The sequence below is a fragment of the Thalassospira sp. MCCC 1A01428 genome (assembly GCF_002115825.1).
Classification (GTDB): Bacteria; Pseudomonadota; Alphaproteobacteria; order Rhodospirillales; family Thalassospiraceae; genus Thalassospira.
In genome coordinates this window covers 57,672-104,354 of sequence record NZ_JFJZ01000014.1, presented here as the reverse complement: position 1 = coordinate 104,354, position 46,683 = coordinate 57,672, and the positions used below count along the sequence as shown (strand labels likewise).

The 46,683-nt window shown below is 53.0% G+C and carries 38 protein-coding genes (1 of these 38 cut by a window edge); 28 read left to right on the top strand and 10 right to left on the bottom strand.

Features of this window, described 5'->3' with window-relative positions; all coding sequences use genetic code 11:
• Positions 1-94 precede the first annotated feature (94 nt).
• Both THS27_RS13045 and THS27_RS13040 read right to left on the bottom strand, forming a co-directional pair.
• On the bottom strand, positions 95-757 hold the full coding sequence (locus THS27_RS13045; RefSeq protein ID WP_085591524.1) for an SDR family NAD(P)-dependent oxidoreductase: 663 nt from the start codon (positions 755-757) through the stop codon (positions 95-97).
• A 124-nt stretch (positions 758-881) separates the two neighbouring features.
• Positions 882-1,631: an SDR family NAD(P)-dependent oxidoreductase gene (locus THS27_RS13040; protein WP_085591521.1), complete on the bottom strand. Its 750-nt coding sequence runs from the start codon at positions 1,629-1,631 to the stop codon at positions 882-884.
• Between the two features lie 131 nt (positions 1,632-1,762).
• Here THS27_RS13040 and THS27_RS13035 point away from each other — a divergent pair, with 131 nt between their 5' ends.
• Positions 1,763-2,788 carry a LysR substrate-binding domain-containing protein gene (locus THS27_RS13035; RefSeq protein WP_085591519.1) on the top strand — a complete coding sequence of 342 codons (1,026 nt, stop codon included), beginning with the start codon at positions 1,763-1,765 and terminating at the stop codon, positions 2,786-2,788.
• A gap of 250 nt (positions 2,789-3,038) precedes the next feature.
• On the top strand, positions 3,039-4,910 hold the full coding sequence (locus THS27_RS13030; protein WP_085591517.1) for an SLC13 family permease: 1,872 nt from the start codon (positions 3,039-3,041) through the stop codon (positions 4,908-4,910).
• Positions 4,911-5,023: 113 nt separating this feature from the next.
• Here THS27_RS13030 and THS27_RS13025 read toward each other — a convergent pair whose 3' ends face one another.
• Entirely contained in the window at positions 5,024-5,920 is an 897-nt protein-coding gene (locus tag THS27_RS13025; RefSeq protein WP_085591515.1) for a LysR family transcriptional regulator, read from the bottom strand.
• Positions 5,921-6,238: 318 nt separating this feature from the next.
• Between THS27_RS13025 and THS27_RS13020 the strand changes: the two genes are divergently transcribed.
• The 6 genes from THS27_RS13020 (at position 6,239) to THS27_RS12995 (ending at position 14,144) form a co-directional block, all read left to right on the top strand.
• Positions 6,239-7,180 carry an aromatic alcohol reductase gene (locus tag THS27_RS13020; protein WP_085591512.1) on the top strand — a complete coding sequence of 314 codons (942 nt, stop codon included), beginning with the start codon at positions 6,239-6,241 and terminating at the stop codon, positions 7,178-7,180.
• A gap of 306 nt (positions 7,181-7,486) precedes the next feature.
• On the top strand, positions 7,487-8,668 hold the full coding sequence (locus tag THS27_RS13015; RefSeq protein ID WP_210402899.1) for a phosphoserine transaminase: 1,182 nt from the start codon (positions 7,487-7,489) through the stop codon (positions 8,666-8,668).
• Positions 8,669-8,824: 156 nt separating this feature from the next.
• Positions 8,825-9,991, top strand: coding sequence for an ATP phosphoribosyltransferase regulatory subunit (locus THS27_RS13010; RefSeq protein ID WP_085591510.1), 1,167 nt, complete (start codon positions 8,825-8,827; stop codon positions 9,989-9,991).
• A gap of 50 nt (positions 9,992-10,041) precedes the next feature.
• The gene (locus THS27_RS13005; RefSeq protein ID WP_085591508.1) at positions 10,042-11,337 is read left to right on the top strand and encodes an adenylosuccinate synthase; all 1,296 of its coding nucleotides are present in this window, start codon (positions 10,042-10,044) and stop codon (positions 11,335-11,337) included.
• A gap of 168 nt (positions 11,338-11,505) precedes the next feature.
• On the top strand, positions 11,506-13,632 hold the full coding sequence (locus THS27_RS13000; protein ID WP_085591505.1) for a hypothetical protein: 2,127 nt from the start codon (positions 11,506-11,508) through the stop codon (positions 13,630-13,632).
• Between the two features lie 11 nt (positions 13,633-13,643).
• A complete protein-coding gene (locus THS27_RS12995) occupies positions 13,644-14,144 on the top strand; it encodes a hypothetical protein (RefSeq protein ID WP_246832956.1) in 501 nt (166 codons plus the stop codon).
• A gap of 343 nt (positions 14,145-14,487) precedes the next feature.
• Here THS27_RS12995 and rpoH read toward each other — a convergent pair whose 3' ends face one another.
• On the bottom strand, positions 14,488-15,342 hold the full coding sequence (gene rpoH / locus THS27_RS12990; protein WP_085591503.1) for an RNA polymerase sigma factor RpoH: 855 nt from the start codon (positions 15,340-15,342) through the stop codon (positions 14,488-14,490).
• Between the two features lie 110 nt (positions 15,343-15,452).
• Complete coding sequence (locus THS27_RS12985) at positions 15,453-16,451, bottom strand: RluA family pseudouridine synthase (RefSeq protein WP_085591501.1); 999 nt, start codon at positions 16,449-16,451, stop codon at positions 15,453-15,455.
• A gap of 253 nt (positions 16,452-16,704) precedes the next feature.
• Here THS27_RS12985 and THS27_RS12980 point away from each other — a divergent pair, with 253 nt between their 5' ends.
• Entirely contained in the window at positions 16,705-17,112 is a 408-nt protein-coding gene (locus THS27_RS12980) for a hypothetical protein (protein ID WP_139835574.1), read from the top strand.
• Positions 17,113-17,176: 64 nt separating this feature from the next.
• Positions 17,177-17,644: a Mov34/MPN/PAD-1 family protein gene (locus THS27_RS12975; RefSeq protein ID WP_085591497.1), complete on the top strand. Its 468-nt coding sequence runs from the start codon at positions 17,177-17,179 to the stop codon at positions 17,642-17,644.
• An 82-nt stretch (positions 17,645-17,726) separates the two neighbouring features.
• Here THS27_RS12975 and THS27_RS12970 read toward each other — a convergent pair whose 3' ends face one another.
• Together THS27_RS12970 and THS27_RS12965 are read right to left on the bottom strand one after the other, a co-directional pair.
• Positions 17,727-18,932 (bottom strand): glycosyltransferase, encoded by a 1,206-nt coding sequence (locus tag THS27_RS12970; RefSeq protein ID WP_085591496.1) that lies wholly within the window; start codon positions 18,930-18,932, stop codon positions 17,727-17,729.
• On the bottom strand, positions 18,929-19,429 hold the full coding sequence (locus THS27_RS12965) for a MarR family winged helix-turn-helix transcriptional regulator (protein ID WP_085591494.1): 501 nt from the start codon (positions 19,427-19,429) through the stop codon (positions 18,929-18,931). The genes THS27_RS12970 and THS27_RS12965 overlap by 4 nt, the downstream gene beginning before the upstream one ends.
• 323 nt (positions 19,430-19,752) lie before the next feature.
• On the opposite strand from THS27_RS12965, the gene THS27_RS12960 reads away from it, so the two are divergent.
• The 16 genes from THS27_RS12960 (at position 19,753) to rfbC (ending at position 40,974) form a co-directional block, all read left to right on the top strand.
• Positions 19,753-21,567, top strand: a complete 1,815-nt coding sequence (locus tag THS27_RS12960) for a type I secretion system permease/ATPase (RefSeq protein ID WP_085591492.1) — start codon at positions 19,753-19,755, stop codon at positions 21,565-21,567.
• Positions 21,564-22,946: an HlyD family type I secretion periplasmic adaptor subunit gene (locus tag THS27_RS12955; protein WP_085591490.1), complete on the top strand. Its 1,383-nt coding sequence runs from the start codon at positions 21,564-21,566 to the stop codon at positions 22,944-22,946. The genes THS27_RS12960 and THS27_RS12955 overlap by 4 nt, the downstream gene beginning before the upstream one ends.
• A gap of 394 nt (positions 22,947-23,340) precedes the next feature.
• Positions 23,341-24,192 (top strand): calcium-binding protein, encoded by an 852-nt coding sequence (locus THS27_RS12950; RefSeq protein WP_246832955.1) that lies wholly within the window; start codon positions 23,341-23,343, stop codon positions 24,190-24,192.
• A 77-nt stretch (positions 24,193-24,269) separates the two neighbouring features.
• Positions 24,270-26,507 carry a glycosyltransferase family 2 protein gene (locus tag THS27_RS12945; protein WP_085591486.1) on the top strand — a complete coding sequence of 746 codons (2,238 nt, stop codon included), beginning with the start codon at positions 24,270-24,272 and terminating at the stop codon, positions 26,505-26,507.
• Positions 26,504-27,724: a class I SAM-dependent methyltransferase gene (locus THS27_RS12940; protein WP_246832954.1), complete on the top strand. Its 1,221-nt coding sequence runs from the start codon at positions 26,504-26,506 to the stop codon at positions 27,722-27,724. Before THS27_RS12945 ends, THS27_RS12940 begins: the two co-directional genes overlap by 4 nt.
• Positions 27,721-28,986: a glycosyltransferase family 4 protein gene (locus THS27_RS12935; protein WP_085591484.1), complete on the top strand. Its 1,266-nt coding sequence runs from the start codon at positions 27,721-27,723 to the stop codon at positions 28,984-28,986. The genes THS27_RS12940 and THS27_RS12935 overlap by 4 nt, the downstream gene beginning before the upstream one ends.
• 14 nt (positions 28,987-29,000) lie before the next feature.
• The gene (locus tag THS27_RS12930) at positions 29,001-29,876 is read left to right on the top strand and encodes a hypothetical protein (RefSeq protein WP_085591482.1); all 876 of its coding nucleotides are present in this window, start codon (positions 29,001-29,003) and stop codon (positions 29,874-29,876) included.
• Between the two features lie 10 nt (positions 29,877-29,886).
• Positions 29,887-30,816 carry a dTDP-4-dehydrorhamnose reductase gene (gene rfbD / locus THS27_RS12925; RefSeq protein WP_168184888.1) on the top strand — a complete coding sequence of 310 codons (930 nt, stop codon included), beginning with the start codon at positions 29,887-29,889 and terminating at the stop codon, positions 30,814-30,816.
• Positions 30,813-31,796, top strand: coding sequence for a glucose-1-phosphate thymidylyltransferase RfbA (gene rfbA / locus THS27_RS12920; RefSeq protein ID WP_085591478.1), 984 nt, complete (start codon positions 30,813-30,815; stop codon positions 31,794-31,796). Before rfbD ends, rfbA begins: the two co-directional genes overlap by 4 nt.
• Positions 31,789-33,981 (top strand): hypothetical protein, encoded by a 2,193-nt coding sequence (locus THS27_RS12915; RefSeq protein ID WP_085591476.1) that lies wholly within the window; start codon positions 31,789-31,791, stop codon positions 33,979-33,981. Before rfbA ends, THS27_RS12915 begins: the two co-directional genes overlap by 8 nt.
• The gene (locus tag THS27_RS12910; protein WP_085591474.1) at positions 33,968-35,293 is read left to right on the top strand and encodes a glycosyltransferase family 4 protein; all 1,326 of its coding nucleotides are present in this window, start codon (positions 33,968-33,970) and stop codon (positions 35,291-35,293) included. The genes THS27_RS12915 and THS27_RS12910 overlap by 14 nt, the downstream gene beginning before the upstream one ends.
• A gap of 111 nt (positions 35,294-35,404) precedes the next feature.
• Positions 35,405-36,592, top strand: coding sequence for a polysaccharide pyruvyl transferase family protein (locus THS27_RS12905; protein ID WP_085591472.1), 1,188 nt, complete (start codon positions 35,405-35,407; stop codon positions 36,590-36,592).
• Positions 36,593-36,716: 124 nt separating this feature from the next.
• Positions 36,717-37,712 (top strand): UDP-glucose 4-epimerase GalE, encoded by a 996-nt coding sequence (gene galE / locus THS27_RS12900; protein ID WP_085591470.1) that lies wholly within the window; start codon positions 36,717-36,719, stop codon positions 37,710-37,712.
• Between the two features lie 95 nt (positions 37,713-37,807).
• Positions 37,808-39,016, top strand: a complete 1,209-nt coding sequence (locus tag THS27_RS12895) for a polysaccharide pyruvyl transferase family protein (RefSeq protein WP_246832953.1) — start codon at positions 37,808-37,810, stop codon at positions 39,014-39,016.
• An 86-nt stretch (positions 39,017-39,102) separates the two neighbouring features.
• On the top strand, positions 39,103-40,296 hold the full coding sequence (locus THS27_RS12890) for a hypothetical protein (protein WP_085591468.1): 1,194 nt from the start codon (positions 39,103-39,105) through the stop codon (positions 40,294-40,296).
• Between the two features lie 24 nt (positions 40,297-40,320).
• Positions 40,321-40,974, top strand: coding sequence for a dTDP-4-dehydrorhamnose 3,5-epimerase (gene rfbC, locus THS27_RS12885; RefSeq protein WP_085591465.1), 654 nt, complete (start codon positions 40,321-40,323; stop codon positions 40,972-40,974).
• A 72-nt stretch (positions 40,975-41,046) separates the two neighbouring features.
• On the opposite strand, the gene THS27_RS12880 is transcribed toward rfbC, so the two are convergent.
• Positions 41,047-42,075, bottom strand: a complete 1,029-nt coding sequence (locus THS27_RS12880) for a glycine betaine/L-proline ABC transporter ATP-binding protein (protein ID WP_085591463.1) — start codon at positions 42,073-42,075, stop codon at positions 41,047-41,049.
• Positions 42,072-42,944 (bottom strand): proline/glycine betaine ABC transporter permease, encoded by an 873-nt coding sequence (locus tag THS27_RS12875; protein ID WP_085591462.1) that lies wholly within the window; start codon positions 42,942-42,944, stop codon positions 42,072-42,074. The genes THS27_RS12880 and THS27_RS12875 overlap by 4 nt, the downstream gene beginning before the upstream one ends.
• Before the next feature lie 336 nt (positions 42,945-43,280).
• Here THS27_RS12875 and THS27_RS12870 point away from each other — a divergent pair, with 336 nt between their 5' ends.
• Together THS27_RS12870 and THS27_RS12865 are read left to right on the top strand one after the other, a co-directional pair.
• Positions 43,281-43,871: a PDC sensor domain-containing protein gene (locus THS27_RS12870; RefSeq protein WP_210402898.1), complete on the top strand. Its 591-nt coding sequence runs from the start codon at positions 43,281-43,283 to the stop codon at positions 43,869-43,871.
• 103 nt (positions 43,872-43,974) lie between these two features.
• On the top strand, positions 43,975-45,657 hold the full coding sequence (locus THS27_RS12865) for a methyl-accepting chemotaxis protein (RefSeq protein WP_168184887.1): 1,683 nt from the start codon (positions 43,975-43,977) through the stop codon (positions 45,655-45,657).
• Between the two features lie 478 nt (positions 45,658-46,135).
• On the opposite strand, the gene proX is transcribed toward THS27_RS12865, so the two are convergent.
• Positions 46,136-46,683, bottom strand: partial view of a glycine betaine/L-proline ABC transporter substrate-binding protein ProX gene (gene proX, locus THS27_RS12860; RefSeq protein WP_085591458.1) — the 3' portion only. It continues 469 nt past the right edge of the window; only the last 548 of its 1,017 coding nucleotides appear in the window; the start codon falls outside the window, past its right edge; its stop codon occupies positions 46,136-46,138.

Below are 46,683 nucleotides of genomic sequence, written 5' to 3'. Positions count from 1 at the left end.
TAATGAGTCCTGAGCCTAGGCACTGGTATTGCCTGTTTGAATTATCTGCCTGAAGCACCCCGCCAGTTTTGCAGCATTGGCGGGGTGTTGTTTTTCAGGCAGCATGAAGGGCATTAAAGTTAAAGGTGGTACCGGTGACAAAATCTGATTCCGGGCCAGCGAGAAATGACAGGCCGCTGGCAATGTCGCCCAATACCGATATGTCCGTGGCAGGCAAAGCCCGGTTTTTGCGACCCAGAATATTGGATTGCAGGCGGTTAACCGTAACGTGGCGATCATGTAGTGATTTCGCACTATGCGTGATCAGGTCATGAAGGCGGGCATTGTTATTGTTGCTGGCGTTAATGTTTTCGGTTGTACGTGCGGCTGCGGTTTTGCCAATGGCAATGATCCGGCCGCCTTCGCGAATAACCGGGGCGATGGCGTCGATGGCGGCAGCACTGTAAATGCGTTCGTCATCTTGCAGAACAAAAGAGACATTGTTGGTGACCAGAATATCAACCTGGCCAAAATCGGCGATAACGCGCGAAACAAGGGTTTTGATGCCCGAAACCCTGTCGCAATTAATGGCGTAGGCGCGGGCGTTAACGCCGCGTGCCTCAAGCCCGGTAACAATACCGGCGGCATTCCATGCATGTGCGGGGTGGCTGATAATAACGTCGGCACCCTGATCTGCCAGGGTTTGTGCGCTTAAGGCACCAATGCCGTAATGTCCGTCGGTGACGATGGCTATTTTGCCCGCCAATGGTTTGTTCATGGCCGTTCTCCAAAAGAGAGGTTTTTCCTGTATGAAAAAACCTTACGACCCAAATCGCCGTGGCAATAGCCCCTAATGTCGCGACCTAGCGTTCGTTTTATGGAACGCTGTGCCAGGTGTTAGCCTAGGCGCCATAGCCGCCATCGACATTTAGAACGGTGCCGGTGATATAGGATGCGGCAGGGCTTGCGAGGAAGGCAATGGCGGCGGCGACTTCTTCGGGCATGGCGGGGCGGCCCAGGGGTACCGCGGTTCGGATCGGGGTGGGGTATTTTGCCAGCGGGTCCAGCAATTCGTCATTTACAAAGCCCGATTGCACAACGTTTACCGTGATGTTGCGCGGGCCAAGGTCACGTGCTGCCCCTCGCGTGTAGCCCACCATTGCCGCCTGTGTCGCGGTAAAATCGGCCAGGCCGCTGGACCCGGCATGGGCACACAGGCATGACCCCAGTGTGATGATGCGTCCGCCCTCCGGCATCAGGGGGGCGGCGGTGCGAATGGTATAGGCGGTGGCGCAAAAATTAACCTGTTGCTGACGTTTTAAGCCATTGATGTCGGCGTCGGGGTTGTCTACCTGGCCGCAAACAGCAATTGACGCTGCGTTGACCAGAATATCCAGGCGGCCAAAATGGGCGAACGCCGTTTGCACCATTGCGCTGACCTGCAAATTATCCGCCGGGTCGGCTTCAAACGATTTTGCTTTTACCCCCAGTGCCTCAAGTTCCTCGACCATTTCCCGGGCGATTTTGCGGTCGCAAACGTAACCAATGGCAATGTTTGCGCCCTGTTCGGCAAGCATCCGGGCGGTTGCGGCACCTATGCCAAATGCGCCCCCCGTTATCAGGGCGACCTTGCCGTTAAGAAGTTTACTCATGGAGGCTCCGGTGGAATGTGGGAAAGAACCGATTTGTCGACGATGCAACAGAATTTAGGATTTGTAAGATATAGACAAAAGTCCCTTTTTGCGGCACTCTGCGTTCATTATATGGAACAATGAGGTCGGTCATGCAGGATTTAAACGATCTTTTTTACTTTGCGCAGGTTGTGTCGCATGGTGGATTTGCACCGGCAGGCCGGTCACTTAATCAGCCAAAATCGAAACTTAGCCGGCGGGTAGCTCAACTTGAAGACCGGCTTGGTGTCAAGTTAATCGAAAGATCAAGTCGCCGCTTTCGGGTGACTGAACTGGGCCAGGCTTTCTATGATCGCTGTGCCAATATTTTGAACGAAGCCGAGGAAGCCGAAGCCATTGTGGCGGAAGCAAAAGGTGTTGAGCAAGGCGTTGTGCGCATCAGTGTGCCGCCCGCAATGCTTGAAACTGCCCTTGCCGAAGTTTTGGCCGATTTCAGCGAAAAATTCCCCAAGGTTCAATTGCGGATCATGGCAACCAACCGCCGGGTGGATTTGATCGAAGATCGGGTGGATGTGGCGTTTCGGGTGCGCGATTCGCTTGATAGCGATGCGACGTTAATTGTTAAAACTCTGGGGCTTGCTGACGCCATTATGGTGGCCAGCCCGACCTTGATGGAAAAACTGGGGCCGGGTTTTTCGGTTGATGACATTAACCGTTTTCCGACCCTTAGCATCAAAGGCGAGGATGCCGAGACCATTCGCTGGCAGCTTGTTGGCCCAAATGACGACACGCGGATGCTTGATATTGCGCCGTGTTTATCGACCAGCGATATTTCCATGATTCGCCAATGTGCATTGCGCGGGCAGGGCATTGCGCTTTTGCCGCGTTTTAGCACCCACCACGCCATTCAGGCGGGCCGGCTTGTGCAGGTATTGCCGGAATGGCGGGCTGTGGGCGGCATTGTGCACATTCTGTTTAAGGCGCGGCGTGGTTTGCCGCCGGCTGTACGTGCCCTGATCGATCATTTGACCGACCGGGCACGGGAACGCACCCTGTGGGAATGTGACGAAGCCCTTGAACGGCTGTGCCCGCATTATATTTGTCGTGAAGGTGCGATTGAGGATGGTGTGATGAACAATCAGGCACCTGCGGATGTTAAAAAACTGGTTTCGGCCTGATCGTTTTAGGTGAAGCGGGTTATTTTTAAGGCGCTCTGACCGGGTTGCAAATGCAATTGTCAGGGCGTTTTTTTACGCGCAAAATGATATGTTGAACGTCTTGCCCAATAGTGCGTACGCGATTTTTATTGACCGCATGGCGGGGCTTTCGGCTAAGTAATAGAAATAACATGCATGATATCTTTGGTTTTGCAGGATATCGGCCCGCATTGCGGGATGTATAAGGCATTTGCGACAGGGGAAATTCAACGTGCTAGACAATGTCGTCGCAAACAGTGCGACACCGTTGCAGATGTGGGTTGTGCTTGCGCTGGTCGCTGGTTCGCTCGTGCTTTACGGATGGGAACGCATCTCGCTTGAAATGACGTCAATGGCGATCATTGCGGTGTTGTTGCTGTTTTTTAATATCGTCCCGCTGAACGATGGCGAGGGCAATAACCTGCTGGGGCCGGACACTTTGATGTCGGGCTTTGCCAACCCGGCCCTGTTAACCGTTCTGGCGTTGCTGGTTGTGGGGCAGGGCATGGTTCTGACCGGCGGGGTCAGTTACATTGCCGGTTTGATCACGGAACATGGCGGTAAAAACGCCTCGCTGGCGATTTTTGTTGGCCTGTTTGTGGTGATGTTGCTGTCGGCGTTTTTGAACAATACGCCGGTGGTGGTTATTTTTATTCCGATCATTCAGGCATTGGCCGAACGCATTCAGCGATCGCCAAGCTCATTGATGATTCCACTGTCTTTTGCTGCCATTCTCGGCGGTATGACCACCCTTATCGGGTCCTCGACCAACCTTCTGGTTTCAAGTTCATTGATTGAACTGGGCATGGAACCGCTGGAATTTTTTGAATTTACAGTGGTTGGTTGCGTTCTGGCGTTTTCAGGCTTTTTCTATGTGTTGCTGGTGGCGCCCCGTTTGTTGCCTGCCCTTGCATCCATGAGCAGCCGCCTGACAAAACCGGACGGAAGTGGCAAACAGTTTATTGCCCAGATTACCGTTGGTCCGGCATCAAAAATGATCGGGACCAAGCCGGTTGCCGGATTTTTTAAAAACCTGCCCAATGTTACCATTCAAATGATTGTCCGGCGTGAACATGCCGATTTGCCACCGTTTGATGAACATCTGGAAATTCAGCCCGGCGACGTGCTGGTGGTGGCTGCAACCCGCAAGGCATTGACCGAAGCCCTGCAAAAAGATCCCGGCCTGATCCATGCCGAAGCCGCCGCTGTGCATGATGGCAGCACGAGTGACGAAAATAAAACAACACAGCTTCTGGCCGAGGTTATGTTGCCGCCAGGGTCGCGCCTTATCGGGTTTAACCTCGAACAGATCGGTTTTCGCTATCAGTATAAATGCCTTGTATTGGGCATTCAGCGACGGTCCCGTATGATCCGCACGCAGATGACGGAAATCCGGCTTGAGGCCGGGGATGTGTTGCTGGTGCAGGGCCGATCCGAGGATGTCGAGGCATTGCGCACCATCCGTGATGTGGTGCTGCTGGAATGGTCAACCCGGGCCTTGCCGCGGCCGTTTCATGCGCGTCGGGCGGCCTTTATTTTCCTGGGTGTTATCGCACTGGCGGCGACCGGGTTAGTGCCGATCATGATATCAAGCTTCATTGGTGCCGGGTTGATGATTGCATCAGGTGCGCTGAATATGCGCCAGGCATCGCGGGCGATAGACCGCAAAATTGTATTGCTGGTGGCTGCGGCACTGGCACTGGGCAACGCCCTGCAAATAACCGGTGGTGCGTCCTTTGTTGCGGATGTTTTGCTTTCTGCGCTGCATGGGGCCCCGGCACCGGTTATTCTGTCGGTGTTTTTTCTGATGGTTGCCTTGTTTACCAACGTTTTATCCAACAATGCCTGTGCGGTGCTGTTTACCCCGATTGGCATTGGTATGGCACAACAGCTTGATGTGCCGCCGCATGTTTTTGCGATTGCGGTGGTGATGGCGGCCAACTGTTCGTTTGCATCGCCTGTCGGCTATCAAACCAACCTTTTGGTGATGGGCCCCGGGCATTACCGTTTTATCGACTTTCTCAAGTCCGGCACGCCGCTGATCTTTTTGTTGTGGATTGTGTTTAGCCTCTTTGCGCCGTGGTATTACGGGCTTTCAATGTAGCCTTTGGGCCCTTCTTTTAGCGCATACAAAGCCCCGATGATCACAGCCGATCATCGGGGCTTTTTTTCAGGGCGGGGCTAATTTTTGCATATCCGCTTTAGGAATGCAGTTGCCTATGATTTTGGGAAACTTTCGACGCACCAGTCAATAAATGCCCGCACCGTGGGCGAAAGATGCCTGTTGCGCGGATACATGATTGATATTGTTTCGCGCGGCCCGTGAAAAGTCGGTAGGACTTCTTGCAGGTTCCCGTCTTTTATTGCTGACTGTACAACATAACTGGCAGCACGGATCAGGCCCAGTCCCTCGATACCACACGTCAAATAGGATTCGGTATCATTGACCCGTGGTGTGTCAGAGGCACGCATGGTTACAGGTCGTCCCTCGATCTCGAACGTCCAGTCCGTCGGGCGTCCGGTTCTGCTTGATAAATACCCTATTTTGCGATGGTGTTGCAGGTCGCCAGGCGATTGTGGATAGCCATATTGTTTAAAATAGTCGGGGGACCCGCAAATGGTCCACTTGAAGTCTCCGATCTTGCGGATGACGAGGCTGGTTGTATCTGCGGGGGTGCCGGTGCGAATAACGCAATCGATCCCGGTTTTTATCAAATCTGCAATTTGGTCACTGGTCGTCAGGTTGAGCCTTACATCGGGATAACGGGCCATAAAGTTTTTGATTTTGGGCAATATAAAATGACGCGTGATCGAGGCCGGGGCATCGACCCGTAATGTACCGTTTATCGTTTTACCATGGCCGGGAAAGGATGCCTCGACATCATCGATCTCGGCCAGAATGCGATGGCATGCCTCGTAATAGGCTGTGCCATCAGCCGTAAGGCTGATTTGCCGGGTTGTGCGCAGGAGAAGCTGAACGCCAAGGCTGCTTTCCAGTTCCTTTATGGCTCGGGTAACCGTAGAGGGGGGCAATGAGAGTGTTTCGGCGGCTTTGCCAAATCCTTCGGCGTCGACCACCCTGATAAACACCTGCATCGCTTTTAATCGATCCATGACGACCTCCTGGGGATATGAACAAATCCCCATTCGTTGTTGGTTAACGCTGTCTTGCGATGTTGCGCGACAGCGGGAGCGCACATCTCGTCGCAAACAATTGGTGTTTATGGAATAATAAAAGTATCGACGGTTAAAATGTGTACAATTTTGATCAGATATCTCGCACTGGATGCTGGATTTTAGGTTTATTATTCCATTTTTGCTAATAGAAAAACTCGAAATCGATTATGGTTTGTGAGGGGTGTTTGGGCTGATTATTCCGCATCAACGGACGCCATATACCGGCGTTCCCATGTTTCTAACAAAGGAATAATCATGCCTGATGCTATCTCTTCCAATTCGGTGTTGCCTGTGTTGGTTTTGGGGGCGGGTCAACTTGGCCTTGCTGTTTTGCGCGAACTTGCCCCCCGGCTGGACCCGGCGCTTAATCCGCTTACGGTTGTTATTGCACCCTCAAGTCTTCAGTCGGAAAATGCGGCAGATATCGCGCTTGTCCGCGAGCTGAAGGGACTTGGGGCAACGGTCGTGGGCTTTGATCTGGGGAAAACATCAACGGGCGAACTGGCCGACCTCTTTCGCCCTTTCCATACGGTTGTAAGTTGTACGGGGTTCGTTGCCGGTAAGGGAACCCAGCTAAAGATCACCAATGCGGCCCTGGATGCGGGCGTTTCGCGGTATTTTCCATGGCAGTTTGGTGTTGATTACGACATTGTGGGCCATGGAAGCCATCAGGATGTTTTTGATGAACAATATGATGTGCGGTTGCTTTTGCGGGCGCAAAACAAGACCGAATGGGTCATTGTTTCAACCGGCATGTTCACCAGCTTTTTGTTCGAGCCAGCCTTCGATGTTGTAAACCTTGAGCGGAAAACCATTCATGGGCTGGGGAGCTGGGATTCGAGGGTTACGGTGACAACGCCGGAAGATATTGGGTTGTTAACCACAGAAATAATTCTCGCCGAACCAAGGTTTGTCGACGAAGTGGTGTTTGTGGCGGGGGATACGCTTTCCTACGGTCAACTGGCTGACATCGTCGAAGAAGTTACAGGCGAGACTTTTACCAGGGAAGAATGGACGCATTCAATTCTGGCGAAACATCTTGAAGGGCAGCCAGAGGACACCATGGCAAAATACCGTGCCGCATTTGCCCAAAGTGACGGTATGCATTGGCCGAAGTCCGAAACTTTTAATGCTGCTAACAATATTGAAACGGTAGACGTAAAAGGCTGGCTTCGCCAACGGTTGGCCAACAGATAGCATGTGCTGTTTGTGAGGGTGAATTTTGCCTTGTTGGGGCATTTCCTTGACGAACAAATGTCCTGGTTAATGTTTTAAAATCGAAAGCCGGTTTGAAGAAGTGCCTTCAGGCCGGCTTTTGCGGTGTTCGGGCTGAAACCGGTTTTGGGGGCGGGCATACCCAAATCGGCATTAACCCTTGCATTGAACGCGTTTGACTTTTGCAATCAAGGCAATAGGATCGCGCTTCGTTTTTGTGAATGTGCCGTGAAATTGCCGGAATAACCGGTATTGCGGTGTTTTTTCCGTCTGATCAGGAACAGCCCCATGGTCGATATTGCCAATTTTCCCAAGCCCGCCAATCGCCCTGCCAGCCCTAATTTTTCGTCGGGTCCGTGTAAAAAACGCCCCGGTTGGTCCGCAGATGCGCTTGAAACCGAGGTTCTGGGGCGTTCGCATCGGTCTCCATTGGGCAAATCCCGCCTGGAAGAAGCGATTGACCGCACACACGACCTTTTGAACCTGCCCGAAGGTTATTTGGTGGGGGTTGTGCCCGCATCCGATACCGGGGCGGTGGAAATGGCATTATGGTCGATGCTGGGCGCGCGCGGCGTGGATATGCTGGCGTGGGAAAGCTTTGGTTCGACCTGGGTGACGGATGTTGTAAAGCAGCTGAAACTTGAGGATGTCCGCGTGCTTGAGGCCGATTACGGCAAGCTGCCGGATCTGGGCCAGGTTGATTTTGACCGCGACGTGGTTTTTACCTGGAACGGGACGACAGCCGGTGTGCGCGTGCCCAATGGTGACTGGATTGCCGCCGACCGCAAAGGCCTGACCTTTTGTGACGCGACATCGGCGATTTTTGCCATGGAACTGCCGTGGGACAAGCTCGACGTTGTGACCTATAGCTGGCAAAAAGTGCTGGGTGGCGAGGGTGGCCATGGGGTGATTATTTTAAGCCCGCGGGCGGTTGAACGCCTTGAAAGTCATGTTCCGGCCTGGCCGATGCCGAAAATCTTCCGCATGATCAAGGGCGGCAAGCTGATTGACGGTATTTTCCGGGGTGAAACCATCAATACCCCGTCGATGCTGGTGGTTGAAGATGCCATTGATGCCTTGAAGTGGGCGCAGGATGTTGGCGGTCTGGAAGGTTTGCTGGAACGGACCCGCGAAAATCGCCGTTTGCTTGATGAATGGCTGGTACAAAGCGACTGGGCGGCCGATTTGGCCGACAAGCCGGAAACGGCGTCGAATACATCGATGTGCATTAAAATTGTCGATCCGTGGGCATTGGAACAGGACGCAAAAATTCAGGCGTTATTGCCAAAACGGATTTCGCAACTGCTGGATGCTGAAAAAGTGGCCTATGATATTAATGGCTACCGCGATGCACCTCCCGGATTGCGAATTTGGGGTGGTGCGACAGTAGAATCCAGCGATATCAAGGCGTTGTTGCCGTGGCTTGATTGGGCATATGGCGTTGCCAAAGCTGAAATCAAGCAAGGCTGACGATAGCGCCCAAGATATTATTTGCGTTTTTCGGGTTTTCCCGTTGCCCTGTGCGTCACAACACGGTAGTAACCGCTACCGGATGCACAGAGCAAGGCGCATGCGAACCAGATGCCTTGCCCGAATTTGCACGCACAGTCCGGAAAGTCTGAAAATATGACCGAACTCGCCAGGAAAGCCCTTCTTCCCGCCGGTTTGCAGGATGTCCTGCCGGTGGTTGCTGCCCAAGAGGCGCAAATCCGCGAAAAGCTGATGGCGAGTTTCGCCCTTGCTGGCTATGATCGCGTAAAAACCCCCTTGGTTGAATTTGAAGAAAGCCTGCTTGAAGGGGCGGCGCCCGAATTGGCAAAGCAGACCTTCCGCCTGATGGACCCGGTTTCGCACCGGATGATGGGTGTTCGGTCTGATATGACCCCGCAAGTGGGCCGCATTGCTGCCACCCGGTTAAAAGATGATCCTCGTCCGTTACGTCTGGCTTATTCCGGGGATGTTTTGCGCATTCAGGGGACGCAGTTGCGCCCCGAACGCCAGTTTGCCCAGGTCGGCGCGGAACTGATTGGCGTTTCCAGTGCTGCGGCAGATACCGAAATTGTGTTGCTGGCCCTTGAGGCCCTTGAAAATATCGGTATGCCTGATGTGTCGGTTGATTTGAATTTGCCGACCCTGCCAACCCGCCTGTTTGAAGCCTTTTCGGTTTCCCCTGATGATCGCGAAAAACTGACCGAAGCGCTGGAGCGCCGCGACGTTGCCGCAATCAAGGCGGCCAACGGCCCGGTAACCGATGTTCTGGTAACTTTGCTGGAGGCCGCAGGCCCGGCCAGTACCGCATTGCCGCGCCTGAAACGGCTTGAATTGCCGTTGGGCGCATCGGAAGATTTGCATCGTCTGGTCGAGGTTGCCGAACGTATTTTAGCATCCGACCTGGATGCCGCCTTGACGATTGACCCGGTTGAAATGGCGGGTTTCCGCTATCAGACCGGTGTCAGCTTTACCATTTTTGGTAAGCATGTGCGGGGCGAACTGGGCCGTGGCGGGCGTTATCGTGCCGGGGGGGCCAGTGGCGAGGCGGCAACCGGTATGTCATTATTTATGGATACGGTGTTACGCGGGCTTGATGCACCGGTATCACCTGCGCGGGTTTATTTGCCCTTGGGTGTTGCCCAGCGCGAAGCACGTAAATTGCGCCATGAAGGCCATGTTACCATTGCTGCCCTTGAAGGGGCGGCCGAAGCCAAAACCGCCGATGCTGCCCGCAAGGAAGCGGCACGGATGGGCTGTGATTTCATTTATCTTGATGGGCGGGTTCAACCGCTGGACGCGTAGGCTTTCGCTGGAGAAGTGAAGCTGTTTTTTATCGCTCAAGGAGTTTTGCGATGACCAATGTTGCCGTGATCGGTTCCCAGTGGGGGGACGAAGGTAAAGGCAAGATCGTTGACTGGCTGTCAGAACGTGCCGATGTTGTCGTTCGTTTTCAGGGTGGTCACAATGCCGGTCATACGCTGGTAATTGATGGCAAGGTTTATAAATTAAGCCTGTTGCCATCAGGTATCGTGCGCGACAAGAAACTGTCGGTGATCGGCAACGGTGTGGTTGTTGACCCATGGGCCTTGCTGGCTGAAATTTCACGTCTTCAGGAACAGGGTGTGACCATCACGCCTGAAAACCTGCGTGTTGCCGAAAATGCCTGCCTGATTTTGCCGCTGCATGGCAATCTGGACAAGGCCCGCGAAGCGGCTGCCACTGGCAACAACAAAATTGGCACCACCGGTCGTGGTATCGGCCCGGCATATGAAGACCGCGTTGGTCGTCGCGCCATTCGTGTTGGCGATCTGGCAGATGAAGAATTGCTGGCAGCCAAGGTTGATAACCTTCTGACCCACCATAATGCCTTGTTGCGTGGTTTGGGCCAGCCCGAAGTGGATGGAGCCGAATTACTGGCGCAGCTCAAAGAAATTGCGCCGAAAATTCTGCCATTTGCCGACACCGTCTGGAAATCGCTTAATCAGTTTAAAGAAGCCGGCAAGCGTATTTTGTTTGAAGGTGCACAGGGTACGATGCTGGACATCGACCACGGCACATATCCGTATGTCACATCGTCCAATACCATCTCCGGTTCTGCTGCAGGCGGGTCGGGCGTTGGGCCGTCGGGTGTTGGTTATGTTTTGGGGATTACCAAGGCCTATACCACCCGTGTCGGCGAGGGACCGTTTCCGTCTGAACTGTTTGATGCCGATGGCGACCGTTTGGGCGAACGCGGCCATGAATTTGGTGTGGTTACCGGGCGTAAACGCCGTTGTGGCTGGTTTGATGCCACTTTGGTGCGCCAGTCCGTTAAGGTGAATGGTATTCACGGTATCGCCCTGACCAAACTTGATGTTCTGGACGGGTTTGACGAGATCAAAATTTGCACCGCCTATGACATTGACGGTGAAATTTACGATCATTTGCCTGCTAACCAGCGTTTGCAGGCCAAGGCAAAGCCGGTTTATGAAACCATTCCCGGCTGGTCGGAAACCACAATGGGCGCGCGTAGCTGGGCCGATTTGCCGGCAACCGCGATCAAATATGTGCGCCGTATCGAGGAATTGATCGAGGCACCGGTGGCGCTTCTTTCAACCAGCCCGGAACGTGACGACACCATCCTTGTTCACGACCCTTTCAGCGCCTAGAATATCTGAATGCCTAGTTGTAAAAACCGCCCGGTAATACGGGCGGTTTTTTGTGTTTAAATGCAAAAGGATAGATGACGATCTTAAGACCTGTCGATAACGTCTTGCCCCTTATGGGTATCGGCAGTATCGTTTGGATTGTTCATGAACAGTTAAACCACGGGTTCGATGGCTGATAACGCAAAGATGCAGCCCGACGATGCACAATCCGGGCTGGAAGTTGGCTTGGATGGCGATATGTCGGGCGATGGTCAGGAAGACCAGATAGCACCGTCACCAGAAACGGCTCCCCCCCGGGGTGCTGGCAATAAGCATATCGATATCGGAAATTTCCGCGTTTTCCCCGATTTGCGATTGCCGGAATTTGATTGTGGCCCTTCGCAGGCCTATGTTGCCGAGGGCATTAAACGCGATGATGGCCCGATTTTTGCGCTGTTAACGGACCCTTCCTTGCCAACGCGATCAGAACTGTTGCGTGTTTTGTCCGGTGTTCGGGTGTCAGGCCAGCTTGATTTGCTGGATTATGAAATTGTTTATTGGCCCCCGCTGGACCGCAGCACCATTGTTTGTTTTTACACTAAGCCCGGTGGCAGCAAGGTATTTGTCGATGGAGGCAAAAAAGCCGTTATCGACGAACATGATTTGCCTGTCGCAGTTATTGTACCGGTTATTAATATTCTGACGATTTTGTCGGATAAAAATTTGGCTCATCGTAATTTGCGTGCGGATAATCTGTTTTTTGCCGACGAGCAACGCTCCAGTGTGGTGGTTGGTGACTGTGTATCGTGCCCCCCAGGGTTTGCGCAGCCATTGGTTTATGAACCGATTGACCGTATGACAGCCGAAGCAGCAGGTCGGGGCGGCGGTGCCTTGTCCGATGATTTATATGCGTTGGGTATTACAATTGCGGCCCTTGGTATTGGTCATACGCCCCTGTCAAAGTTTTCCGACAAGGAAATTGTCGAGATGAAGCTGGCGCGCGGGTCATTTCAAACCCTTGCTGCGCATGAAAAGCTGCCCTTAACCCTGATTGAACCGATCCGTGGGTTGTTATGCGATGATTTTGAAGAACGCTGGGGGCTGTCGGAACTAAATAACTGGCTGGATGGTCGCCGCGTGAAACCGGTGCAGGGTAATAGCGACCGGCGTGCAGCCCGTGCGCAAAATGTGGGCGGGCGCGATTATTATACCGCACGTGGCCTAGCCAACGGGATCGCCAATAACTGGGCCGCATCTCTTGCACCATTGCGCGACGGCGTAGTCGAGGTTTGGCTGCGACGCGGCCTGAATGACGCTGAGCGATCCAAGGCGATGTCCGAGGCGATGCGCCAAATGGCGTGGTCGGGCAGTGATAAACGCACTGCGGAAGATGTTTTGGTATCGCGCGGGATCGCGATTTTGGACCCGAACGGTCCCGTACGTCACAAAACGTTTTCGGCAATGCTCGATGGTCTGGGATACATGCTGTCCTATGATGTCCAGCATGGACGCGGGGCGCAGGCGTTTTCCGAAATCGTGGTTCGGGATTTGCCAACATTTTGGTTTTCGCGCATTAGCGGTTTTCGGCCTGAAATTCAGTCCCAGCAGCAGGTTTATAAAGGCCTGCGATATTATATGCAGCAACAAAGCATGGGATACGGATATGAACGTTGCCTGTATGCGCTGGTTAAGAACCAGCATTGCCTAAGCCCGCTGGTGGAAAACGAATATGTTATTCATATCGCCCAGCTGTTGCCCGCACTGGAAAAAATTGCATCGGTAACACCACATAGTAACTGGCCGGTGGACCGGCATATTGCCGCGTTTATCGCAGTCCGGTTGCAAGATGACACCGAACCCCAGTTAACGGCTTTGCAAAACCCCGGTGATGAAGTTGAATTCAGCCGGTCGATCATTAGTTTGCTGGCCCTTGTGCAATGGCGTCACGGCCCCGATAGTTTGCCGCATCTGGGATTGTGGGTGGCGCGCCTGATGGAGCCGGCGACCAAGGTTTTCCATAACAAGGAACGGCGCGAAAAGGTTGAACGCGAAATTCCGAGACTGGCGAAACGCGGTAATCTGGTTGAATTGTACAATCTGATTAACGACGAGAAGGAACGGCGTTTGGACCAGGACGAATTTATCGCTGCCGTCGAAGAATATTCCGCTGCCGATAGCGAAGTTTTTGATCTGGAATCGTCCGGGGCGGCGCGGTTGATTTTGGCCGAACAGATTGGCCGTCAGGTGGCCTCCTTTGCCTCGACCATGATTGCGCTTTTGACTGTTTCGGCCTTGTTCATGATGACGGTCTGGTAAGGGTATCAGGCATGGCAAAGAAAAAAGACAAATCAGCGGGAAAATCGTCCAAGCAGGGTAAAAAGTCGGGCGGATTATCGTTTTTCGCGATTTTGGTCATGGCTGTTTTGCTGTTTATGGTCGCCTTGCCAACTTTTATCACGCTGGTGGTCGGGTTGCTGCCATCGGTGCTGGCATTTTTCTTTGATCGTCACCGGGGGCGGTATCTGGTGCGGTGCGTCTTCGGGTTAAATTTTTCCGGCGTGGCACCTTATGTAATGGAGCTTTGGCGGGACGGGGGGCAAAGCATGGCAATGGCGACCCATCAGTTGCTTGATCCGATGACAATGACAATTATGTATGGTGCCGCCGGCCTGGGGTGGTTGATGTATTTGGCAATGCCGCCGATTGTTGCCAATGTTTTGAATTTAACTGCCCAGCGCCGAACTGTTGAACTGCGTGAACAGCAGCGCGACCTGATCAAGGTTTGGGGCGAGAACCTGATTTCCGAAATTGAAAAAGGCAGCCGCTGAAATTTGCGGTTAAAACCATGTTTCTGATGTAATTTGGCATTTTGCGCTGGCGTTGTGCCTGTGTCTTAGGGTAGCGCCGCATATTTATGCGTGTTGGTATCGCAATGATGCATACAAAAAGAACGGCCGCAATGGCCGCTCTTTCGGCGCTGACAAGAAACGGGAAAACTTGCCTGCGCGGGGTGTGATGGTGTTATCGAAAGGTCAATGACAATTTGCTAACGGTGCTTCTGGCGCAAACTGGGCCGTTAGGTGTGTCGTGCTATAAATATCAGTGGCTTACGTATCACTATCAGCCAGATTGGCGCCCCGTTGATCGGGTTGGACCAACGGGGTTTCTTTTTTAGTTGTGCATCGTCTGGCAGATTTTTTCAAATGCACGGACTTCAATTTGACGAATACGTTCGCGCGAAATGCCGTAAGTCATGCTCAGGTTTTCAAGGGTGACAGGCGTTTCACACAGGCGGCGTTGGGTCAAAATATCGCGTTCACGATCATTTAGGCCCGACATTGCCGTTTTCAACAAATTCATGCGCTCAACAAATTCTTCGCGGCGGCCCAGGCGAACTTCCTGATTGTCGTCTTCGCATTCCAGCCAATCAACCCATTCGCCTTCGCCTTCAACCCGAACCGGGGCGTTAAGCGAGTGATCGGGGCCGGCCAAACGGCGGTTCATCATGATCACGTCGTCTTCGGAAACGTTCAGCTTTTCAGCGATGGTTTCAACCTGTTCGGGCGTCATGTCGCCTTCGTCAATGGCCTGCATCTGGCTTTTCAACTTGCGCAGGTTGAAAAACAGTTTCTTTTGCGATGCTGTGGTGCCAATTTTTACCAGCGACCACGAATGCAGAATATATTCCTGAATGGCAGCGCGGATCCACCACATGGCGTATGTGGCAATACGGAAGCCTTTATCAGGGTCAAAGCGTTTAACCGATTGTAAAAGGCCGATATTACCTTCGGAAATCAGTTCGTTGATTGGCAAGCCGTAGCCGCGATAGGACATGGCGATTTTCGCAACAAGGCGCAGGTGGCTGGTAATCAGCTTTTCTGCGGCTTTTTCATCCTGATGATCACGGTAACGTTCGGCTAGGGCTGTTTCGATGTCCGGTGCTAACATCGGATAGCGACGAATACGTTGCAAATAGCCGGTCAAGCCGTCTGGAGAGATCGTCGGTACTGCATTACCCTGTTTCATTGGTGCCTCCCAATGCGCTTGTGAAAAAGTGCATAAATCCCCTAGCACTGAAGATAGGGTATACATAGGTATTAGGAGGCGTCAATATAAAAATAATAATTAAGTATAGATCATGTACAACTTAAGGATAGGTCCAGGGCGGCGTATACGGCTTTCAGATCATCCGGCATCGGGGCTGAGAACGTAATAAAGTTACCCGTCCGGGGGTGCGAAAAGCCAAGAGTTTGCGCGTGTAGCGCCTGTTTTCCGAATGCCGTAAGGGTTGCTTGTGACATTTGGCTAAGATGCCTGACCGAACGAGAGCGACTGTAAACCGGATCACATACAAGTGAATGCCCGATATGAGCCATATGAACGCGAATTTGGTGGGTTCTGCCGGTTGCGAGCTTGCATTTAACGACGGAAGCCAAGGAGTCGGGCCTTTTATCCACTACATTATAATATGTGAGTGCCGGTTTCCCGCCAGATACAAGCACAGCCATCTTTTTGCGGTTACGCGGGCTGCGCCCGATATTGCCTGTGATTTTACCTTCAAGCGCTTTTGGGCATCCCCAGACAATAGCGATATAGGTGCGTTCGATATTTTCCTTGTCTTCAGCAAATAATTTCGAAAGGGCACGGTGCGCCATGTCATTTTTGGCAACCACCATTGCCCCGCTGGTGTCCTTGTCCAGCCGGTGCACAATGCCGGGTCGTTTCACGCCGCCAATACCCGAAAGGCTGTCGCCGCAATGGGCCAGAAGCGCATTGACCAACGTGCCACTTTCGTTCCCTGCGGCAGGGTGTACCACCATGCCCGCCGGTTTGTTGATTACCAGCAGGTCGTCATCTTCATATAATACATCAAGCGCAATGACTTCGGCTTCCGGTGTCGCCGGTTCAGCCGGCGGGATTTGCAAGACCATGTTTTGCCCGGCGCGGACCTTTGCCGACACGCTGTCTTGCACAACGCCATCAACCAGCAAATGGCCATCCGTAATCAGTGCCTTCAGGCGCGAGCGCGATTCCTGGGGCCAGGCCGCGGCCAGTACCCGGTCAAGACGCGCACCGGCATCGTTTGCCTGTGCAGTGTAAACAAGGTTATCTTGAGGGGCAGATGGCAGAGACATGGAACTGGTATTTCATCACTATAGAAGCACAGGAAGAAAACAAAGCGATGCAACAAGACCATTTTGATAATGTCGTGGTTTTGTGCGACGCGGGTTGGCGCAACATAGCGCAAACACCGCCATTTGCAATTCCCGTGCATTCAAGGGGGATATGTGTTTATTCGGGGCTTCACCTTATGAGGTGCTTGCGATCATAATGGTCGTTGTGTCCTGTGATCACGCAGGGCAGGAAAATCAGTCATTTTTCGGAAATATGATGCGCGTTATTAAAATACTTGTCGCTGTAATGGCGTTGTTGATCCTTGTGGGTATCGTTTTGGTTGTTTACGGCTTGCAGCGTGACAAAGCCGCGCGACTGGCAGCAAACGTGCCTGCTCAAACAACATCTGCCCGGCCCTCAGCCCCAGTTGCCGGGAATAACCCGGCCCCGGCACCCGCAACAACGGCAGATCATTTTACAGCCGGTGATGCGGCACCCACGATCGAGCCGTTTGGCACAATTAATGTTGATCTGGCGGCAGATGAAACATTGTTGTCGTTTCGCATTGAAGGTGACCGGGCATTTTTGCATATGACCGGTCCCAAAGGCGCACGCATCATTGTTGTGTCCATGACGGACAAAACGGTGCTGGGACAGATATTGCTGATCAAGCCAAACTAACACTAACAGGAATATTCCCGGGTACCGGATACACCAGAAGCATGGCCGGGCAGGGCAACATTAAATGCCAGAAGATAAAATCGTTATCGCACAGCAGGTGCTTGACGACATATTGAACCATGCGGCGCAAAGCTGGCCGATGGAATGCTGCGGGTTGCTTATTGCAAAGGACGTTGATGATGGCGCACCTGAAAATTGTGTGCGCCCGGTTTTGCGGCATGTCCCGGCACGTAATGTGTCGCCTGATCCGACGATAACCTTTGAAATTGACCCTGCCGTGTTGTTGCGTACGCATCGCACAGTCCGCGCGCAGGGCGAGGATATTATTGGCTGTTACCATTCCCATCCGAATGGCCTGACAGAACCTTCGCGCACAGATTTGGCGCGCGCTGAACAACCGGGATTTTACTGGCTGATTGTTGGCAGCAACGCTGTTAACACCCGCAAATGGGCGGTTTATCAGCGCATGCCGATTTTATCAGACGATGCGGCCCCCAGGTTCTTTCGGCATTGCCACTGGCAGGTTCTGTAAGGGGGTATCTGTATCGGATCCACCCACATTTTCATACTTTCCCCCTTCATTCGGATATTCGGATGGTTTTCCGCGTATGGCTTTATCCGGCTGCCAATCGTTCAAGCGCGCCGGTCTGGCGGGCGAGGCAGTGGTCCAGGTCGTATTTTTGATGAACCAGTTGACGGCCAAGCTGGCGCAACGGTTCGTAGCGGGCCGGATGGTCCAGCACATCGCCAATCTGGCTTGCCAGCAGGTCGGGGTCCCAGAAATCGGTCAGAAGGCCGTTTTTTCCGTGCTGTATTACTTCTTCGACCGGGCCGGTATTTGATCCGATCACCAGTGTTGCACAGCCCATGGCTTCAAGGACCGACCATGACAATACAAACGGGAATGTCAGATACACATGCGCCCGGCTAACCTGAAACAGGGCGATAAGCTGTTCGTGCGGGATTTGCCCTAAAAACACGATCCGTGCCGGGTCCATGCCGGTTTCGTCCATCATGACTTCGCGCCAGGGGCGGCCATCGGGGGCAGGGACGCCGTAACTGACCCCATCCCCACCAGCAACCAGAAACATGGCGTCGGGGTGGGTTTGGGCCACTTTGGCTGCCGCGTGCATAAATTGGGGAAAGCCGCGATAGGGTTCAAGGTCGCGGGAAACATAGGTGATTACAGGTGTATTGCGGTCAATGACCCGACCATCGGGCAGGGTGAATTTGACGCTGGCGTCAGGTTTACAGCGTTGCATATTAATGCCGTCATGACAGACACCGATTTTACTGCGCAACAAGCGCGGATAAGCCGCACGTTGCCATTGTGTCGGGCTGATACCGGCATCTATTTGTTCCAGGGTGACAAGCTGGCTGCTGTTGCGCAGGCGCAGTTGTTTGCGCTGGTTAAGCGATACCTGTTCGCGGGGGTCAAACCCCACGTCGCGTCCCTTGGCATGATAAAAATGTTCGCAATATCCCAATAACGGGGTGTCAGGTAAAACATCGCGGGCAAACATCATGCTGCCCCAGCCAATGTGACCAAACACGATATCGGGTTTGCCTTCCTGTGCCACCAGGGTTGCCAGTGTGTCGGCGGCGTGATGTCCGGTCTGGCTGTGTAAATCAATGTGACTGGCGGGTTTGGTGTGATCGGGAAGGGCATTCGCGGAACGATGCCGTAATACGCGTATGCCGGGCAGTTTTACGTTCATCCCTTCGCAAAGAAAGGACACCTGCCACCCGGCATTTGCCAGGTGGCAGGCGAGATGTACAAATTGTCCCGGTCCGCGACGATGGACAAAGACGATTTTCATCGGCGGTTACGGGCCTCGTTTGTCATCATTGCTGTTGATGCGGGGATGCCGCCGTAACGCAAGGTTTGCGTCCAGAACTCCTCCAGTCGGCGTAATGTATGCAGGGCGTTTTCAAGTTCCGCCTCTCCATCACGTCCGGCAGAAAGGGCTTCGTGGTATTCCTCGTGAAATTCTTGCAGGGAATCGCACAGGTCATGACCTTTTTCGGTCAGTTTGATCCGTGCGGACCGGCGATCACGCGCCATTACCTGACGTTCGATATAGCCGGATTCCACGAGTTGCTTGAGATTATATGAGGCATTCGAGCCCATATAGTGCCCCCGATCCAGCAGATCGCGAACAGAAAGTTCATCATCGCCGATATTAAACAGCAATGCGACCTGAGCCGGGCTGATGTCATCATTCCCCAACCTGATCAGATCGACGCGCAGTAAATCGGCAAAACGCCGATAGATTCGTTCAACAGTATTTGCGAGTTCAAGATGAGTGACGGTCATGGCATTCGATCCGTTATCTGGTCCCAATATAAAGAGGTCGCTATCCGGTTGTTACCGGTATCGGCCAATCGTTTTCGGAAGATAACAGGACGTTGTTCTGTAACATTTTTTGACACGCCCAATCCTTCCTGTAGTTTGCTCAAAATTTTGAAGTAATTTCCAAGAGTATGGCCTTGGTATACTTCTTTGATTTGTGTTTTTACATTGTCCAATCATGAACATTAGATCGACATATTTCGATTTATTTTATTGCATCATGATTTCGCAACTATGTGAGCAGATTGCGGAAAAACTATGACTTTTTGCAAATTGGATGAGATTGGATGCAATTTCGGTCAAAAGGCGCGCCACGCGCCATGACAGCGCGGCGCGAAACACGCCCCGCCCTCGATGCGCCCACATTGATCCGCGAAGCCCGTTTTACGTTCGTGCGCGGCCTGACATGGGCCGGGATCGTTAGTGGTTTCATTAATGTACTACAACTGACCGTGCCGCTTTTCATGTTGCAGGTCCATGACCGCGTGATTAACAGCCAAAGCATGGAAACGCTGAATCTGTTGCTGGTGATCGCGGTGGGTGCCATCATTTTGTATGGCATTCTTGATTTCATTCGCGCCATGACTTTTCAGGAAATGGCAAAGTCATTATTGCGGCGTATGAATTTGCCTGCGATTGCCGCCGCCATGAGTGTCTCGATGGAAAAGGGCTCAACGCCTGGAACCCAGGTTTTACGGGACCTGTCCGATCTGCGGACCTTTATTAATGGCAATACAATCGGTGCGCCGCTTGAAGCCCTGTGGGCACCTATTTTTCTCGGCGTCATGTTTGCCCTGCATCCCTTTTACGGTTTGGCAGGGGTGATCGGCGTGATCATGCTGATTGGTCTTAGTTTGCTGGGCGATGTGTTATCCCGCCGGGTGACAAAGGAAGCCAGCGATGCCAACTTACGCAACATTTCCGATATTGGTTCGTCCATTCCCCATGCTGAAGCCATCGAAGGTATGGGTATGATGCCGGCATTGGCAATGCGCTGGCGTTCGGCACAGCATCATACAACCGAGCTGCTCGACATCGCCAATGCACGTAGCAAGGGCATGTACTCCCTGACACGTTCCTTGCGGTATGGCCTTCAGGTTAGCGTGCTGGCAATGGGTGCTGCGCTTGTGATCAAGGGTGAAACATCACCGGGTGCCATGATCGGCGGTACCGTGATTATGGGCCGGTTGTTGCTGCCATTCGATAACGTAACCCGTGACTGGCGCGGCTGGGTCAATGCGATGTCAGCCTGGCAGCGTATTCGCAGCATCCTTGAACAACGTCAGTCCGAACGCGAAATCGAGCCAACCCCGCGGAGCGAGGGGCCGCTGGTTGTTGATAACCTTGTTTATGCCGTTGGCGGGCAAAGCATGCCCGTCCTTAAGGGCATTTCGTTTGATTTGAATCCTGGTGAAATTCTGGGTGTTATCGGGCCGTCGGCGGCGGGTAAATCAACCTTGTCGCGGGTCATAATTGGTGCGGCCAAGCCAACTGCGGGCGGCGTTTATTTAGATGGGCACAGCACCTATCTTTGGGAACGCGGGTCGTTTGGCGACATGGTCGGCTATTTACCGCAATCGGTGTCGTTGTTAAACGGAACCATTCGCGAAAATATTGGCCGAATGCGCGAGGCTGACCCGCGCAAAGTGATTGATGCGGCCCGTGCGGCCGGTGTGCATGAAATGATTGGTCGGTTGCCGCTGGGTTACGATACCCCGATCGGCTCAGGGCGCTATACCCTGTCGGGCGGGCAAAAACAGCGCATTGCACTGGCCCGTGCGTTATATGGCTGGCCCCGGCTGCTGGTTCTTGACGAACCCAATGCCAATTTGGATGCCGAAGGCGAGGCATCGTTGATCCGGGCCATCCGCACGGCGGCAGAAAACGGGGCGATGGTGGTTCTGATCGCGCATCGCCAGTCGATCATGCGTTATGCCCATAAATTGCTTGTGCTTCAGGATGGGCGGATCAAACAGTTTGGTGAACGCACCGACGTTGTGCAGGCGATTACCGAACAGGGTCATGATGTGAAACCCCTGCCAGATAATGGACGACGTTATGTCGAGACCCGCGGCAAGCTGGAAAACGGAGGTGCGGCATGAACCGTTTAATCAATCTTGATGATCGGGGGAACGTGATTAACCCCGATGCCCCCCAACCGGTCTGGCATCAGGTGCTGGCTGAAGAACGCGATGCGTCAAAGCAAAGTCTGCGCAAGCCGATGATCGCAGGGGCCCTGGTAATACTGGTTGGCTTTGGTGGTTTTTTCTTATGGGGGTTTAATGCCCAGCTTGATAGTGCGGCGGTTGCCTCCGGTTCGGTTATTGTCGATTCGCGCAAAAAAACCGTGAACCATCTTGAAGGCGGCATTTTGAAAAAATTGCTGGTTAACGAAGGTGATCGCGTACAGCAAGGGCAGGTTCTGGCCTTGCTAGATGGCACGCGTAGCCAGTCAGAACTGGAGCAATTGCGTGGTGAGCGTTATGGCCTGCAGGCAAAGTTGGCCCGGTTGCGCGCAGAACAGGACGGGAAAAGCACAATCACTTTTCCCCAAAGCCTTACGTCATCGAAGGAAAAATACGTTGCCGATATTTTGCACGATGAAAAGCGCCTGTTTGATAAACGCCACGAGGTTTATACCGCCAAGCGCGATGCACAGGAAAAACAGATAAAGCAATTTTCCGCCCAGGCCGATGCCCTTGATTCGCAAATCAATGCACGGGGCCATCAGCAAAAACTGGTGAAGCAGCAACTCGATGGTGTGCGCGAACTGGCATCAAAAGGGTATGCCACCCGCACACAGCTGGTGGAAATTGAAAATAACTGGAGCGACCTTGTTGGCGATGCTGGTGAATTTAAAGCCCAGCGCGCCGCAGCCGAACAGGAAAAAGCAGGTGCTGAAATTGAACTGGCATCGATTGAAATGGAATGGCAAAGCGACATTGCCAAATCGATACAGGAAACGCAATTGGCACTGAATGACGTTAATCAACGCATTACGGCCAAGGACGACGTTTTAAAGCGGCTGGAAATCCGTTCCCCGCAAGATGGTATTGTTAGTAATATCCAGATCAGGACCCCTGGCGGGGTGATCAGCCCGGCCCAGCCGATTATGGACGTGATCCCCGATAACGAACCGCTTGAAATTGAAGCGATGATCAACCGGCGCGACATTGACGCGGTTAATATGGGGGCCGATGCCCGGGTACGCCTGACGGCCTATAACCAGCGCCGTTTGTCGCCAATCAATGCCAAAATCAGCTATATTGATGCTGACCAGACGGTCGATGAAAAGCGTGATAGTTCCTATTATGTTGTTCGGGCAAAAATTGACCCCGCCGAACTGGCAAAACACCCCGACATAAAGCTAAGGGCAGGGATGCCAGCCGATATTCTGGTTCTGAACAAGCCCAGAACAGCGATCGATTATTTGCTCGATCCGATTGTTGAGGGTATGGGCCGGGCCTTCCGCGAAGATTGACCAGCCCATGAGAGTTGGCAGGTATTGTATGGCTTAGCATCCTTTTCGGTACTGTTATCTCTTGTGTTTGAACGGCGAATATTGTTTTGCCATGCAATTTGATAAAGGCCAGTCCCTTGCGGGGTTGGCCTTTTCTTTTTTGCAAGTAATTCAAATTTTAAAACAAATATAGATAAAAGTTATGTAAATAATAAAATTAAACAAATCAGTAAAATAATGTAAAAATTACGTCACTACATAATGTCGCCACAATAATACCTTGATAATAACTTCCTATCAAAAAGCAAAAGAATATAGGGTTCCTGTGTGGCCGTTCATTAGGCAATGCATTGAACCTGAGGGAACGGCCAGCCTCTAGTCACACCGAAACCCATATTGGGACAAGAAGGAGGATATGATGGCAACTCTCGAAGGCGGCGCTTACGACGATACGCTGCTCGGGTCACGTTTTAGCGATGTGATCTTTGGTCGCGGCGGTGACGACACCCTGTTTGGACATGGACAGAACGACGTTCTGTTTGGTGAAGAAGGCGATGACCATCTGTTTGGTGGTTCCGGTGACGATGCCCTGTTGGGTGGCGCCGGTCGTGATCTTCTGTTTGGCGGGTCGGGCGACGACCAGTTGCTTGGAGATTCCGGTAACGACATGCTGTTTGGCGGTCATGGTGATGATCAGCTTTTCGGTGGTGCTGATGATGATCTGCTGACAGGCGGCAAAGGCGATGACCTGCTTGATGGTGGCGATGGCCATGATCTTATGCAGGGCGGTGCTGGCGACGACATTATGTTCGGCGGTGCCGGTGATGACCAGATGCTTGGTGGTCAGGGCGACGACCTGATGCAGGGGGGTGACGGTAACGATGTCATGCTCGGCGGTCAGGGCGATGATGTGATGAATGGCGGTGCGGGTAACGACCTGATGATGGGTGGTGCCGGTGACGACGTTATCAATGGTGGCGCTGGCGACGATATGCTGGTTGGTGGCGCTGGTCATGACAACTTTGTCTTCTCTGGTGGCGGCGGCAACGATGTTGTCCTCGACTTCCAGGTTGGGGAAGACATGCTCTCGATTTCCAAGGGCATTAACGACACCGACATTTCGTCGGCTGACGACGTTGCCGCCCGGGCAACGCAGGATGGCGCCAATACTGTTGTCGATCTTGGCAATGGTGATTCCATCACCCTTAACAATGTTGATGCAGACGACGTCCAGGACCACCCGGACCACTTCTTCAACGTACAGTAACGACATAGCAGGATGTTCGCAGCAGCGGCTGCGAACATCCTATTTTATCGTTCCATTTGTAAGGGTACAGGCGCCAAATGCTTGAACTTGCCACGTCTGACGACAGACAATTGTCTGGCGATATGCCGGAAGTTTGCCGGTTGACCCCCGATACACTTATTTTGATCTGGAACTTGCCAACCCGTTTGTGGACAGCCCCCAAACTGGAAGCCCGTGACGGGCGCAAGGTGTCACCCCAGGCCACGTTGCGGTTGCCGCTGGGCAGCGGTGGAACGCGTTTGTTGCGCGTCATTCCCCAGCCCAAAGATGCCCCTTTGTCGTTGCTGGCAGAAGCCGGAACCCTGGGCCGACAGGAAGAAATTACCATCGACCCGGAAGGCGACTTTGACCCGGTTGATGCTTATGCATTGCTTGGCGACGTTACCCCGGCAGGGCGTTTGTCGTTGCTGTCTGCCATGCTGGGCGCATGGGCCAGTATGTTTCGTATGCGGCGCAGTCGCAGTTATACCCAAACCCTGAACCGGCTGGTGGCGCGGATCGTTGAAGATCCGCAGCGGGCCCAGCCGGTTGCGCGGATTTCAGAACATCACATGCTGATGGCCACCACCTTGCCAACGGCCTTTGGCGGAATTGAGGGTACCTATGTGGTGTCGCCAACCGGGTTTTGGCGGTTAACCAATGCCGCCCATGAAGGCCGCGAAACGCCGAACGGGGCCAGGCAGACATTTTTTATTGCAGAACGAAACGGGCTTGAAAACGGCGCCTATCTTGTCATTACCGGCAGCCGGGCTTTGGCCATTCGTCAGCTTGAAGCAAAATCGACATTGCCGTCATTGTCACGCTGGTGGCTGGCGCAGGGGCAGGCGGATGCTGATTTACGTGAATACGCGATTGCTGTGCTGGCACGGGGCGATGCAACATCGCGCAAGGCAGCGCTGGAATTTCAGTTGCGTTGCCCACTGTCGGCGCAGCGTGTAACGGGCGGTGGCGGTTTGCCGTCGGGCGAAGTTGATCTTGCGGTGACCACGGCGCGTGGCACCCTGATTGGTGGCTGGTATCGTGACCCGGTTGAAATGGTGGGCGGGGTTGATCTGCTGGACCACACCGGTACTGAACATAAATTTGAGACTAATTTTCACCGTTATGCAGGTAGCATTGCGCTGGAAGACAAAACGGTTCCGGCAACCGGTTTTATTGGTTTTCATCCGCAGATCAAAAGTCAGGCGCCAATTTTACAACCGCGTAGCGTTTTGCGGCTGACCTCAGGCAGCCGTCATTTAATGGTTCCGACCGCGCAACCTGCTGATCCGGCCGAAGCACGGGCACGAATATTACGCGCCGTTCCGCCGCAGCATTTAACCAATGACATCATGGAAAATTGTCTGGCGCCGGTGATTGGTGACGTGCAGCAAAAACTGCTGGGAAGCATTGGTGAACCAACTGTTCTCGACATTGGCCCGCAACGGAATGATCCGTCAGTATCGATTGTTGTGCCATTATATCGCGTACTGGATTTTCTGCGTGCCCAGGTTGGGGCATTTGCTTGTGATCCCTGGATATCGCAGCATTGCGAACTGATTTACGTTCTGGATTCACCAGAACAGGCCGAACAAACCGAACATTTACTTCGTGGGTTGTATCAGCTTTATGGTGTGCCCCTTCGTTTGGTGGTGATGGCGCGCAACGGCGGTTATGCCCGTGCCTGTAATAGCGGGGCTGCGGTGGCAAAGGCCGACCTGCTTGCCATGTTGAATTCCGATATTATTCCCCATCAAACCGGTTGGCTGGGCACGATGGCCACCCGTATGGGGGGTGCCGACGATGTTGCCGTTGTTGGCCCGAAATTGCTGTTTGAAGATGGATCGTTGCAGCATGCAGGGATGTATTTTGACCGCAATGAACGCGGCCAGTGGCTGAACCATCATTATTACAAAGGCATGCCGGGTCGTTATCGCGATGCCTGTATTGAACGGTCGGTTCCCGCTGTTACCGGGGCATGCATGTTGTTGCATCGCGGTGTGTTCGAGGATGTCGATGGTTTTAGCGAGGATTACGTCATTGGCGATTACGAAGACAGTGACCTATGCCTGAAAATTCGCGCCCAGGGTTTCGACATTCGCTATGTACCCGACGCCGAACTTTATCATTTTGAACGGAAATCGATCTCGACCCATTCCGATTATATGCGTGGTGTCGCAACGCAATATAACGCCTGGCTGCATGCGCAACGCTGGGACGATCAGATGACTGAATTTTCCATGCAAGGTGTGCCGCAACCGGCCGCCGAAGCTGTGACGGGCAGAGGCACATTATGAACAAGATTTTGGCAATTCCCGGTCATCGCCCCGATGTCGATGGGGCCGTGGACCAGGCGAACCGGAAAGTATCAGAATATCCGACCGTGCGTATTACACGGTCACAGGCGCCGGTAAATAAAGCGGATTTGGCACAGGCAAAAGCCCAGCCAGCGAAAAAAACGGAAGATGCAAGAAAAGCGGGTTCCGCGCCACTTGATCGCGCGGCCGCGGCGGCGGCGCAAATGTCCGATGTTGCCCCTATCGGTCCGCCCGCCGCCAGGGACGGTGCGACATTACCCGATGCCGATGGCGGTTTGTTTATTCCAGATACTTCCCTGGGCGAAGGTGTTGACGCCGACGACGAAGACGAAAGCGGAAAAACGGCGGCCACGGGAAAAGGTGGACGTAAAACATCGTCATTTGGTGATTTGACGCCGCGACAGGAAGTTTACCTTGGTGCCATTTGCCGCCAGATCGCCCACAACCGCTTTTTACCAACGCCAACCAAAGATGAAGTCTTTGTGGGTGATGGCGATTATTTGGCAATCGGCGCCGAATTTTTGGGCCATTTTGTGCGCCTGGGCGGGTTAAAACCCACCGAAAGTGTGCTTGATATTGGCAGTGGCATTGGCCGCATGGCGGTGCCGTTAACCCAGTATCTGGTGCCGGGCAAAACCCGGTATCTGGGAATTGACCCGGTGGCAGACGGAATTAAGTGGTGCCAAAAAGCCATTACCCCGGTTTACAGGGATTTCCGGTTTCAAACGGTGGATCTGGCCAACGAACTTTATAATCCCAAGGGCAAAGTAGCCGGTGATAACTGGCAACTGCCAGCCCAGGATGCCGAATTTGATTTTGCCACCATGGTGTCGGTGGTAACGCATTTGCCGCCCGCCGAGGTTGAACGTTATTGCAACGAGATTTTCCGCATTCTGCGGCCCGGCGGCCGGTTGTTTATGACGGCGTTTATTGTGCGTAGTGCCGATGAACTTGCTGCGCCCAAATGTGACCCACGCCTAAGTGGCCTTGTCCGTGAAAAAGACCAGCCGTGCTGGCATTTGCGTGGTGAAAACCCGATGGCAGCGGTGGGCTTTGACAATGGTTATCTGGAATCGGTGCTGGCAAAGGCAGGGTTTGCCTTGCTGCGCAAAGGTTTCGGGGCCTGGCATGGTGATAAGTCCCCACATTACCAGGATATTCTGGTGGCCCAGAAACCCCGCAGGAGCAGCAAATGAACCCGCGTATTCTGGTATTGGCCCATAACCACCCCGATCTTCACCCTGGTGGCACCGAAATATTCGCCCATGATTTGTTTGGGGCCTATAAACGGGCAGGGTGCGACGCGTTGTTTGTGGGGGCCACCAATGACGTGCACCGCACACGTCGCCCGGGAACCAGTTTTCAGGCAGTCAATGACAGCGATGACGAATTGCTGTTCTGGGCCGGGCATTTTGACCGTTTCAATATGTCGCAGACCGACCTTTATGCCGTTGTACCAGCGATGACGGAATTACTGGAAAATTTCCGGCCTGATATTGTTCACATCCATCATTTGGTTTTGTTTGGTATTGAATTGCCGATGTTGATCCGGCGGGTGCTGCCTGATTGTAAAATCGTGATGACATTGCACGATTATTATCAGATTTGCCCGCATGACGGATTGATGATCCACCGGGAAACGCGGCAGCGTTATTTATCGGCTGATGTGTCGGGCGATAATTGCGGCCTTGACGGCATTTCGGCAGACCGGTTTGCCATGCGCGCGGTCAATATACGCAATCATTTGCGTGCGGTGGATTTGTTCCTGTCGCCCAGCCGGTTTTTGCGCGAACGCTACATCGAATGGGGTTTGGACCCGCACAAGATCGAGGTCATTCACAATGGCCGCCCGGCTGTTCGGGCGGTGCGGCGGCGCGAACATGGCACAGGCGGCATGCCCAATGTGTTTGGGTATTTTGGCAACCTTAACCCCTGGAAAGGGGCGGATGTGTTGTTAAATGCATGCCGTAAGCTGATGGATGACGGTGTTGATTTTGAACTGCGCATTCATGGCGGGGCGCCGTTTCAAACCGCGGCCTTTAATGAAAAAATCGACAAACTGTTTGAACAAACCAGCAGCCATGTCGTGCGCCTTGGTGCCTATGACCGCGATGATATTCCCGAATTGATGGCGGCAGTTGACTGGGTTGTGGCGCCGTCGATCTGGTGGGAAAACGCGCCGCTGGTTATTCAGGAAGCGTTTCAGCATGACCGCCCTGTTATCACCAGCAATATTGGCGGCATGGCCGAAATGGTACGCGACGGCATGGATGGTGTTCATGTTCGCCCCGATGATCCCGGTGCGCTTGCGCGTACGATGGCGGATTGTGCCACGAACCCGAAATTGTGGAAAAAACTTTCGGGCAATGTTCGCGCACCCGCCAATATCGACGATGTTGCACAAACCCATCTTTCACGTTTTCGTAACCTGATCCGGCCCGACTTCGTCGCGGCCTGACAAAGGAGATTTCCATGGCAGTTGCACAGGAAAAGACCAAGGATACGACACCCCCCGTAAATGCACAGCAGGCAAAACCTGCGCAACCAGCACAGCCCAGGCCAGCGGTACAGGCGACAAACGCGCAGGCCGGACAAGCCGCCGCACAGCGTGGTTCGCAAGCGGGAAAAACTGTTCAGAAGGCAGACGGCCCACCCGTACTTGAAGGCAATGTTGATGCCATTGACCGCGACCGTTTGTTCGGCTGGGTCTGGTGTCCGCAACATCCTGATGTGCAGATAGACCTGATTGTACGCATGAACGGCCATACCCTGATTAAGGTCAAGGCGGACCGCGAACGGATAGATTTGCGTCGTAATGGTATTGGCAATGGCAAACATGCCTTTGAAATTGAGCTGCCCGAGGCCGCCCTGGCCGCAGTTGACAGTTTAAGTGTGGTTGCAATTACGCCTGAAACCGGTGCTGAAAACCCCTTGCGTATACCATCGCAAACCGAACAGGCGGCCCATTCCGCCATGAATGCCCCGCTTGGCAAAATTCTGGACCGGCTGGATCGGTTACTGGCTGCGCAGCATATTTTGCAAAATGGCCAGCGTGAAGCCGCGAAGCGATTGATTGAATCGTCCAAACGCATGGACGAGCTGGCATCGGCCGACGATGGCATCGAAGCCGGCGTTAAACTGGTGCGCAATGGCCAGGAAGAACTGGCCAGCCGGGTGGAGCAACTTGAAGTTTTTCTGGTGCGTTTTGACAAATCGCTGGGCGGGTTTGACGAGCGATTGGCAGTTTTAAGTGACCGTCATCGCAATGATCTTAAAACACCACTTTTGTTGCTCGCCGTGCTGGTGGGGCTTGTCGGTGGTTTGTCACTTGGCGCGATTGTTTGGTGAGGCTGGCATTATGACTACAGACCCGTTTATGCCGCTATACGAGCTTCCCGAACGCAAATATGTGCTGTTATTGGGCGCTGGTGGTCAATTGGGGCAGGAATGCGCCGCGCAATTGGCAAAGCAGGGCATTTCGCTGTTCGCGCCGCCCCGTCATGATCTTGATCTGGTCGATCTGTCGCCACTATTGCAGGCGATTAAGGTACATCCCCCGGCGGTGCTGATAAATGCAGCTGCATTTACCGATGTTGACGGTGCGGAAACCCTTCGGACAGAGGCACGCCAGATCAATGCGGATGTGCCGGGCCTTTTGGCCGAAGTCGCGGCTGACATGGGTGTGCGTCTTATCCATGTATCAACCGATTTTGTTTTTTCGGGCGAGGGAACAACCCCCTATTTCGAAAGCGACAAAACCGGCCCGGTCAATTGGTACGGCGCAACAAAACGGGCAGGGGAACGTGCAGTGCGAATGTCGGCCCCTGAAACAGTGATATTGCGAACAGCCTGGCTACATGGTCGTCATCGTCGGTGTTTTGTTCATGCCATGGCCGACAAGCTGGCGCGTGGTGAACAAATTACGGCGGTCAATGACCGGTTCGGTTCGCCAACATCGGCCATCATGCTGGCGGCGCATATTGCGCGGATTTGTTCGCGAATTGTGCAGGGCGACGTGGTGGAAGCCGGGATTTTCCATTGTGCAGGTATTGGTGCCGCCAGCCCGTTTGATATGGCAACCGAAATCGCGGGTTATTTGGGCGCGGACGAAAAACTGATTACGCCGGTTTCAGCTGCAAACCGCAACGAAATTGCCGTGCGGCCCCATTTTGCGGTGCTTGATTGCAGCAAAATTGCCCGTCATCTGCAACTGCCTTGCCAGCCCTGGCAAGACGGCATTCGTCAGACATTGACGCATTCCGGCATTCCAGAAGGGAAAATCGCATGAAAGGCATTATTTTGGCCGGTGGTACCGGCAGTCGGCTTTGGCCGATTACCCATGCGACCAGCAAACAGTTGCTGCCCGTGTGGGACAAGCCGATGATTTTTTATCCGTTAAGCACGCTGATGCTGGCGGGAATTCGCGACATTCTGATTGTGACAGCAAAAGGCCAGACCGAAGCGTTCATGTCGCTTTTGGGTGATGGCAGCCAGTTTGGCATTGAAATTTCCTATGCTGAACAACAAAAACCCAATGGCATTGCCGAAGCCTTGCTGATTGGCCGTGAATTTTTGGCGGGCGATTCCTGCGCGCTGATCCTGGGTGATAATCTGTTTCACGGGGATAACCTTGGTGCGCGATTGCAAGCCGCAGCCAACCGTCACGATGGGGCAACGGTATTCGTTCATGCCGTGCGAGACCCGGAACGGTACGGCGTTATGGCTTTTGATGCTGAAGGGAACCCCCTTGATATCATCGAAAAACCAACGCATCCGCCGTCAAATCTGGCAGTCACCGGGCTTTATTTTTTTGATGCAACGGCACCCGACCGTGCAACAGCCTTGCACCCGTCGCACCGGGGCGAGCTGGAAATTACCGACCTTAACCGCGCCTATCTGGAAGACGGTAAACTGAATGTCGAAATGCTGGGGCGCGGTTGTGCCTGGCTTGATACCGGAACCCCAGCCAGCCTGCTTCAGGCCGCGCAGTTTGTATATTCGGTGGAAGAACGCCAGGGCCTTAAAATTGGCAGCCCTGAAGAAACGGCATGGCGTCTTGGCTGGATCAATCGCGGCGACATGACGCGCAGTGCCGGGTTTTCGGCCAACAGCGAATATGGCCGGTATCTTGATGACATGGCCCACACCGACGACCGCAATGGCGTGGGTGTTGATGTGGACGGGCTAGGGGCGTTCGGTTTTGTTACCGCACGCGAAAAACAAGCATTTTACAGTTCATCAAACAACAGGAGAGCAGGGCATGAGTGAGCCTTCAGGCCTGCCATTGGACGGTGCAACCGTAATGGCCACGCTGGTAGACGAAGGACTGGCCCTGATGGCCGGGGTGGGCAGTGCCATGCCTGCCACGATTGATGTGTATTTAAACGGGTCGCCTGAGGCAAAGGTTCAGGCATCCATGATCAGCTGGCGTCGTAACGATAGTTCGGCTGACTCAGCGTTTGGTTTTATTGCCCTGTTACCCCTTAAAAATGTTAGTGGCGGCCGATTGAAAAAGGTGGTGTTTCGCCGCCCCGGTCACCCGGCCGAGTATGCCATTGAAAGCCGCGGGCAGGGGCTGGAAGCCATTTTATCGGCTGTTGCCGACCAGTCGGGATCCAGTTTTGCCGGTGTGATGGATGGCGTAATCGAGGCCTTGCTGGCAGGTAAAACCAACAGGAAACGGTTGCGCACAGTTGCAGCACTGGTGCGTATTGCGGCAAAAAGTAACGGTTTTGTCGAAGTTCTGGGCGGCCTTGAAGAAAACGAACTTTATATTCAGGGGTGGTCCAGCAATTTCCCCCATGGTCGTACCCGCGTTATTGCCATTGAAGACGGGCCGGTCCTTGCCGAATTGACCAGTGCCGAATTTCAACGGGATGACCTGGGTGAAGATGCCACCGGCGTTGTCGGGTTGCTTGCAACCGAACGGGTTGTGAAGCCTGAAAAACTGCAACGGGTCTATTTTCGCGGCCGCGATGGCTGGTTTGGTATCGAAGTTTACCAGCAACGTGTTCTGGTGGCCCCGCGCGATGTGCCGGCCCATATCCGGTCGGTTCTGGGGCGGGTTAAAGCACCTGATAACATTCGTGAACAGATGCAACTGGCCGCCCACCGGTTTGATGGCCGTGATACGGTTTCCGATCTGGAACGCCCGATACGGGTCGGCATTGATTTTGCCCTGGTGATTGAAGGCAGTGGGGTTCTGGTCTCGGGCTGGATGCTGGACCCGGATCGCGGGGTGAACGAAATTAGCTTGCGGGTCGGTCAGGATAGCATTCGTATCGATGATGCCTGGACACGGCAAACGCGCCCGGATGTTACCGAAGCCTTTTTAAATGATCCGATGTTTGCGGGTATGAATTCAGCCCGTAACAGCCACGGTTTTCTGGTGTTTTGTCCGCTTTCGGAAACACCGGCATCTGATCAGCCGATATATCTTGAATTTGATATTACCGACAGTTTCCCGGCTTACTGCCCGCTTAATCCAACACGCGCATCGGCACGGCAGGCCCTGTCACGGGTGTTACCGTCGCTTGACCCGCGTTCCGTTACGGCATCTAGCAGCATTGAACGCCAGTTTGGCCCGATGTTGCAAAATATGACGGCACAAAGCCCCTTTGCGATTGATGTACATGATATTGGCAAGTTTGATGAAAACGCGCCGGTTACCCTGATCGTTGGTGCGGATGATACAATTGGCGACATGGGTGTAACCATTGCCCTGCTGGGGCTGGACCCTGAAACCCGGAAATTACCCATCGTTATCGCCGGTCCTGCCGAAAGTTTTGATCAGGTTGGTAGCGATATGCTGCGCCTGGCAGCTTTTTACAAACTGAATGTACGGTTTGTTTTTGCCGAAGGCGTCGAGGATTTTTGCGATGCGCTGGAAGTCGGCGTGAAAGCAACAAAATCCGAAGCGGTCTGTCTGATGTCGGTTCATGTTTTACCGCGTGAGAAAGGCTGGTTTGGTCCGCTTTTAAATGCGTATCGCAAGCGTGGCAGCAAGGGGGCCGTGTGCCCGACTATTCTGTTTGAAGATGATTCCGTGCGCTGGGCCGGCACCTGGATCGAAGAAGGGCCGGAAGGAAAATATCTGGCGGATCGTTTTGTTGGCTATCCCCGTGCTGTTCTGACCGATGCCGAACCCTGCGAAGTCAGTGCCGGGACGGTTGAATGCTGCATTCTGCCGCGATCAGCATTTCTGGATGTTAAGGGTTTTACCCGCGGTTATATTGGCCCGTCCGAAAAGGGGCTGGATATTGCGCTTAAATTGCGCATGGCCGGGACGCCATCCTACTGGCTACCGGAAATTGAAGTATTGGGCAGTGAACAATCCATAACGTCCACGCCCGCCTGGGAGGAACTCTCGCATCGTTTGGACCGCTGGGCGTTTGATCGCCGCTGGTCTTTGGTCGTTTCAAATTTGCGGAGCCACAATCATGCCGTCGACTGATTTGCGTGTGCTGGTCATCTCCCATGGCCATCCCGCCCTGTCGCTGGGTGGGGCCGAAGTCGGGTCTTATAACCTGCACAAGGGATTGAATGAACTCGACGGTGTCGAGAGCTTTTATCTGGCCCGTGTTGGCCACCCGGTACCACGTCATGGTGCATCGGCCCTGATGAGCCTGCGCCAGAAAGACAATGAAATTCTGTATCATGCAGAAAATTACGATCATTTTCTGTTATCGAACCGCAGCACCGATGAAATTGATCGCGATTTGTTGCGTTTCGTGAAGGATTACAACCCCGATGTGGTGCATTTCCACCATGTGCTGGGATTGGGGATGGAAACCATCTATGCGGTGCGCGAAGCCCTGCCGGATGCTGCAATATTCTTCACATTCCACGAATTTTTAACCATGTGCCACAATCACGGGCAAATGGTTAAAAGTGGCGGGAAAAAGCTGTGTAATCGGGCCAGCCCGATTGAATGTAACGGCTGTTTCCCCGGGGTTTCGCCCGCATCATTCCTGCGCCGCGAACGGTTTATCAAATCCATGCTGGATCTGGCAGATCATTACGTATCGCCCAGCCAGTTTCTGGCCGACCGGTTTATCGACTGGGGGCTGGAAGCCGACAAAATGTCGGTGATTGAAAACGGCCTGGATATCGAAAAACGCGCCGCCATTCGGCCCCTGACCAAGGCGCAACCACGTCGGGCACGTTTTGCCTTCTTTGGTCAGCTTACGATGTTCAAGGGCGCGGATGTGCTGCTGGATGCCGTGGGCCGTGTGCCGGAATCCATCTGGGGTGATGATGCCCGTTTGATGATCTTTGGGGGGAACCTTGACCGGCAACCCCTTGAATATCAGGAAAAAGTCAAAGACCTGATCGAAAAGGCCGGCGAACGCGTTCGTTTTTATGGCGCTTATCAAAACACCGAAATGCCGCGTCTGATGGAAATGGCCGACTGGACCATCATTCCATCCACCTGGTGGGAAAACTCCCCCATTGTCATTCAGGAAGCCTTCTTTCATGGCCGCCCCATGATCGCCAGCAACATTGGCGGCATGGCCGAGAAAATTGAAGACGGGGTGAATGGCCTGCATTTCCGTGTTGGCAGTGCTGAAGATCTGGCAGACCGCCTGATCGAATGTTTGACCGACAAAACATTGTGGGACCGGATGCATGACGGAATCCGTCGCGCGCCCACCTACATCGACTGCGCAAAACAGCATCTTGCGCAGTATCGGGGGGTTCTTGAAAACCGCCCATCCGTTGCTGCAACCAATGCGGCTCCGCAACAATCCGTGGTCGGGGCGTGATGGCGTTTGTCACACCTTGAAGCGGCCGGAACGTTAACCACGCCATAGCGCGAAAGGGATACAGGCACGGATAAAACCGTGACCGATCCATCAACTGCAAGGAGAAATACCATGGCGCGCGTCCTCGTAATGATTCCCTCGGGCGAAGTCTACGACCATGATTGTGTCCGCTGGTACAATTACCGTGATGTTCAAAAAAGCATTAACCACTATCACAATATTGGTGATGCCTTTGTGTTCGATTCATCGCTGAAACTGATGAATTTTGACAAGCTGGGTGTTCTGCCCATTGCCGACCCGAAAATGGAAGACATCGACCGCCTGCGCGAAGAATATGATTACGTTTTTCTGCGCGGATCGAACTATATCCATTCACACATGGATTGGCGCAATACCATTGCCGTGCTTAAACGCCTGAAATTGCCGGTACTTGGTTTTGGTATTGGGGCGCAGGCGCCGGTAAAGGGTAAGCTGGAGCTTTCCGAGCAGACCAAAACCGTTTTGCGCATGATGGCGGATTCAACCACGTCCATCGGTGTGCGCGGTGCCTATACCGCCCAGGTGTTGTGGGATCTTGGCATTACCAATGTGCGCATTGTTGGTTGCCCAACCGCATTTCGGGCCAACAACCCGAATATGCGGATCAAACTGCCGTCACTTGAAAGTGTGCAAAATGTTGGCGTAACCCTGCGCCGCGAAGTTTCCCCGGCTTACGCCCAGGATATCAAACGTTACCTGACCTTCCATCGTGATCTGGTCAAGGAACTTGCAAACCGGTTTGACGTAACCCTGATGGCCCAGGGCGAACCGGAAGAAAAGAAACTGGTCTTCGGGACGGATGTTCAGAAACAGGAAGCCATGCAGGCCCTCAAGGACAATGACTGGGTCAAGAACTGGTATCTCGATGACACGATGGAAAAGCTTTATCGCGAAAAGCTGTTCTATTCTGATGTGGTGTCGGATTACGAAGACCTGGTTCGTACCAAGGATTGCGTGCTGGGCTACCGCCTGCACGGCAATTTGATGGCTTTGTCCAACGGTGTTCCATCCGTTTACTTCACCTATGACAGCCGCACTGTCGAATTTGCCGAAACCTACCAGATCCCGAGCTACGATGTTTTCTCGCAGAAGGATTTCGTGCTGGAAGATTATTGGGATCAATCCCTGTTCGACAAATTCAACCGCGCCTGGTTCCAGACCTATCGCGAAATGCAGATGTTCCTGAGTGAAAATAACATCGATCACAAGATGACCGATGTGATGGCGCCGCAAAATCAGCCGCAACGCAAAGTGGCCTGATCTTTAAAACCTTTTGCATTGCCGCCGGCATTTCGGCTGGCGGTAGTGCCCTTTATTTGCGGTTCACATTCTAAAAATCTCCCCCGATCCCGATGTGAACCGCCTTTGCAAGGAGGCATGAAAAATGACAGTACTTGTTACCGGTGGCGCAGGATATATTGGCAGTCACGCAGCACTGGCCCTTCTCGATGCGGGGCGCAAGGTTGTTGTCCTTGATAATCTAAGCCAGGGGTATCGCTGGGCCGTTCCGGCTGGCGCTGCCTTTGTCGAAGGTGACTGCGGCGATATCGAACTGGTATCGCGCGTTATTCGTGAACATGACGTAACCGCGATCATGCATTTTGCCGGTTCGATCATTGTGCCGGAATCTGTCGTTTATCCGCTGGACTATTATTACAACAACACGGTTAATTCACGCGCTTTGGCGCAGGCGGCTGTCGATAATAAGGTAAAGCACTTCATTTTTTCATCGACTGCGGGTGTGTATGGCGAGCCTGAAAAAACGCCTATTCTGGAAGATTTTCCGTCAAAGCCGATTTCACCGTATGGCACATCAAAAATGATGACGGAAAAAATGCTTCAGGATGCATCCGTTGCACATGATATGAACTTTGTTGCCTTGCGCTATTTTAATGTCGCCGGTGCCGACCCCAAAGGGCGGGCAGGGCAAACGTCACGCAAGGCCACCCATCTGATCAAAATTGCCAGCCAGGCCGCCAGCGGTGTGCGCAGCCATCTTGATGTATATGGCGATGATTATCCGACACAGGATGGTACCTGCATACGCGATTACATCCATGTCAGTGACCTTGCCAATGCCCATGTTCTGGCCCTTGAATACCTGGAAAATGGCGGCGAAAGCGACGTGATGAATTGTGGTTATGGGCGTGGTTTTTCGGTGTACGAGGTTATTGACGCCGTCAAACGTGTTTCAGGCAATGACTTTACCGTTAATCTTGCCGAACGCCGCGCTGGCGACCCGGCAGCCCTGATTGCAGGCGCCGATCGCATTTCGCAAAAACTTCAATGGACGCCGGAATATAACGATCTCGATACCATCGTTTCTCATGCTCTTGCCTGGGAAGAAAGCCTAAAACAGCGTCAAGCCGACGCCGCCTGATTATAAAAAAGGGGCGAAAAATTACCCCGCATACACGAGCAAATACCGAAAAATGCCCAGGCCTGGCGCATTTTTCGGCACCATGCAGGAGTTTCATGATGGTTGATTCTGTTTCCCCCATTGGGCGTAAACCGCGCATTGGCGTTTTGATGCCCGCCGGCAAGGTTGTTGAAGGCAAGGGTGTTGTCACCCATACCTTTGGCGCACCACAGCGGGCAACCGAACTGTTCACAAATATCGGCGACTGTTTCGTTTATGACAGTTCGCTTCGTATTCTTGATTATGCCGAACTGTACCCGATTTACGGGCAATCCAGCGGCGGACTAAGTGAAGAGCAGATCGAGAAAATCAACACCCTTGACTACATCTTTTTGCGCGGATCGAACTATATCAATACCAATGGCCAGTGGGATGAAATTACCAATGTGCTGGAAAAAACCAAAGTGCCGGTCATGGCATTTGGTATTGGTGTGCAGGTGCCTGACAATTCTGATGAATATGTCAATGAATCCACCAAACGGTTTTTGCAACTGGTGGCTGACAGGTCCAAAACTGTTGGGGTGCGCGGCGCACTTTCACGCAAAGCACTTAATTCGATTGGCATTAAAAATGTCCGGATTTTCGGGTGCCCTACAGCCTTTCGTCATTGTAAGCCGGAGCTGAATTTACCACGGTTGAAGGCCAACGAGATTAAAAACCTTGGCTTTACCCTGCGCCGGAAAACCCATGGCTTTGCCATGTTGCAGCGTTACATGTTGCGGACTTTGGCCGAAAATTACCGTACAGAAATTTTGTGTGCGGGCGAGCTTGAAGAAAAGGCCATTTTCTATGCCCGTAGCAATCTGGTGCCAAACCCGAAACAGGTTATGGAAAAAGCAGTTAACAGCCTGATAAAGGAAAAATGGCTGTATGGCGCAAACGACCCGTTGCTGGATCTTTACCGGTCGTCCCTAAGCGTTTTTGAAACCGTAAGCGATTTTGAAGATGCCGAATGCCGCCAGGATGCCGTAACCGGTTTTCGTTTGCATGGCAATTTGCTGGCTTTGGCAAACGAAGTTCCCGCTCTTTATATCACCTATGACACACGAACCCGCGAGTTTGTCAAAACGCTGGGGATTCCTCATGTCGACGGGCGATATATTGACCGCTTTTCTTTCGAGGAAGCCTGGGATAATGCCGATTTTGGCATGTTTGAAAAGACTTACGCCGAACGGTTCAAGGATTTGCAAAAATTCCTTGATGAGAACGGCATGGCGCACCGTCTGGGTAAAAACCCGACCCCAAACCTGAGCAAGGCGGCGTGACCATGACGACGGGATGTGCAGGGACCCCTCCATGCCCTGCACATCCCGGGCTTTTTTCCACCCGGTTTATGGCACGGATATAAACAGTGCATAGAAACGCAATCATCGGATTTTTCGGAAGTGCCGCCCTTGCGGTGGCGGCAGCGTGGGTGGTGCAATCTCACGGGGCGCAGGCCCTTGATGTGCGGTTGGCGGGTGATGAAACTGTGCTGTTTGATACTGCTGTTAATGCCTGCGATGATTCCCATTTGCCCGATGCCCCGGCTCGTGCTTTTCGCGACGCGCAAGGACGAATGGTTTTGTTTGCCCCCAATTTTCGCAATCGTGCCTTTGTGGGCCAAAATCTCGAATCCCTGCATAAGGACTGCAACAGTCGCTTTAAAGCCGCCGGCAAGGCAGACCCGGGGATGCTCGATGACCGTACCTGGCTTCATGCGATTTATACCGATGATGGTGAAACGGTTTACGCCCTGGGCAGTGCCAGTTTCATGCCTTATCGCCACGACATGCCGTGTGCGAATGCCAAAAAACGTACCGATTGCTGGATCAACGGGTTGGTCACCTTAAAATCTACCGATGGTGGGCAGCATTTTGATTATCAGGCAAAACCGCCGCACCATGCACCATTTCCCCCACCCATGGCGTATCGCGATGATCGCAAACGCGCGCCCAGTTATGTGACGGCTACCAATATCGTCAGCTGGAAGGATTATCTTTATTCCATCGTCTGGCGGCGCGGGGTGGATTGGAAATCGTCGCGCAATTGTCTGGCGCGGGCCAATGCCGATGACCCGTCGCGCTGGCAAATATGGGATGGCAAAAAGTTTGTCGATGCTGCGCGCCTGACGCCCGATAAGGGCTGGGAAGTATATCAGACCGATTGCGCACGTGTTGGCCCTTATGGATTAACATCAATCCGGGGCATTGTTCGACACGAAGCAAGCAATACGTTTATTGCCGTTTACAAACACCGTCGCAAGCACAAGGACGGCACAAGCGAACACGGCATTTATTATTCGACATCCAAAGACATGATCAAATGGTCGATGCCTAAAATGTTGCTGGCAGCCGACCTGAAACCCGATGCCGGGCCGGGTGATGCGTTTGTTGCCTATCCATCGATTATCGATGAAGACAGCAAGGACCGCATTTTTGGCACGGTCGATGCGCAGGCAAGCCTGCTTTATGTGAAGTTGGTGCCCGTCCAGCGCAATGGAAAATGGGCGATGACACGCAAGTTGATGCGCCAGCCGATCCGTTTTAACAGCGACGAAAAATAGACCCCTTATCAAGGATGCGTAATCATGCAATTTGACCGTTTTGACATAGAGGGACCGTTGCTTTTTGTACCCAATCAGCACCGTGACCCGCGCGGCACTTTTGCCGAAACCTTTCGCGAAGACGAATTTGCCGCCGCCATTGGCGATGCCACCCTGGTGCAGGAAAACCAGTCGGTCAGTGCGCCGGTTAACACCATTCGCGGTTTGCATTTTCAGGTAAATCCGCATGCGCAGGGCAAACTGGTGCGGGTCACACATGGGGCTATTCTGGATGTGGCCGTTGATATTCGCCCCGATAGCCCAACTTTTGGCAAACATATCCGGATCGAGCTTTCCGACCAGAACTGGTATCAATTATGGGTACCGCCGGGCTTTGCCCATGGTTTTCGTACCCTGGTTCCCGATACAACGGTTGTTTATAAAGTTAGCGATTATTACAGCCCGGAACATGATCGTGGTATTGCCTGGAATGACCCCGACCTCGCGATTGACTGGCAGTTGGGCCGCATGGTGCCGGTGATTTCGGATAAGGATGAAACCCATCCGTCTTTTGCCGACTGGCAAAACAAAACTGAAAGCCGGGGCTTCATGATGGAAGAAGTTGCCATCCCGCCGCACCAGCATGATGGCGCAATGACCGACATCGCCTGGGATTATCAGCCATTGCAGGCGTCCTGATAAACACAAAACCGACAGACTGCCCATAATGCAGGTTCTGTCGGTTTGTGTTTATATCGTCTGGATTAAAAATCAGGCGGCAAGGGCGGCGATTATCTGGTCCTTGCTTAATGTACCGATTTTCTGGTGGTCGCGGTTAACCACGCTAATTCCATCGGGGCAGGCGATGGCGATGGGCAAAATATCTTCAAGGCGCATGTTTGCATCCACTTCCGGCCAGCCGGTGGTATTGGCGGGCGTATCGTTGCCGGTTGATGTTGGCTGCATCAGCGTTTTTGCCCGCAATACCCGTGAGCGGTTAACATCACGGGTAAAGGCGCGGACATAATCATCGGCCGGGTTCATTATAATTTCTTCGGGCCGCCCGACCTGCATCAGTGCGCCATCCTTTAAAATCGCAATGCGATCGCCCAGTTTCAGGGCTTCGTCAAGGTCATGGGTGATAAAGATAATGGTTTTGTGAAGCTCGCTTTGCAACTTCATCAATTCATCTTGCATGTCGCTTCTGATTAACGGGTCTAATGCTGAAAACGCTTCATCCATCAGCAACACTTCCGGGTTGGTCGTAAGTGCCCGGGCCAGGCCAACACGCTGTTGCATGCCGCCTGATAGCTGATCGGGAAAGCTGTCTTCATAGCCCGCCAGTCCAACCCGTTCGATCCAGGTCCGGGCTGATTTTAGCCGTTCGGCTTTGTCGGTTTTTTGAATTTTCAATCCATAGGCAACATTCTCGATGACGCTTCGGTGTGGCAGCAAGCCAAAACGTTGAAACACCATGCCCAGTTTGGCGCGGCGAAAGGCGTTTAACCGGGGTGTGGTCATCTGCAATATGTTTTCCCCGCCAAATAGGATCTCCCCAGCCGTCGGGTCAATCAGGCGGTTGAGATGGCGGATCAAGGTCGATTTCCCCGACCCCGATAACCCCATCACTACAAATGTTTCACCCTGATCAATCGACAGCGATACATTTTGCAGCCCCACCGTATGGCCGGTTTTGGCAAGGATATCGTCCTTGTTTTCGCCGTTTTGGGCCATGGTCAGGGCTTTTTGCGGGTGGGGACCGAAAATTTTATAGATGTTTTTTATTTCGATATAGCTCATGCCCCGTCTCCTGCCCCGGTGGTGGTGGTGCGCTGGGATCGTTTGCCATAGGACTGACCAATGCGGTCAAACACCACGGCCAGCAAAACAATGGCAATCCCGGCTTCGACCCCCTGGCCAACATCAAGGCGTTGAATGCCGGTTAATACCTGTTCGCCAAGGCCACGGGCCCCGATCATGGAAGCAATCACCACCATTGAAATCGACATCATGGTGGTCTGGTTAATGCCCGCCATGATATTGGGCAGGGCAAGGGGCAATTGCACGCCCCACAAAATTTGTGCCCGGCTGGCCCCAAAGGACCGCGATGCTTCAAGGACTTCTTTATCAACCAGCCGAATACCCAGATCCGTCAGGCGGATAACCGGTGGGGCAGCATAAATAACCGTTGCCAGAATGGCCGGTACCTTGCCCAGCCCAAACAGCATCAGGGCCGGAATCAGATAAACAAAACTGGGCATGGTTTGCATCATATCAAGCAGGGGCACCATTACGGCGCGCAGCTTGTTTGACATCGCCATGCCAATTCCGACCGGAATACCGATAATTACGGAAAGCCCGGTGGCAATAATCATGAGGGCAAGGGTTTGCATTGCCTTGTCCCACAGGCCCAACATGCCAATCGCAACCATGGCAAGCGACAGGCCCAGCGTGGTTTTCCAACTGCGACTGGCATGAAAAGCAATCGCAGCAATGACGACAATTACCAGCCACCAGGGTGTTGCACGCAGCAAATGTTCAAGCCAGACCAGTACGGTCAACAGCGCATCGGCAAAGGCTTCAAAGGCATCGCCGTAATTGACGACCAACCAGTCGACAAGGGCATTTACCGATTTTCCAAGGGGGATATTCAGCTTGTCAGGAAACATTCGGGTGTTTTCCGTTTTTCGGGTGGCAAGGCTTTGGCGCAAGCCTAACAACTACAGCCTCATAACTCACCCTTTATTCAGTCTTGCTGCGTCAGGAGTTGTCAGGAGAGCATTTAGCAATGATTGAAAACGCCCCAATAGAACAGAATGTTCCGTGTAATTAAATTGCGCGGTTAGGCATTGCTGTTGTGGTTTTCAAGGAAAGTACTGGCCGCTTTTAGAAAATATCTTTGGTTGAATTTTTCCGCCCTGTCCCCACGTCTGAAATAGTCAAGGCATTTGCTTGTGCCTGTTTTTGGGGGTGCCGATGTTATCGGCAATTAGGAGGGTGGATATATGTCATTTAAAATGAAAATGCTGGCCATATTTGTGGTGGCGCCGATTGCGTTTGTTTCGGGCATGACGGTGGCAAATGCCAACGAATTTGAAGGTCAATTGCGCAACTATGCCGATGATGTGAAAGCATGGTTATCAGACCCGCTGGTCATTGATGCGGTAAAAGCCCAGAACGCTGAAAATGCCGGTTTGTCGCAGGATGATATCGACAAGCTGGACAAGGAATGGCGTGCCGAAACATCAGCTACGGATAAACCGCTGATCGACAAGGTTCTGGCCCGCCCCCTGTCAAAATTTTTGCGTGAAAAAGCCGACGAAACCGAAGGTTTGATCACGGAAATTTTTGTCATGGATAACAAAGGCCTGAATGTCGGCCAAAGTGATGTCACCAGCGATTACTGGCAGGGTGACGAGGCCAAATGGCAAAAGACATTCCCCGTCGGACCAGACGCCATTCATATGAGCGACGTTGAACTGGATGAATCCACCCAGACCTATCAGTCGCAATTAAGCCTGCCGGTGATCGATAGCGACGGTACCACTGTTATTGGCGCAGTTACCGTGGGGATCAATGTTGAATTGCTGGAATAAAGCAACCCGGTTGCGGCCCGTTGTGGCCCCGTAAATCGTAGGTGATTGATTTGGGTGCAAACCCATAAATATGAAAGCCTTTCGGGGCAGGGAATGTGGGAAAATGAACATGGAAAATGGCGCAACAGATGGTGGTTCAGCCATTCCGCCGTTTGTCCGCAGTGGGTGGTCCATTCGCAGCAAACTGGTCTTTGGTGTTGCCGCAACAGTTGTTGTCGCCTTTATAGCAACGATCTATGTCGGCATTATCTTTTCAATTGATTCAGCCAAGGTGCGGCTGGCGGACGGCAATACCATTGTAACGTCGCTTATTGCTTCGCAAAATGGCGGGGCGGTAAAGTTTCGCAAGGCCGACGCGATTGAAGCATCTTTTCAGGAGTTGATATCTGACGGGCGTGAAACGCTGGCTTCTGTGCTGGCAATTGATGCGGAAGGTAAACCGATTTTAAATTTTGCCGCCCCCGGCACCAATCCTGCCCTGGCGGCACAATTGACCGATCTTGGATTGGCCGCCATTACGGCAACTGACCGGCAGGAAACCCGGATTGGTGATTTACAGGTTATTGCTGAACCCGCCATATTTGGTAAAAATCAGGATGTTGTCGGCGCGATAGTCATGGCGTGGTCTTTTGCCTCGTTAAAAGCCGAAACAACGGCAAACGCCATTGATCAAACCGGAATAGCGATTGTTTTGCTGGCAGCCTGCCTGGCGTTTCTATTTTTGCTGATCCATAAAATTGTTGCATCCCCGCTTAAATCCATGACCGGTGCCATGACCCAGATTGCCGATGGCAACCTGAATGTCGTTGTTCCTGCGGGGATGCGTCATGATGAAATGGGCGAAATGGCCCATGCTCTGAATGTATTTAAGGAAAATGGTCAGCGTATTGCCCGCCTGCGCGAGGAAAGAAAGGAACTTGATGCCCGGAATCGGGCTGAAAATGCCCGTCGTCTGGATGAAACGGCCAAGTCATTTCGCGGAACGGTTGGCAGTATTGTTGAAGCAGTCTTAAGCTCTGCCAATGGTTTGTCCGATAATGCCCGCATTCTTGCCTCGGCCACCGACACGTCACGGCAAAAAACCGACCGGGTGTTAAAAAGCGTTGCCGATGCCTCGAACGGGGTGCAATCGGTTGCTACCGCGGCCGATAGGTTGCGTGGTGCCCTGCACGAGGTTTCACAGCAAATGGTGCAATCACGTGCCGCCATCGAAGAAGCCGTTTCGCAAACCCGCCATACCGACCAAACCGTTGCCAACCTGTCTGACGAAGCACGTAAGATTGGCGATGTGGTTGAACTTATTCAGGATATTGCTGCGCAAACCAATCTTTTGGCCTTAAACGCAACGATTGAGGCCGCACGGGCAGGGGATGCAGGCAAGGGCTTTGCCGTGGTTGCCAACGAGGTAAAGGCGCTTGCTAATCAAACTGCCCGCGCGACCGAGGAAATAACCAAACAAATTTCGGCGGTTCAAAATATTTCGCAAGATGCCGCCGGGGCCATTGGTGAAATTGGCGAACGTATCAGCCAGGTTCATGCTGTGTCGCTTAGCATTGAACGCGCGGTTGAAGACCAGTCAAACGCCGCGAATGATATTACCAGCACCATTGATCAAACCGGCCACGCCATTACCAATATGAATGACGATATTGGCGATGTGGTCAGTTCCATTCACGAGGCGGGCGAAGCAACCGGCCATGTCAGAAACTCGTCTGCCGAACTGGAAGAAGAAGCCCATAATTTGCAAAAGAACGCCAATCTGTTTTTGGAATCCATTCGCAAATAGGGTCGCCTTCAGGGATGACACAAACAACGTCAAAAGGTCCGCAATCAGACATTGCGGGCCTTAAAATTTGCGCTGAAGAACGTTATTTAAGTTCGAAATGATTTCGGATTACGCGCAAAAATGAAAAGACAAATACAACTGAAAAAAGGTCTGCACGCTTGAAACCAGTGTTACCCAATGGGGAATGTATGCACCATACGGGTATGTGTAGCTGGTGCGTCAGCCGGTTTGTCGTTAGCCCGGTAACGGCCACGCCCTTCTTGCGCACATGCATTTCAGATGTTTTTTTCGTGTGGCCACAGGGCGTGTATTTCTTTCTTGTGGATGGCCGGACCTGGTTATGTTGTTCCTGTTTATTAGAACATGTCATTGCCGAATTCTTGATAGGGCGAAAAACAAAACAACCCGCAGGAGCAAACCTGCGGGTTGTTTTGTTTATGTTGGCGATCAGATGTTTCTCTGACCGCACGCGGCGGAATTATTTGGCCGCAGCGCGGGCTTCTTTCAGCCAGCCGTCAAATTTGCTCTGATTGGCTTTGATCCACGCATCGGCATGACGACCAATGTCTTCAGCCGATTTTTCGCCGTTGCGCATCAGGGTGTTTTCAGCACTGATGTCGTTGGACGAAATCTGCATGATGGCGAACAGCTTGGCGGCTGCCGGGTTCTCATCTGCCCATTTTTTGTTGGCAATGATCCGCTGGTTATTCACCTGGAAGCCATAGTTGCTGCCATCGGGAAGGGCTGTGTCGGCATCCTTGTTTTCACCCGGAAGCGATGAGAACGGAACCTGAAGCCATACGGTGTCCTTACCCGGGACAAGCACGCCCGAAACCCAGTACGGGGTCCAGGTGTAATACAGGATCGGTTCACCCTGTTTGTAACGGGTAATGGTGTCGGCGATGATGGCGGAATACGAACCCTGATTGTGGGTAACCGTATCGCGCAGACCATAGGCATCAAGATGATGTTCGATGACTTTTTCACAGCCCCAGCCCGGATTACACCCGGCCAGATCGGCTTTGC

Excerpts from the sequence above, each read along its gene's own strand:
- THS27_RS12865 (WP_168184887.1), top strand. The coding sequence starts at position 43,975 with ATGAACATGGAAAATGGCGCAACAGATGGTGGTTCAGCCATTCCGCCG.
- THS27_RS13025 (WP_085591515.1), bottom strand. The coding sequence starts at position 5,920 with ATGGATCGATTAAAAGCGATGCAGGTGTTTATCAGGGTGGTCGACGCC.
- THS27_RS12940 (WP_246832954.1), top strand. The coding sequence starts at position 26,504 with ATGAACAAGATTTTGGCAATTCCCGGTCATCGCCCCGATGTCGATGGG.
- rfbD (WP_168184888.1), top strand. The coding sequence starts at position 29,887 with ATGACTACAGACCCGTTTATGCCGCTATACGAGCTTCCCGAACGCAAA.
- THS27_RS12875 (WP_085591462.1), bottom strand. The coding sequence starts at position 42,944 with ATGTTTCCTGACAAGCTGAATATCCCCCTTGGAAAATCGGTAAATGCC.
- THS27_RS12955 (WP_085591490.1), top strand. The coding sequence starts at position 21,564 with ATGAACCGTTTAATCAATCTTGATGATCGGGGGAACGTGATTAACCCC.
- THS27_RS12980 (WP_139835574.1), top strand. The coding sequence starts at position 16,705 with ATGATGCGCGTTATTAAAATACTTGTCGCTGTAATGGCGTTGTTGATC.
- THS27_RS13045 (WP_085591524.1), bottom strand. The coding sequence starts at position 757 with ATGAACAAACCATTGGCGGGCAAAATAGCCATCGTCACCGACGGACAT.
- THS27_RS12880 (WP_085591463.1), bottom strand. The coding sequence starts at position 42,075 with ATGAGCTATATCGAAATAAAAAACATCTATAAAATTTTCGGTCCCCAC.
- THS27_RS13020 (WP_085591512.1), top strand. The coding sequence starts at position 6,239 with ATGCCTGATGCTATCTCTTCCAATTCGGTGTTGCCTGTGTTGGTTTTG.
- rfbC (WP_085591465.1), top strand. The coding sequence starts at position 40,321 with ATGCAATTTGACCGTTTTGACATAGAGGGACCGTTGCTTTTTGTACCC.
- THS27_RS13015 (WP_210402899.1), top strand. The coding sequence starts at position 7,487 with ATGGTCGATATTGCCAATTTTCCCAAGCCCGCCAATCGCCCTGCCAGC.
- THS27_RS12965 (WP_085591494.1), bottom strand. The coding sequence starts at position 19,429 with ATGACCGTCACTCATCTTGAACTCGCAAATACTGTTGAACGAATCTAT.
- THS27_RS12985 (WP_085591501.1), bottom strand. The coding sequence starts at position 16,451 with ATGTCTCTGCCATCTGCCCCTCAAGATAACCTTGTTTACACTGCACAG.
- THS27_RS13040 (WP_085591521.1), bottom strand. The coding sequence starts at position 1,631 with ATGAGTAAACTTCTTAACGGCAAGGTCGCCCTGATAACGGGGGGCGCA.
- THS27_RS13005 (WP_085591508.1), top strand. The coding sequence starts at position 10,042 with ATGACCAATGTTGCCGTGATCGGTTCCCAGTGGGGGGACGAAGGTAAA.
- rpoH (WP_085591503.1), bottom strand. The coding sequence starts at position 15,342 with ATGAAACAGGGTAATGCAGTACCGACGATCTCTCCAGACGGCTTGACC.
- THS27_RS12930 (WP_085591482.1), top strand. The coding sequence starts at position 29,001 with ATGGCAGTTGCACAGGAAAAGACCAAGGATACGACACCCCCCGTAAAT.
- THS27_RS12945 (WP_085591486.1), top strand. The coding sequence starts at position 24,270 with ATGCTTGAACTTGCCACGTCTGACGACAGACAATTGTCTGGCGATATG.
- THS27_RS12935 (WP_085591484.1), top strand. The coding sequence starts at position 27,721 with ATGAACCCGCGTATTCTGGTATTGGCCCATAACCACCCCGATCTTCAC.
- THS27_RS13035 (WP_085591519.1), top strand. The coding sequence starts at position 1,763 with ATGCAGGATTTAAACGATCTTTTTTACTTTGCGCAGGTTGTGTCGCAT.
- THS27_RS12910 (WP_085591474.1), top strand. The coding sequence starts at position 33,968 with ATGCCGTCGACTGATTTGCGTGTGCTGGTCATCTCCCATGGCCATCCC.
- THS27_RS12970 (WP_085591496.1), bottom strand. The coding sequence starts at position 18,932 with ATGAAAATCGTCTTTGTCCATCGTCGCGGACCGGGACAATTTGTACAT.
- rfbA (WP_085591478.1), top strand. The coding sequence starts at position 30,813 with ATGAAAGGCATTATTTTGGCCGGTGGTACCGGCAGTCGGCTTTGGCCG.
- THS27_RS12950 (WP_246832955.1), top strand. The coding sequence starts at position 23,341 with ATGATGGCAACTCTCGAAGGCGGCGCTTACGACGATACGCTGCTCGGG.
- THS27_RS13010 (WP_085591510.1), top strand. The coding sequence starts at position 8,825 with ATGACCGAACTCGCCAGGAAAGCCCTTCTTCCCGCCGGTTTGCAGGAT.
- THS27_RS12905 (WP_085591472.1), top strand. The coding sequence starts at position 35,405 with ATGGCGCGCGTCCTCGTAATGATTCCCTCGGGCGAAGTCTACGACCAT.
- THS27_RS12960 (WP_085591492.1), top strand. The coding sequence starts at position 19,753 with ATGCAATTTCGGTCAAAAGGCGCGCCACGCGCCATGACAGCGCGGCGC.
- THS27_RS13000 (WP_085591505.1), top strand. The coding sequence starts at position 11,506 with ATGGCTGATAACGCAAAGATGCAGCCCGACGATGCACAATCCGGGCTG.
- THS27_RS12995 (WP_246832956.1), top strand. The coding sequence starts at position 13,644 with ATGGCAAAGAAAAAAGACAAATCAGCGGGAAAATCGTCCAAGCAGGGT.
- galE (WP_085591470.1), top strand. The coding sequence starts at position 36,717 with ATGACAGTACTTGTTACCGGTGGCGCAGGATATATTGGCAGTCACGCA.
- THS27_RS12895 (WP_246832953.1), top strand. The coding sequence starts at position 37,808 with ATGATGGTTGATTCTGTTTCCCCCATTGGGCGTAAACCGCGCATTGGC.
- THS27_RS12975 (WP_085591497.1), top strand. The coding sequence starts at position 17,177 with ATGCCAGAAGATAAAATCGTTATCGCACAGCAGGTGCTTGACGACATA.
- THS27_RS12870 (WP_210402898.1), top strand. The coding sequence starts at position 43,281 with ATGTCATTTAAAATGAAAATGCTGGCCATATTTGTGGTGGCGCCGATT.
- THS27_RS12915 (WP_085591476.1), top strand. The coding sequence starts at position 31,789 with ATGAGTGAGCCTTCAGGCCTGCCATTGGACGGTGCAACCGTAATGGCC.